The organism is Mycobacterium sp. IS-1264 (assembly GCF_001954195.1).
GTDB lineage: Bacteria > Actinomycetota > Actinomycetes > Mycobacteriales > Mycobacteriaceae > Mycobacterium.
In genome coordinates, this window is the sequence record NZ_MBES01000048.1 from 1 (window position 1) to 57,671 (window position 57,671).

The window sequence follows — 57,671 nt, forward strand, 5'->3', positions numbered from 1 at the left end:
CCACCTCCAGCGCCGCGGCACGCGCTTCTTCCGACAACAGGATCACGTGGTCCGCGCGGTTCAGCGTGGCGCCGACGGTGCCAACCTCGGTGGTGGCGAATCCGATTGTGATCGATCGGGATTCGCCCGGCGCCAGCACGACGCCGCCCGTGGTGCTCTTCGCGGGCACCATCGGCCGGCGCAAGGGTGTCGACCGGCTCGTCGAGGCGTGGCGGCTGCTACTCGCCGAGGGCATCGAGGGAACCTGCCGGATTGTCGGGCGCGTCGACGACTACGTTCCCCCGCCCACCGAGCGCATGTCCGTCGAGGGCCCAATACATCCGGATGGGGTGCGTGACTTGCTCCGGTCGGTGCGAGTGGTCACCCTGCCGTCGTTCGCCGAGGGAATGCCGATGATCCTGACCGAGGCCCTCGCCGGTGCGCGTCCTTTCGTGGCGACTCCGGTCGGCGGGACGGCCGAAATCGCCTCGGACCCAAGCATGCTCGTGCCCGCGGGCGATGTGCCCGCCCTGGCCGCGGCCATCGGTCGGTACCTGCGCGACGCGGACTTGGCCGAGCGCGACGGGTTGCGGGGGCAGGCGCACATCGCGGCGACCCGCAGCCCCGAAGTGATCGACGCGGAGCTCCGCCGGATCTACGAGGGCTGCGGTGTTGGAGCAGATTGAACTTCGGGGACCGCAGCTGACACTGAGTGCGGTCGGCTTCGGATGCGGCGGGCTGATGCAGTCGCCGTCCCGGAAGGAGCGCATGGCCGTGCTCGGCAGCGCGGTCGACTGCGGGATCACCCATTTCGACACCGCGCGGATGTACGGGCTGGGCATGGCGGAGGCGGAGCTGGGGCTGTTCCTGCGTACGGTCAAGCGCGACAGCGTCACCGTCGCAACCAAATTCGGCATCGACGTCGGCGGCGCGGCCCGCCGTCTCGGCCGGTATCAAGCTCCGGCGCGCGCGCTGCTGCGAAAAGCCCCGGGACTCCGGCGCGCCGTCAAGCAACGCGCGAACAGACCCGCGGATGCCCGGATATACGACGCGGACACGGCCGAACGCAGCCTCGATCAGAGCCTCGCGGCGCTGGGCGTCGACTACGTCGACATCCTGTTCGTCCATGGCCCCCGCCCGGGAGACACCATCGCCGGCGATGAACTACGCCGATTCTTCGAGCGCGCCCGCCAGCAGGGCAAGATCCGCGCGTGGGGCGTCTCCCAAGACGAGGGGCTCGAGGTGGACTTCGCCGGCGCATTCGCGCCCGACGGGGTGAACCAGCTTCGCGCCGACCTGCTCAATCCGCCGCCGCGTCCCGCGGATCTCGCGTTCGGCGTGCTGAACCGGCCGTACGCGGCGCTCTCGGCGGCGCTGCGAGCGGACGCGCTGTTGGCGCAGCGGTGGCGCGAGGCCCTGCAGATCGATCCGCTGGCCCCCGGCGTGCTCCCGAAGCTGATCCTCGGGTCCTCCGCTGCGGCAACGGGTTGCCCCGCAATCCTTTACAGCACCACCAAGCCACACCGGGTCACCGAAGCCGCGGCCGCCGTCTCGTCGCCGCCGGACGAAGTGACCTCGACACGCTTTCGCACCCTGGTCGAGGAATTTCGAGCGGGGTTCGCGGCATGATCCGTGGCCCAAAGGAATTCGTCGCCGACACGACGATCGAGACCGACGTCGTCGTCGTGGGGGCGGGTCCGATCGGCATCGTCACGGCGCTGGAGCTTGCCAGATCGGGCGTGCAAGTCGCGCTCATCGAAAGCGGTCTCACGCGTACGGAACACGCAGCACAGGAGTTGGCGACCCTGGACTCGCGCCAAGACGACTACTTCCACTCGCGCAGCGAGCTGACGGTCCGCCGACAGGTCGGCGGCACCAGTGCGCTCTGGGGTGGGCGCTGCGTCAAGTTCGATCCCATCGATTTCGAGGACCGGCCGATCACCGCGCAGGCGCCCTGGCCGATCGGGGACAAAGACATCGAGCCCTACCGGCAGCGGGCCTGCGATTGGGTGGGATGCGGTCAGGCGATATTCAATGCGCGCGAAATCCCCGAGATCGCGAACGCCGACCTAGTCGCCGGGCTTCCTGACGGTGCAGTGCGCACAACGGATCTCGAACGCTGGGCCCCAACGCGTTTCGGCCGCGAGTACCGGGCCGCGCTGCGCGACGCCTCCCGCCTTACGTTGTGGACCGGCCTGACGTGTACCGAAATCGTGACGACCGAAGCCGGTGACTCCGTCGACCACCTCGTCGTCAAGACACTCGATGGCCGGGCGGGCCGGGTCGTCGCGACCGACTACATCATCGCGACCGGTGGACTCGAAGCGACTCGCCTGCTGCTCGCATCGGATCGCCATCATCCGGCCGGGCTGGGAAACGCCGGCGGCCACCTCGGACGCTGGTACATGTCCCACGTCGAGGCCCGCGTGGCGCGCGTGCATTTCGCCACCGACAGGGTGATCCATACCTACGAGCGGGACAACGAGGGGGTGTACGTCCGGCGGCGTTTTACCTTCGACCCACAGCTACTCCGCGACACCGGGATGCCGAACGCCGCCGTCTGGCTGGTGAACCCGCCGATCAGCGACCCGGCCCACGGGAGTGGGATCCTGTCCGGGGTGTACCTCACGTTGATTTCCCCGCTCGGCCGGTTCCTGCTCGCCCAGGCCATTCGTGAGGCGCACACCAAGACGGACGGGTCACCGCGGATCCGCGCGCATCTGCGCAACATCGTGCGAGACCTGTTCGGTTCGATCCGATTCGCGATCGCGTTTCCTTACGCCCGGTTCCTCCGCAAGGGCCGCAAGGCGCCCGGCTTCTTCGTCAAAAGCGCAGACAATCGGTATCTGCTGCACTACCACGGCGAGCATCTTCCGCACTGGGAGAGCTGCGTCGAGCTCACCGACGAGCGGGATTCGCTTGGCATGCGCAGGATCCGGACCCATATGCACTTCTCGGACGCCGACTACGAGAGTGTGCGCAAGGCCATCGCCCTGATCGACGAGCACCTGCGCCGCCACGGTGTCGGCCGCGTGGAGTGGCTCACCGACGACGTCGAGCGGTCGGTGCATGCGTTCATGAAGGGGTACGCCGGCTTCCACCAGGTCGGAACCACTCGGATGTCGGAGACTCCGCAGGGCGGGGTGGTGGATCCGAATCTCGCGGTGCACGGGGTGCGCGGGCTCTACGTTGCGAGCACGTCCGTGCTGCCGACTTCGAGTCAGGCCAACCCGACGCTGCTTGGGGTCGCCCTCGGTGTCCGGCTTGCCGAGCACGTCGCGAACGCCCGAATCGCCTGCGGGCCAGCGGATTCCAGGCCCGCCTGAGGGTCAACGCCGGGCGGACAGCACCTCGGCGATGACTTCCAGGAAACGATCCGCGACGTGCTCGACGGCGCATCGGCGCGCGTAGTGGTTCGCCGCCCCCGCCCCCAGTTCTGCCGCGACGGCCGGGTCGGCCAGCAGATCGAACGCGGCGGCGAGCCCGGCGACGTCGTCGACCCCGACAGGGGCGCAGCCCGGCGGCTGGTATTCGGGCAGACCGCCGACGTCGGACACGATCGGCATGACGCCCAGCTGCATGGAGAGCACCTGCACGCCGCTTTGTGAAGCGCGCCGGTAGTGGGAGATCGAACCTTTCGCGGCGGCCAGCGTCGGGATCACATCGGCGTAGCGATAGCTGCCGTTGCGCCAGTGCGTGTGTTTGGGCAGCGCCGCCGCGTCCAGCGACCCGTCGCCGATGAGCACCAGGTTGTCGCCGCGCCAGCCGCCGCCGACAACATGTCGCCGCCACGCCTCGAGCACCACGTCGACATTCTTGTAGGGGTTGAGCCGGCCGAACATGACGACGTCGTGGCGGCCCTCGGCTCCCACGAACGGCGGCACCCGGGGCGGGTCGATGTCGCTGGCGAGCGGCACGACATGCACCGGGGTGCCGGCGACGTCGCGGCGCTGCGCGACGGCGGCCGCGACGTAGTCGCAGTAGGTGATGGTGGCCGCCGACCGGGCGCCCCAGCGGTCGAACACCGCCCGCTCGTAGGACGGCCGCTCTTCGTCGGGGTCGTGCGGATTGTCGTCGTGCACCACCTGGATCCGCGGCGTGCGCCCGGCCAGCGCGATCCAGCGTGGATCGCGGACGATCTCGGCGATCACGACGTCGGGCCGGAACCGGCGGACGCGGCGCCACGCCTTGACGGTTGGTGGCCAGGTCGCGGCGGTCTTGAATCGCGGATCGAGCACCAACTCGTAGTCGCGCGCGGCGTCCGACTCCGGGTGCCGATCGGAGGTCACCAGGAGCACGTCGGCCCCGCGCCGGATCAGCGCCTCGGACTGCACGCGTACCGCGGGTCGCGTCCACGGCGAAAGCCACAGCACCCGAGGCGAATTCACGCTTCTCCGTCGGCGTGCAGGAACAAGTCGGCGTCGGTCCACATCCGGGTCTCCAGCGCGCGCCGCGGCACGCCCTGGAGGAGATTCGTGACCCGCGGGGAGGCCAGCAGGCGCCAGGCCAGCGGATTGATCTTGGCCCGGGTCCAGATGTGCAGACCCATCCCCCCGAGCCACCACCACCGGGTCTTGGAGGTGTGGAAGTGCATGCCGAAGCGCTCTCCGATGAGCTCCAGCGTGCGCTTTTGATAGAAGGTGATGTGCTGGCCGGTGGCGAAGGCGTAGTACATCCATTCCTCGGCGGGCGGCGGGCCGCCGTCGAACAGCTCCGTGGTGAAAACGATGGTGTCGGTGCCCGTCGTTTCCAGCAGCTCGGCGACGAATGCGACCGGGTCGGTGAGATGCTCCATCACTTCGAAGGCGGTGACCGCCGTGTACGGCGCGCCCGGACCGGCGTGCGCCTCGAAGCCCTGCGCGGTCAGGTTGGGGGAGTACTTGTCCGTCCAGTAGTAGTCGAAGCCGATGTCGCGCATCAGGCGGGTGAAAACGCCGTAGCCGCCGGCCGCGTCGAGATACCGCCCGTTGCGATCGAAGAGAAAGAACAGCAGCACCGACATCGCGCGCGCCAGATATTGGTTGCGCCACAGCATGGTGGTATCGGCTGCCGCCACCGGGCTCGCATACGCTTCGTCCAGCCAATGAGGCTCTTCGGTCTGCAGCCCGCCGCAGCTGTCGCAGAAGTAATACTTACAGTCGTATTTGCCCAGGATCTTATGGGTGAACGCCGGATTGGTGCTGGAATTGCAGATGCGGCACAGCACGGTTATCCAGCCTCCTGAACATCTTCCGCGACATCAGAGCGGAAGAAGAACACTGGTGAACCTACGGCACGCTCGGCGCGATGAGCAAGCCAAAACCGTCCGGAATTGATTGTGCGCAAGTGATTTACCCTCGGCGTGGTAGCTTTAACCTCCAAATGTCCAGAAGCGCGACACCCCCGCCGGGAAAGACGCTCAGGCAAAGGATCCGGCGCATTCTCGGCAGTGAAACGCGGGACCAGCTCAAGGATCTGATCCTTTTCGACCATTCCCAGTCGGTGAAGGCAAGCCATCCCAATCCGCTGAACCGGGCGGGGAAGAAGTGCTTTTCCGCGACCGACGAGGACGGGATAACGCTGGAGATCCTGCGCCGGATCGGCCGGCTCGACGACGGGGTCTTCGCCGAATTCGGTGTCGGCGACGGGACGGAGAACAACACACTGATTCTCGCGGCGCTGGGCTGGAAGGGCTTCTGGGTCGGCGGCCAGGATCTGGCGGTCGCATTCCAGTCCGGCCCGAGCTTCACTTACGAAAAGGCGTGGATCACCGCGGAGAACATCCTCGACCTCAGCCGGTCGTGCCTGCAGAGAATCGACGCCACGCAGGTCGACGTGATCTCGCTGGACCTCGACGGCAACGACATCTATCTCGTCGAAAAGCTGTTGGCGGGCGGTACCCGTCCCAAGCTGTTCATCGTCGAATACAACGGGAAGTTTCCGCCGCCGGTGAAGTTCCAGATCACCTACGACCCCGATCATGTCTGGGAGTCCGACGACTACTTCGGGGCCTCGCTGAGCAGTTTCGCCGCGTTGTTCGCGCGCTTCGACTACCGACTGGTGTGCTGCAATTCCCACTCGGGTTCCGACGCGTTCTTCATCGACACCGCCCTGTCCGAGCATTTTGCGGACGTGCCGACCGACATCGACCAGCTCTACGTGGAGCCCCGGTACTTTCTCTACGGCGGATTCGGCCAGCACAAGACCTCCCCGCGCACGGTTGCGAAGATCCTGGGGGCAAAACCCAAGCAGCCGAACTGAATTCACAGCACGCCGTTGATGGCGTCGACGTAGGCGTCGGTCATCGCCTCGACCGTGTAGTGCCGGTGCATGCGCTCGAAGCCGCGTCGTCCCACCGACGGCAGCGCGCCGGGGTCGGCCAGGATCCGCGCCAGGTTTTCCCGCCATCCCGGCACCGACACGGGTTCGACGAGGAAACCCGCGCGTCCGAAATCCAGCATTTCCGGGACGGCGCAAATCGCCGACGCCGCGACGGGCACCGCCCGGGCCATCGCCTCGAGAATCACCAGCGGGAAGGCCTCGGAGCGGCTGGGGACGCACAGCAGGTCCGCGTCGGCCAGCGCGGGCCCGGGACCGGCCGACCATCCGCGCCAATGCACCCGATCGCGCAATCCGGCGGGGGTGCGCGCCTGCAGCCTCTCCCGATCGGGGCCGTCGCCGAAAATCGATAGCCGCCAAGGCATGTCGGCGAGCTCGCCGAGCGCCTCGATCAGCACGTGGGGGTTCTTGTGCTCGAGGATGCGCGAGAGCATCACCAGGTGCAACGGTTCGTCCGCGCGGCGGATCCGGGGCGCCGGGTCGGCGGGCGGTGCGACGCCGTTCGGCGCGACGAAGCGCCGCCCCCAAAGCCGATGCTGCGCGGCCAGCATGTCCCAATGCCGTTGCGCCAGCACTATGAAACCGTCCGCGCGGCGCATCGCGGCGGTCAGGGGCCGCGAGTAGATGGGCCGGTCTTCCTCGGGAGGAACGTGCGGCGCGACCAGCCAGCGCCGGCCCCGATCGGCGGCGCGCCACAACGTGGCGAACCCCGCCTCGGTGTTGGTGTCGGCGGTGATGAGCACCGCCGGCCCCGCGGGGATGTCGAGCGCCGGCGCCCACCAGGGCTGGCGCACCACCCGCACGGTAGGCGGAATCTCGGAGATCAACGGGCCGAACCGCTGCATGCAGACGATGGTGACCGGGTAGCCGCGGCGGTCCAATTCCGTTGCCAGCAGCGCCTTTTGCCGCTCGGCGCCCCCGTACACCAGGCGGTTGGTGCTGATCACTATCGTCGGCAGGCCCCCGATGCTGGCCGCGGCGCGTTTCGGCCGTCGCATCCGGTCCAACAGCGTCGCCCCGGCCAAATACGCGTCGGCGTGGTGAACGCTGTGGCGGTGTTCGAGCAGCAGCGCGGCGCTGGCGCGAGCGAGGTCGCGGTCGCGGTCGCGGTCGCCGGCCACCGAATCGCCCTCATCGACACCGAGCTCGTCGGCCAGCAGCATTCGCCAGCCCGCCGCGCGGGCCCGGATCTGCCAGTCGGCCTGCGCGCCGTGCCGGAAGAACTCTTCGTCGAAACCGCCGACGGTGTTCCAGGCCGCGCGATTGACCGCCAGGCAGGCGCCGCCCAAATACCCTTTGATGCCTTGCGATTCGGGAGGTTGGCGGCGATAGAGTGCGGAGATCGGCGTGCCGCGCAGCGAGCCCGAGCCGCCCGTGCTGGCGGTGAGCGATCGGATCAGCGTTGGGCTGCGGGTCGCGATGTCCCACGGCCGTCGGCCCGGTGCGGTACCCATCGGCGAAACCGCCGCCACGCCGGGCCGGCGAAGCAACTCCCGGGTGCGAGTCAACGGTCCCACCAGGCGGGCGTGGGATTTGAGCAACAACAGGTCGGCGTCGCTCGGTGCGTGCTCCGCCAGCGTATTGAAAGCGGCTGCGCAGCCACGGTTCGCCGGCCCCGACACCCAGTGCACGCCCGGGTACCGCGCGGCCAGGTCCGCCCGACCGGGTGATCCGTCGTCGTCCTCCCGGTAGACGTAGACCGGTAGTCGCGGAAGATGTTCGGCGATGCTGCGCAGGCATGTGTCGAGGGGCGCGTGGCTCTGGTCGCTCACGACCAGCACCGCAAGTGAGCGCTCGGATGGTAGGGCGGCCGGGGCGTCGACCGGGCGCTTGAGATATGCCCGGTCCATTTCGCGGGTCATGCCACCAGCTGGTCCCGCTGCGACGAGGCCCGCAGGGCGGACAGGTCCGACCAGCTGAGCGGGCCGACCGCCGCGCTGGTGGCCAGGTAGGCGGCGGCCGCCGCCGCCAGGACGAGCACCACGTGCTGGCCCGAGAGCAGCAGCGTCACCGCAACGCTCACGCCCGTCGGTATCAGCAACCGCAGCAAGAACATCACCGGCGTACGGTAACCGCAGCGCCGGCGCAGCCACCAGGTGCTGACCACCATGTTGAAGAACTCGGTGCACACCAGCGCGATGCCGGGGCCGACGGCGCCCAACCGCCCGGCCAGGGCGAGATTGAGCCCGACGTTGAGCACCAGCGTCGCCATCGTCAACCAGAACAAGACCCTCTGGTGATGGCTGGCGACCAATCCCTGGCCGAGGGTGCCGCTGACGAATCGCAGAGCCGCCGCGACGAACAACAGCGCCAGCGTCGGCGTGCCGCGTGCGACGAACGCCTTATCGCCGAAGAGTCCGATCAACGGTCCGGACAGCAGCGCGCCGACGACCGCGACCGGGACGGCCACGAAGTACATCAGCTCGACGCTGCGGCGCAGGAAGCCGGCGAAGGCGGTGATGTCGCGCGCGAACAACTCGGTGGCCGTCGACAGCGTCGATTTGAGGAAAATCAGCGACACCACAATCGTGTTGAAGGCGATCGTGAAGGCCAATCCGTACACCCCCACCTCGGCGTGGGTGCTCAGCAGGGACAGGATCACGCCGTCGGCCCTGCAGTACAGCAGCCCGACCACCAGAAACCCGATGAGCGGCAGGCTTTCCCGCAACAGGTCGGCGGACTCTCGCACCGCGAAGATCGGGCGCACCGAGATATGCCGCATCGCGGCGGCGCCCTGGATCAGCAGCTGCAGTGCGGGCGGGATGAGTTGCGCGACGGCGAACCAGATGACGTCGGATCGCGTCGCCACCAGGCAGGCGACCATGGCCAGCGCGGCCAGCCGGCCGACGACGTCGGAGATGGCCACCGCCGAGAACCGCACGGTGGCAAGGAATACCGGCTCGAATCGGGTCACCATGGTCTGCATGAGCAGCGCCCCCGACAGCACGACGAGCATCACTCGTACTTCGGGGTCGCGATAAACCAGCAACCCGGACACCGCCGCCAGCGCCGCGAGCGGAACGCAATAGACCAGGGCCAGACCGCTGTTGATGCGCACCAGGCGCTCGAGGTCGCCGCGGCCGGAGGTCACGCGGCGCACGATCACGGTGGCGATACCGAGGTCGGCCAGGCTCGTCCACATCGCGATGAAGAGAAGCGCGATGGAGAGTTGGCCGTAGCGGCCGGGACCCAGATAGCGCGCGGTCATCGCCACCGACACCACCGACGCCAGCATCCCCAGCACGCGGCAGATCAACTGGATCGAGAACGCGTGGGCCATCCGCGTGAGCGGCACCGATCCTACGACCGCACCCGGTGCCGTCGGCTCGCTCATGGCTGGCGAGCCTAGTAGGCGCCGTGGCTCGTTAATACGGCTTTCACCGTCTTGGCGATGATCATGAGGTCACCGGCCATCGACCAGTTGTCGACATAGGACAGATCCAACCGAACCGACTCTTCCCACGAGAGGTTCGAGCGGCCGCTCACCTGCCACAGCCCGCTGACGCCCGGCTTCACCAGCAGCCGCCGCTTGACGTCGCCGTTGTAGCTCTCGACTTCTCGACGCAGCGGCGGACGCGGCCCGACGACGCTCATATCCCCCTTGACGACGTTGAGGAACTGCGGCAGCTCGTCGATGCTGAACCTGCGCAGGATTCTGCCGACCGGCGTGACCCGGGGATCTTCGCGCATTTTGAACAGCATGCCGCCGTCGCTGTCGTTCAGCGCCAGCAGATCCGCGATCTGCCTGTCGGCGCCGTCCGTCATCGTCCGAAACTTGAACATCGTGAAGGGCTTTCCCTCGATGCCGATACGTTCCGACGGGTAGAAGACGGGTCCCTTGCTGGTGAGCTTGATGGCGATGGCGGCCGCGATGAGAAGCGGCGCCGTCGCGATGAGGGCCATCAGCGAGAAGCAGACGTCGAAGACCTGTTTCTCGAAGCGTTGGCTCCCTTCGTATTGCGGCTTTTCGACGTGCAGCAGCGGCAATCCCGCGGTGAGGCGCAGGGTCAATCGCGCTTCCGCGACGTCCACCACCCCGGGCGACACGACGAGGTCGACGTCCATCGTCTCCAGCTGCCACAGCAGCTCCCTGATGCCGTGCACGCCGAAATGCTCCGTTCGCGTCACCGCCACGGTGTCGGCGCCACAGCGTTGCACCGCGGCCACCGCGTGGGTTTCGTCGCCGAGGATCTCGACTTCACGGCTCCCGACGATCAGGGTTTCGCCGCGCGGCGGCCCATATCCGGAAATGCACACACCCGCCACGACGCAGCCGTCGCTCGGATTGCGGGAAAGTTCGGTAACGAGGTGGGCGACGGCCTGGCGATCCCCGATCGCCAAAACCGTTGTCTGGCAATGGCCGTGGGCTCGCTCGCGGCGGATATGCTGGCGCCACAGGCTGCGGCTGGTCAGCAATCCCAAGGTGCCGACCGGAAGCGCGATCGCGAGATAGCCGCGCGCCAGGTCGACTTTGGCGAGCAATGTCACCATCGCGATGATCCCGAACGTCCAGAATGACGCGCTGGCGATGCGCCGGTACTCGTCGATCCCGGCGCCGATGACTCGCGTCGATCTCGTCTGGAATATCGCCAGGGACGACAGCCACAGCCCCGCGAACAGAACGGAGAACAGCGTCATCACCGGGTCCGAGTAACCCGACGTGTTCGCGATCTCCCCGAACCGGACGTACTGCGCAAGGAATACCGAGGCGACGACGATCACGGAGTCGCTGATGCGCAGACTTTGCGCATAGTGATCCTGCCAGCGGCGCAAGGCATTTCCGACGGCCGACGACACGGCGGGAAGGGGTGGCGGCGAAGTCTCGGCTATTTCGGGAGGCAACGGGGTTATGCCGGTCGGCGTGCGCTGCTGCGGTCGCTGCTCGGGCTGCATGAGATTCACCGCTTCGGGGGCCATGACACACCTACGCTCTCGCCGAGAGGCCTGATCGAATGCCGGCCGGCAGGTGGCGCGGGGTTTCGTGCGGCTGATCGGCCGCACGTCCGGCCGCGTGCAGTCCTCCCGCTCGCGCGGCGTTCTCGAGTTGCGCCGGCCCGGATACGCGGAATGGCCAGCTCGCGTCCTGCTCGGAGATGACCGTGACCGGCAGCGGCCACGCGATTCCGAACTCGGGATCGTCCCAACGGAATCCCTCCTCGCCGTTCGCAGCGTGCTGGCCGCTGACCTGGTAGCTGACCTCGGTGTCGTCGATCAGGGTCTGGAAGCCGTGTGCGACATACGGCGGCAAGAACAGCGCGCGGTGGTCGTCGGCGCTCAACTCCACCATCACGTGGTCGCCGTAGGTCCGCGAGTCGGGGCGGACGTCCACCGTCGCGGTGGCAATGGCGCCGCGCGTGCACCGGACCAGCTTGGCCTCGGCGTGCGGGGGCACCCGACGGTGCAGACCGCGTACGGTGCCGCGGGTGTAGCTGAACACGACATCCGTCCGCATGGCATCGAAAGCCAGGCCGTGATTAGCGAATTCGCGTGAGCAGAACGACCGTGTGGAGTAGCCGCGGTGGTCGCGTTGCGGTTCGAAGTCGATGATCGTCACGCCGGCGACCTTCGTGGGCGTGTATTTCACTGACGACTCCTTCCGAAGAGCCCTCGGCCCTGTGTGCTGCTGCTCTGCGTTCATCTGGGTGCCTATACGTATCCGGCGGCCGGCGGGCGGGTCATGACGGTGGGGATCACCCCGTACCGAGGCCCGAGCGATTTGCCCGACGCGGCCGCGCGCGGTAGCGAGCCCAAGATGCTGGGCGGGACGGGCGGCGCACCGAGGCCGTTGGGCAATGCGGCCGCGGCGGTCATGTGCGCCGTCGGGATCACGCTGGTCCAACTCGCCGGCACCGACAGCGGGCCCAGCGAGGCCGCGGTGCCGAGGCTGCCCAACGCACCGGGCCCGAGTGAGCCGAGTGCGCCCGCCCCGGCCGCGGCGGCGCTGGCTCCCGCCGCTGCCCCTTGGGCGGCCGCGGCACCCGCGGCACCCGCCGCGGACGCGGCGCCACTCGCCAAGCCCTGACCGCTCGCGGCCATTCCAATGATTGAAGACATGGCGTACACCGGGGTGGCCGCGGCCATCAGCCACGCGGGCATGTTGGACGCCACGAGGTTCGAAATATCCGACGAGGCGGCCGAGGCGGCGGTGGTTGTCGCGGCGGTCGCCGCGGTCGAGGCGAACGTGCTGGTCGAGCTGGTCGCGGGCGATGCGAGCGACTGCAGCGCGGTGGGCACCGAAGTCACCACGCTCGCCAGGTTGGCCTGCGATGCTCCGGAGATGCCGCTTGCCTGGGTGACCGCGGCCGACTGCTCGGCGAATCCGGCGGGGTTCGTGGTCTGCGGCGCCGGGGTGAACGGTGTCACCTCGCACGCGACGGCTGAATTCGCGGCGTACTGATACATTGCCGCGGCGTCCTGCGCCCACATCTCGCCGTATTCGGCTTCGGTGGCCGCGATCGCCGCCGAATTCTGGCCGAAGAAGTTGGTGGCGATCAGTATCGCGAGTTGGACGCGGTTGGCGGTGACCGCCGGCGGCGGGACGGTCATCGCGAAGGCGGCTTCGTACACCTCGACCGCAAGCAACGCCTGACTGGCGGTCTCGGCGGCCCGGGCGGCGGCGCCGGTCGTCCATGCCACGTACGGAGCGAACGCGGACGCCATGGTCAGCGACGAGGGACCCATCCAGCGTGTGGTGGTCAGTCCCGCGATGACCGACCGGTAAGCGCTTGCAGCGGAATGCAATTCGGCCGCCAAGTTGTCCCAGGCCACCGCCGCGGCCGCTAGCGATATCGGCCCGGGCCCGGCATACATCCGCGCGGAGTTGATCTCCGGCGGAAGCGCACCAAATTCGATCACGGCAGACCCCGGGTTCCGGCGGGCCGCGGCCAAGCCGGCGCGTCATCGTCGCGGACGAGCGTCGGCCGGCCACGCATACTCAGAGCATGAGTAGACCGCCATGTTGCTGACGATGGGTATTTGACGTGTTGATGGAGGATCTTGGTCCCTGCGTAGCGCAGGCCGTGCGGTGTAATGATCTCGTGGCGGGCCGAGGTGACCGCGTTTCCGCTGCTCATCACGGCTACTAAGGCCCTTGGCGCATCCGCTGAGCCCGCCGGCGCAATGGGCTGCGTGATGACGAACGACATGCGGTCCCCTCGTAGCTCGGTCCCCTGCTGCAAACTGACAACCATATAATAGCACATAAAAAATACTTAAAGAACGGAAAATAGGGTGGGATCCTTGTCACAGGTATCTAGACGGGCTCGGGGCCCGTTTGCACGGCCCAGCGACCTCGTCCTGATAATCTCTTAGGTGGCCAAACGCCGCCCGAGAGACGCCGGCGAGTAGTTCGCCTCGGACCGCTGGAAGAACCAGGTGTGTGCGCCGCTCGAGGAGGGCATCAACAACGTGAAGGCGATCGACCCAGCTCAGGGCACCGATGGCGATCGCGATTTCGCGGCGGCGGACAGCTGAGTCGTCGGTTTCGATGACCACCCACCCACCCGACGGACGCGCGGATGCGACGCGGCGGCAGATTCTGCGGGCCGCCTCGCATCAGTTCGCGCAACGCGCCTACCACGAGGTCGGCCTCGATGACATTCTCGCCGAGGCCGAACTGACCAAGGGCGCGATGTACTTCCATTTCAAGTCCAAGCACGCGCTGGCCGTCGCGATCATCGATCAACAGACCGAAGCCGGTACGGCCGCCGTGCAAGACCTGATCACGCGGGGACTTTCCGGCCTGGAGACCCTGATCGATTTCTCCTATCTCATCGCGGTCCAGGACATCAAGACCGATCGAGTCAGGGCGGGGCTGAACCTGATCGAGTCCGTCGGTCGTTCGGAAGGCCTGCAGGAGAGGTTGTTGGACGACTGGGTCAAAGCATTGGCCGCGGTCGTCGAGCAGGCCGTCGGTGAGGGTGACATCGACGACCGGTGCGACCCGGAGGATGTCGGACGCTTGATCGTGTCGCTGCAGATGGGGCTGCGGAAAACCAGCAACCTGGATCAACCCGAACGGTTTTTGCTCGACTTGGAAAAATGTTGGGCGTTGCTGATGGCCGGAATCCTGCGACCGGACCGCGTCGAATACTTCCGGCAATTCCTCAGGCGGCGTGCGGCACTCGCGATCAACGCCAATTCGACCGATCCCGACTCCGGGTAACGAGACCGAGACGGACCCGACGGCCGGGATCGCCGGGGCTGTTAACCTTGATCGTCTTGCGGGGCGATACGAAACGTGACTGACGAATCCGCGCACCCGACGAGATGCCGGAGGTATTAGGGGCGATGGCGCGGCAGGTTCGGTCGGAAGCCACTCGGCGAAAGATTCTCAAAGCCGCGACCGACGTGTTCGGGGAGGTCGGCTATGCGGCCGCCGGGTGGGGCACGATCATCGAACGCACGGGGATGACCAAGGGCGCCCTCTACCATCACTTCGATTCGAAGGAATCGTTGGCGTCGGCGCTCATCGAGGAGGGCTCAGGCACGCTCGCCAACGCCTATCGGAACGCGTGCGGGTCGTCATCGCCGGGGCTGGAGAACCTGCTGCACGGCACGTTCACGATCGCCGAAGTGATGACTTCGGACGAAACCGCCCGCGCGGCCGTGCAACTGACCGCCACTTTGAGCGGCTTCAACGAAGCGGCCGGGAACTTCTGTGCGGCTTCGGTTCAGCTGATGGCAGCCGAGGCCCGGCGCGCCATCGCCGAGGGAGACCTCCGCAAGGACCTCGACCCGCAAGTGGTCGGCGAATCGATTGTCGGCGCCATGTTCGGAGCGCGATTGCTGTCCAACGCGATATCTGCCGTCGACACAAAAGATGGCGTCGTCTGCGACCTCAGCGAGCGCTTGATCCGGATTTGGGAACTCCTGCTTCCCGGCATCGTCTCAGAAGCTTCGCTCGCCTATTCCCGGGAATTCCTTGCTCGCGAAGCAATGCGCCATGCCCGGCTCGCCGCCGCCCGCACCGAGACGGTGCCGGAAAGCAATTAGGCATCCGCCGATACCGCGATTCAATTACCGCGCGCATTCGACAATGCATACTGTTCCGGTGATGAACCGGAAATATGCGAGCCGAGTTATTGCGCTGGCTGGTGTGGTCGGATCCTTGGTCATGAGCGCCCCGGTATCGCAGGCTGCGCCCGGCGACGCGGGCGCGACCGAGTCAACGACGTTGGCGCTGGCCGACGTTGGGTCCTCGTCCACCTTGTCGTTCTGGGGATTCACCAGCTCCCAACAGCTGAGCGTGCCGGTGCTGCACGGGCTGACACCGACCGCGCTGAACGCGACGGTCGAACTGCCGATCAATATGCGGTCCGGCCAGCTCACCGTCACCCAGGGCGAGCGCACCATCACGCGGCTGAACCTGCCCACCACCGATCAAGCGCCAATAGTCCTCCCGCTCACCGGCGCGGAAGTCGCCGACAACTGGGTATCGGTGACGGTGCGCTCCTACCTGGTGCCCCTGGACGGATACTGCTTGTACCCGGAGAGCCCGCTGCGTCTGGTCAACGGAACGATCAACTACACCGGGGTCGAACAGCCGCCCACGACGGTGGCCCATTTCTTGCCGCCGGTGCTGCGCAAGCTGACCATATTTCTCCCGCAGGCACCGTCAACTGCTGAGTCCGACACGGCAATTCAACTCGCCACCTCCGCGGCCGCGCACTACGGCAGGCAGGCTCCCGAGATCGCGGTGGTCCCGTTGCCCGACGGACAGCAGGCGCCGCCGACGCCGCCGCAACCGCTGGAACGCCAGGTTGTCGTCAAAGAGGGATCGGATGCCGGGCTTTCCCTGCAAGGCAACACCGGTGTGCCATGGCTGTTGATCTCGGGGCCCCTCGGGCGAACCGACGAATCGGATACCGCGCTGCTGTTCAACGACCTGTCGCGGCTGGCCCTTGTCTCCAGGGCGTCGGCGGAATCGTTGAAGACCACTCCGCAACTACCCGGCAACAACGCAACGCTGCGCGAATTGGGGCAGCCCTTCGCCAACGCCACTTCGCTGCAGCCCCGGGTGTCAATCGGATTGGACCAGACCAAGTTTGGCCGATCCGTGCACGGGGTGCGCGTGCATCTGCAGGGGTCCTATACCCCGACGCCGGCCAACGTCGGCGGCCAGATCACCGCCAACATCGGCGCGGAGACCATCGACCATTGGCCCACCGACGGCCATGGCGCCATCGACCACTGGATCGACGTGCCGGATCGGCTGCTGCAGCGATACACCAGCCTTGACGTAGTGCTGGACGTGGCGAGCAACATCGGACACTGCGGCGATTTCTACACGCCTGGCGCCGGCAACTCGCTACTCACGCTGAACATCACCGGCGACACCACCGTGCAGAGCAGCCCCGCCGCGCCACCGGTGCCCGGCGGCCTGCAGTCGGTGCCGCAGGCGTTGATGCCCAAGGTTCAGGTGGCGATCGAGCCCCACTCGTTGATCGACACCAAGCGCGCCATCGACATCATGGTCGGCCTGCAGCGCATCAGTGCGGCGCCGATCGACACCACCGTCACAAGCGTTCAGCAGGCGCTCGATTCGTCGAATCCCGCGCTCGTGATCGCCGCCGACGGATGGAACCACTCCGATATCGCGCTCCCGGTGTCCGCCGGCCCCAGCGGGCCGATCACGATCAACGCCGTCGAGTCGGGCGGCAAGCCCACCAAGCTGACACTGGACCCGTCACTGCGGTTCGCTTCTCTCCAAACGGTTTTCAACCGCGGCCGGTCGCTGCTGATCGCGACCTCCAACGGCGCGCCCTTCCAGCTCGACGAGCTGCTGCGCTGGCTCACGAGCGACACCAAGCACTGGCCCAGCCTCAAGGGCGTCGCGGCGGTGTCGGTACCGGGACAAGAGCCGGTCACCGTCGATCGGTCCCCCACCGCCGGTCCGGTCGCGGCGGCGCCCGGGGGCGGTAGTCACTCGGACCTGGCCTGGCTGTGGTGGTTCGGCGCGGGCTGGCTGATCCTGGCCATCGTCGGTGCGGGAGTAATCGTGCTGCGCACCAGGCGCCGGAGCTAGCGCTCCTCGATCCACAGCTGCGCGGTCAGATCCTGGAATGTCGCGAGGGCGAATTGATCGTCGGCCCGCCGCACCGCCGACTTACTCATCAGCGCGCGCACGACCGAACCGTCCCGGTGTGCCAATTCGACGACCATGTTGCCCAGGGCGTGGACGACCGACAGCAGGGAGTCCGAGGCCGGGGCCTCATGGAAGACCTCGTGGAACCCGAGCGCCAGCACCTCGTCCGGTTCGTAACCCACCATCTCGGCAAACGCGGTGTTGGTGAACAGGATGCTGCCGTCATGCCCGATAGCCAGCACGGGAACCGGGATCCGCTCCAGCACGACCAGCGCGGGAAGCTGCTTCAAGGTCGTCATCGGCGACTGGCTGGGTTGCCGATTACGTCGTCGCTCCACCGGCCGATTATGGCCCATGGCAGCGGCCATACCGGACACTTTTTTCTATTACCTCGCCCGACGGTGTTTCCGTCACACGGGCGGCTGGTAGCGGGGGAACACGCCCGCGGGCGCCGGCAGCGCCGTGCCGGGGGCTAGCCGCGCGCCGATGGCGCTGAACGCCCGCCGGTCTTCGTCCTGGCCGAGCAGGTCCAGCAGCTTGGCGGCCGACTCCGGCATGACGGGCTGCACCAGCAGCGCCGCGATGCGCACGGCCTCGCACGTGGTGTAGAGGACGGTACGGAACCGCGCCTGATCGGCCCCGGACTCGCTCTTGCCCAGCACCCACGGCTGCTGGGCCGAAAAATATCTATTCGCCTCGCCGAGCATCAGCCAGATCGCCTCGAGGGCCAGGTGCATCGCCTGAGCGTCGAAACTCGCGCGCACCCGTTCCAGCAAACCCTCGGCCGTGTTCAGCAGTTCGGTGTCGGCTGCGGTGAATTCGCCGGGCTCGGGCACCACCCCGCCGAGGTTCTTGGCCACCATCGACAACGACCGCTGCGCCAGGTTGCCGAGTTCGTTGGCCAGGTCGGCGTTGATCCGGGTGACGATCGCCTCTTCGCTGTAGCTGCCGTCCTGGCCGAAAGGAACTTCCCGCAACAGGAAATAGCGCACCTGATCCACACCGAACGTGTCGATCAGCGCGACCGGGTCGACGATGTTGCCGACCGACTTGCTCATCTTCTCGCCGCGGTTGAGCAGAAACCCGTGCGCGAAAACCCTTCGGGGGAGCTCGATTCCGGCCGACATCAGAAACGCCGGCCAATACACGGTGTGAAACCGGATGATGTCCTTGCCGATCATGTGCAGGTCGGCCGGCCAGTAGCGCCGGAACAAGTCGGAATCGGTATCGGGGTAGCCGGCGCCGGTCAGGTAGTTGGTCAGCGCGTCGACCCAGACGTACATGACGTGATCGGGGTGTTCGGGCACCGGCACGCCCCAGTCGAACGAGGTGCGCGAGATGGACAGGTCGCGCAGGCCACCCGAGACGAAGCTGACGACCTCGTTGCGCCGCACCTCGGGCGCGATGAAATCAGGGTTCGCCTCGTAGTGGGCCAGCAGCTTGTCGGCGTACGCGGAGAGCCGGAAGAAGTAGGTCTGCTCGTCGGTCCACGTCAGCGGGGCGCGGGTCTCGACGGCGATGCGGGTGCCGTCGTCGAGCAGTTCGGTTTCCGCTTCGACGAAGAACCGCTCGTCGCGCACGGAATACCAGCCCGAGTAGGTGTCGAGGTAGATGTCGCCGGCCGCCGCCATCCGGCGCCAGATTTCCTTCGATGCCTCATGGTGGTCGGCGTCGGTGGTGCGGATGAACCTGTCGAAGGAGATGTTCAGCTTCTCCTGCAACCGCTGGAACACGTCGGAGTTGCGCCGCGCCAGTTCGGCGGTGGGCAGTCCTTCGGCCGCCGCGGCCTGGGCGACCTTGAGGCCGTGCTCGTCGGTCCCGGTGAGAAAGCGGACATCGAAGCCGTCGAGCCGCTTGAACCGCGCGATGGCGTCGGTGGCGACGTACTCGTAGGCGTGCCCCAGGTGCGGTGCGGCATTGGGGTACGTGATCGCGGTGGTGACGTAGTACGGCCTCATCGAGACTCACCCTATTGTGTGGCGGTGAGCTTCAACCGCTCCGGTAAACGAGAAGCGCCGCCGGCGCCCGAGCCGCTGGCGCCATTGGTCGACGCCCACACCCACCTCGACGCGTGCGGGGCGAGCGACGCCGACGGGGTGCGGGCCATCGTCGAGCGCGCCGCGGCCGTCGGGGTCGGCGCGGTGGTCACCATCGCCGACGACCTCGAGTCGGCGCGCTGGGTGACGCGGGCCGCCGAGTGGGATCCACGCGTCTACGCCGCGGTCGCGCTGCATCCGACCCGCGCGGACGCGCTCGACGAAACGGCGCGCGCCGAGCTCGAGCGACTAACAGCCCACCCCCGGGTGGTGGCCGTCGGCGAGACCGGGATGGACCTGTATTGGCCCGGGCGCCTGGACGGCTGCGCGCGGCCCGACGCGCAGCGCGAGGCGTTCGCGTGGCATATCGACCTGGCGAAGCGGTGCGGGAAGCCGCTGATGATCCACAACCGGGAGGCCGACACCGAGGTGCTCGACGTGTTGCGCGCCGAGGGTGCCCCGGACGCCGTGATCTTCCACTGCTTTTCGTCGGACGCCGCGATGGCCCGCCGCTGCGTCGACGCGGGCTGGACGCTCAGCCTGTCGGGGACGGTGAGCTTTCGTAACGCGCGCGCCCTGCGGGAGGCTGTGCCGTTGATACCCGTGGAGCAGCTTTTGGTGGAGACCGATGCACCGTATTTGACGCCGCACCCGTATCGGGGCGCGGCGAACGAGCCGTACTGCCTTCCTTATACTGTGCGGGCGCTGGCTGAACTGGTCGGTCGCCCGCCCGAGGAGTTGGCGGCGATCACCACCGGCAATGCTCGCCGGGTCTACGGACTGTCCTAGCGCGACGGGTGATTTGGGTAACACTGGCGCTACAGCCTCGCGCCGGAGTTGCCGAACATTGGCCGGTTCGTTACCGTCTTGTGATCGAACGGGTGGGCCCGCAGGCCCCTTTGTCGTTTTCTGCTGAATAGGTCCTGAGTAGGTCGAGAAGTGGTTGCTGAGGTCGGGGTTAGCGCGCGTTGAGTGTATTAGCGAAACTTCATCAATCCCCATCACCCATGTTGCGGCTCGTCGTCGCGGGCCTTCTCTTAGTACTGGCGTTGGCCGGCGGCGTTGCCGTCTCCGCATCCAAGACCGTGACGCTGACCGTCGACGGCATCGCGATGCGGGTGACCACCATGAAGTCGCGGGTGATCGACATCGTCGCGGAGAACGGCTACACCGTCGACGAGCGCGACGACCTTTACCCCGCCGGTGACGTCCAGGTACACGACAGCGCCAACATCGTGCTGCGTCGCAGCCGGCCGTTGCAGATCTCGCTGGACGGCCATGACGCCAAGCAGGTTTGGACCACGGCGTCCACCGTGGACGAGGCGCTGGCTCAGCTCGCGATGACCGACACCGCCCCCGCCGCTGCCTCCCGCGGCAGCCGGGTTCCGCTGGCGGGCATGGCCCTGCCGGTCGTCAGCGCCAAGACGGTCAAGATCAACGACGGCGGCACGACCCGCACGGTGCACCTGCCGGCGCCCAACGTCGCGGGACTGCTGAGCGCCGCGGGCATACCACTGGCCGAAAGCGATCAGGTGGCGCCGAGCGCGACGTCGCCGATCGTCGACGGCATGGAAATCCAGGTGACGCGCAACCGGATCCAACGGGTCACCGAGCGGGTTCCGCTGCCGCCGAACGCTCGCCGGGTCGAGGACCCCGAAATGAACGTCAGCCGGCAGGTCGTCGAGGACCCGGGCGCCCCGGGCACGCAGGACGTGACGTACGCGGTGGCCACCGTCAACGGTGTCGAGACCGGCCGGATCCCCGTCGCGAACGTCGTGATCACCCCGTCCCGGGAATCAGTGGTGCGCGTCGGCACCAAGCCCGGCACCGATGTGCCCCCGGTGATCGACGGATCCATCTGGGACGCCATCGCGGGCTGCGAGGCCGGCGGAAACTGGGCGATCAACACCGGTAACGGGTATTACGGTGGTGTGCAATTCGACCAGGGCACCTGGGAGCGCAATGGCGGCCTGCGGTTCGCCTCCCGCGCCGACCTGGCGACCCGGGAAGAGCAGATCGCCGTCGCCGAGGTGACCCGCGAGCGCCAGGGGTGGGGCGCCTGGCCGGTGTGCAGCGGAAGAGCTGGTGCACGCTGACCATCCGGCTACTCGGGCGCACCGAGATCAGGCGGCTGGCCAAGGAACTTGAATTTCGGCCACGGAAGGCACTCGGCCAGAACTTCGTTCACGACGCCAACACGGTGCGCCGGGTGGTTTCGAGCTCGGGGGTCAGCCGCTCCGACCATGTCTTGGAGGTCGGTCCCGGTCTCGGGTCGCTCACGTTGGCGTTGCTCGACCGCGGCGCCGCCGTCACCGCCGTCGAAATCGACCCGGTCTTGGCCACGCGGCTGCCCCAGACCGTGGCCGAGCACTCGCACAGCGAAATCCAACGGCTGACCGTGCTCAACCGCGACGTCTTGACCCTTGCCCGTGACGAGGTGACCACCGAACCGACGGCGGTCGTCGCCAACCTGCCCTACAACGTCGCGGTCCCGGCGCTGTTGCACCTGCTTGCCGAGTTTCCGTCGATCCGCACCGTGACTGTGATGGTGCAGGCCGAGGTCGCCGAACGCCTCGCCGCCGAGCCGGGCGGCAAAGACTACGGCGTGCCCAGCGTCAAGGTGCGTTTCTTCGGCCAGGTCCGCCGCTGCGGCACGGTGTCGCCGACGGTCTTCTGGCCCATTCCCCGGGTCTATTCCGGGCTGGTTCGCATCGACCGGCACACAACGTCGCCGTGGCCAACCGACGAAGCTTTCCGGCGGCGGGTATTCGAACTGGTCGACATCGCGTTTGCTCAGCGGCGCAAGACATCTCGCAACGCGTTCGCCGAGTGGGCGGGCTCGGGCAGCGAGTCGGCGAATCGCCTGCTGGCCGCCAGCATCGATCCCGCCCGGCGCGGCGAGACTCTGTCCATCGACGACTTCGTGCGGCTGCTGCGGCGTTCCGGTGCACCGGGCGACGGCGCCGCCCCGGCGAACCCCGATGCCGCGCTGCGGCACGTTTCGGGGCACGCGTCCGCGAGCTGAGTAGGACGCCGCCCGTTCCAGCGATAGTCTGCTGCGGTGTCCGCGTCTGACGGCAGCACCGCAACACAGTGGGTGCCCACCGGGTCGGTCACCGTTCGGGTGCCCGGAAAGGTCAATCTCTACCTGGCCGTCGGCGATCGTCGCGAGGACGGCTATCACGAGCTGACGACGGTGTTCCAAGCCGTGTCCTTGCTCGACGAGGTGACCGTGCGCAATGCCGACGTGCTGTCGCTCGAGCTCGTCGGCGAGGGCGCCGACACGCTGCCCATCGATGAACGCAACCTCGCGTGGCAGGCCGCCGAGCTGATGGCCGATCATGTCGGCCGCGCACCCGACGTCTCGATCATGATCGACAAATCCATTCCGGTGGCCGGCGGCATGGCGGGTGGCAGCGCGGATGCGGCCGCCGTGCTGGTCGGCATCAACGCGCTGTGGGAGCTCAACGTGCCCCGCCGCGATCTGCGCATGCTCGCCGCGCAACTCGGCAGCGACGTGCCGTTCGCTCTGCATGGCGGCACCGCGCTGGGGACCGGTCGCGGCGAGGAGCTGGCGACCGTGTTGTCGCGGAACACCTTTCACTGGGTGCTGACGTTCGCGGACAGCGGGCTGCTCACCCCGGCGGTGTTCGGCGAGCTCGACCGGCTCCGGGAGAGCGGCGAGCCGTCACGGCTGGCCGAGCCTGGGCCGGTGCTGGCGGCCCTGGCCGCGGGCGACCCTGAGCAGCTGGCGCCGCTACTGGGCAACGAAATGCAAGCGGCGGCGGTGAGCCTGGACCCGGGACTACGGCGGACGCTGCGCGCCGGTGTGGAGGCCGGTGCGCTTGCCGGCATCGTGTCCGGATCCGGTCCGACGTGCGCTTTCTTGTGCACCTCGGCGTCGCAGGCCGTCGACATCGGCACCCAGCTGTCGGGGGCGGGGGTCTGCCGCACGGTCCGGGTCGCGAGCGGACCGGTGCCCGGCGCCCGCGTCGTGCCCGCGCCAACCGAAGTCTGAACGGGGTGTGAAATCCGACTCAGCGGCCGCTAGAAGTTGGCGCTTCCTTAAGAGTTGCTTAAGATGACTCGCGGTGACGAGTAGCGGTAAGCAGGACCACTCGATTTCGTCGTCTGCCGGGCGCTGCGGTGGACGGCCTACCGGGTTTGCAGACTCATCGCCGTTTCGAGACCTAACCGCTGCCCAACTGTGCTCGCGCGCCTGCTGCAAAGTAGCCCCCAGCAGGCGGAATATGAGATTCCGGGCGTTGGGGAATCTGCCGGAACCGAGGAGGCCTTTGTGAGCCGGTTTACCGAGAAGATGTACCGCAACGCCCGCACCGCGAAGACGGGCATGGTCACCGGTGAACCCCACGAACCCGTCCGCCACACCTGGGGCGAGGTCCACGAGCGCGCCCGGTGCATCGCGGGCGGCCTGGCCGCCGCGGGGATCGGCCTCGGCGACGCCATCGGTGTGCTCGCCGGCTTCCCGGTGGAGATCGCCCCGACCGCGCAGGGCCTGTGGATGCGCGGGGCCAGCCTCACCATGCTGCACCAGCCCACGCCGCGCACCGACCTTGCCGTCTGGGCCGAGGACACCATGACCGTGATCGGCATGATCGAGGCCAAGGCCGTCATCGTCTCCGAGCCCTTCCTGGTGGCCATCCCCGTGCTGGAGGAGAAGGGGATCAAGGTCCTCACCGTCGCCGACCTGCTGGCGTCGGATCCGATCGACCCCGTCGAGGTCGGCGAGGACGATCTGGCGCTGATGCAGTTAACGTCCGGGTCCACCGGTTCACCCAAAGCTGTCCAGATCACCCACCGCAACATCTACTCCAACGCCGAGGCGATGTTCATCGGCGCGCAGTACGACGTCGACAAGGACGTCATGGTCAGCTGGCTGCCCTGCTTCCACGACATGGGCATGGTCGGCTTCCTGACCATTCCGATGTTCTTCGGTGCCGAGCTGGTCAAGGTCACGCCGATGGACTTTCTGCGCGACACCCTGTTGTGGGCGAAGCTGATCGACAAGTACCAGGGCACCATGACGGCGGCGCCCAACTTCGCCTACGCGCTGCTGGCCAAGCGGTTGCGGCGCAACGCGAAACCCGGCGACTTCGACCTGTCGACCCTGCGCTTCGCGCTGTCCGGCGCCGAGCCCGTCGAACCCGCCGACGTCGAGGACCTGCTGGACGCCGGCAAGCCGTTCGGGCTTCGGCCCTCGGCGATCCTGCCGGCCTACGGTATGGCCGAGACGACCCTGGCGGTCTCGTTCTCGGAGTGCAACGCCGGTCTGGTTGTCGACGAGGTCGACGCCGATCTGCTGGCCGCGCTGCGCCGCGCGGTGCCCGCCAGCAAGGGCAACGTTCGCAGGCTGGCCACGCTGGGCCCGCTGCTGCAGGATCTCGAAGCCCGCATCATCGACGACAACGGCGAGGTGATGCCGCCGCGCGGCGTCGGCGTCATCGAGCTCCGCGGCGAATCGCTGACGCCCGGCTACCTCACCATGGGCGGCTTCATCCCGGCGCAGGACGAGCACGGCTGGTACGACACCGGTGACCTCGGCTACCTCACCGAGGAGGGCCACATCGTCGTGTGCGGCCGCGTCAAGGACGTCATCATCATGGCCGGCCGCAACATCTACCCGACCGACATCGAGCGGGCCGCCTGCCGCGTCGAGGGGGTGCGGCCCGGCTGCGCCGTCGCGGTGCGGCTCGACGCGGGTCACTCGCGCGAGACGTTCGCCGTCGCCGTCGAATCCAACGCCTGGCAAGACCCGGCCGAGGTGCGCCGCATCGAGCACCAGGTCGCGCACGAGGTCGTCAGCGAGGTCGACGTGCGGCCACGCAATGTGGTGGTGCTGGGCCCGGGGACGATTCCGAAGACGCCGTCGGGCAAGCTGCGCCGGTCCACCTCGGTCACGCTCGTCAGCTAGCGCCGACGGCTCCCGCGTCACGACAGCGGGGTGAGACCCGACCGCACCAGCTCCAGGCACGTGGCGGAGATGACTCCCAAATCCTCGACACAGCCGTTCCGCCCCCACGTCTCCACCCCGATCACCAGGGCCGCGGCGAGCGTGGCGCCCGCTACGTTGGCGACCAGATCGATGTTCGCGACATCGGGGTAGCGCTGCTTGACGAAGTCGGTGATAACCGCGGCGAACGACGCCTGGACGACGCGCAGGTGGCTGGCGATCTGCTCCCCGGTGATCAATTCGGCGCGGGCGAGCGCCGCCTGCCGAACCAGCTCGATGTCGTGCGGGTAGCTGGCCACGCTGGCCAGCACCGCCTCGAACACTGACTCGGAGCGGGGGCGGTGCGCGAGCGCCTCGGCCAGCCACTCCACCTGGGTGTCGTAGTCCTGGAACAGCACGGCTTCCTTCGTGGGAAAGTGCCGAAAGAAGGTGCGCTCGGTGACGCCGGCCTCCTGCGCGAGCTGCTGCACCGTGACGTTTCCGAATCCCTCGCTGGCGAACCGCTTGAGGGCCACCTGGCGCAGCGCATCATGGGTCCTGCTGTGGCGCAGCTTGTGGAGGTTCTCCTTCTCGCCCATACCTCGCATCCCACCACACCGTTCCGTCACAGTTGGCGTCTTCCAATTAAGTCAGTACTGACATATATTGAGGGCGCCCGCGGCTCCTGTCGCGCGGAACGGACTCGGAGACCGAGTGGGAGAAGGAGCAGGAGCGATGACGGACTATGACGCGATCGTCATCGGCGCCGGGCACAACGGATTGACCGCGGCGGCGATCCTGCAGCGCGCCGGGTTGCGCACCCTGTGCCTGGAGGCCAACACCTATACCGGCGGCATGGCCGCCACCGTCGAGCTGATCGACGGATTCCGTTACGAGATCGCGGGTTCCGTGCAGTTTCCGACCGCGCCGCAGATCGTCAAGGAGCTCGGGCTGGACACCCTGCCGACCATCGATGCCGAGGTGCAGTCGGTCAACCTCGGCGACGACGGCGAAGAACCGATGATCTTCTATCGCGACCCGATGCAGCTGATGACGCACCTCGCCGAGAAGCTCGGCGCCGACGCCGTCACGGGCATGGCCGAGATGATCGGGTGGAGCCAGGGGCCCGCAAAGGCGCTCGACCGTTTCGAGGTGTGCACCCCGCCCAAGACCCTCGACGAGATGTATGCCTGCGCGGCAAACGAATCCGAGCGCAGAGCCATCCACGAGTTGTTGTTCGGGACGGCGATGGACCCCATCAACCGCTTCCTGCCCGACAGGGACAAGCACGCGGTGCTGCGCGGGATGCTCGCGTTCCTCGCCATCAACTCCACCTACCGCGGGCCGTATACCCCGGGCAGCGCAACGTGTTTGGCATTCGCGCTCGCCGTGCCGAACGAGACCACGGCGATGATGACCAAGCTCGAGGGCGGCATCGGCGCGCTCTGCACGCACCTGCACGAGATGTTCGTCTCCCACGGCGGCGAGGTCAGGTATCGCGCCAAGGTCGAAAAGATTCTCCTCGAAAACGGCCGGGTGACCGGCGTGCGTCTGCGTGACGGCTCACAGATCACCGCGCCCGTCGTGGTATCCAACCTGTCGCCCGATCTGACCCTCATCGACCTGCTCGGCGCCGAGCATCTGCCCGCCGACCTGGTCGCGCGGCTCACCGGCCGCGACCACCGGGCGTCGTTCGTCCAGATCCACTTCGCGCTCGACGGCTTGCCGGAATTCGCCCCGCCGTACGACTTCCTGAACGAACCGGGCATGCAGTCGTCCATCGGCATCTTCGGCTCACCCGAAGAACAGCAACGCCAATGGGAGGAGTGCAAGAGGGGGATCATTCCCGACAACCCGTCGATGGGCATGCAGATCCCGTCGGTGCACGACCCCGGCATGGCACCCCCGGGCAAGCACGCGGCGAGCGCGTTCGCCTACGCCTTCCCGGTCGAAGCCAACCGCGACCTGCATGGCCAGCTCAAGAACGTGATGGCGGAGAAGGTCATCGACAAGATCACCCGCTACGCGCCCAACTTCCGCGACATCCAGATACGGCACATCACGTTTGCGCCGTACCACATGCAGACGATGTTCGCCGCGCCCTCCGGGGACTTCTGCCACGGCTTGCTGCATCCGGACCTGATGGGACCCAACCGGCCCGGGCCCAAGGGCTTCCTGGACCTTCCCATTCCGATCGAGGGGTTGTACCTCGGCGGCGCGGGATGCCATGGGGGACCGGGTATTACGTTCACGCCCGGCTACAACGCGGCGCACCAGGCGCTCGAGGACATCTCTCGATGACCTACGTGGTCGCAGAACAGGCCTACCAGGCGTGGATGCGGTTTTGCGCGGGCTCCAGCCCCAGATCGATGAGCAACTCGGTGGCGTCGGCCGCCTGCTCGCAAATCGTCGGGACTTCGGGACGCTCGGTCGCCGTGAAGTTCTCCAGCACGAAAGCCGCCGGGTCCTTGCGTCCGGGCGGACGGCCGATCCCGATGCGTACCCGCTGAAAGTCCTTGGTGCCCAAGGCCGCCGCCACCGAGCGCAGACCGTTGTGGCCGCCCTCGCCGCCGCCGATCTTGAGCCGGATGCGACCGAACTCGAGGTCGAGGTCGTCGTGGATGACGATGATGTCCGCCGGCGCCACCGAGTAGAACTTCGCCAACGGCCCGATCTGGCGGCCGGATTCGTTCATATAGCAGCGCGGCTTGGCCAGCAGGATCGAGCGGCCGGCCAATCGGCCGCTGAGGACCTCCGCGCCGGAACGCTTGTGCGCCTTGAATTTCGCGCCCAGCCGGGCGGCGAGCAGGTCGGCGACCATGAACCCCAGGTTGTGCCGCGTCCGGGCGTAGTTGTCTCCGGGGTTGCCCAGGCCGACCACCAACAACGGCTCGGCCATGTCGCGAGCCGCCTACTCGGACTCGGCGGCGGGCGCCTCGGCTTCGCCGCCCTCTTCTTCTTCGGCCGGCGCTTCCGGCGCTTCCTCGCCCTCGGCGACCTCGCCCGCGCCCTCTTCCTCGAGGTCCTCGGCGGTCGGCGCGACCACCACGTTGACCACCAGCATCTCCGGGTCGGAAATCAGGTTGACGCCCGAGGGCAGGGAGATCTGTCCGGCCGTGAACTGGGTGCCGGGTTCGGCGCCCTCGACGGACACGGTCAACTGCTCGGGAATCGACAGGGCGTCGGCCTCGATCTCGATGGTGCTGGTGTCCTGGGTGACCAGGGTGCCGGGGACGGCGTCGCCCTCGACGACGACTCGGACCTCGACGACGACCTTCTCGCCGCGACGCACGACGAGCAGGTCGGCGTGCTGGATGGTGCGCCGGATCGGGTGGATGTGCAGCGCCTTGGTCAGCGCCAGCTGTTCCTTACCGGCGATGTCGAGAGTCAGCACCGCGTTGGTGCCGGAATGCCGCAGGACGGCCGCGAAGTCGTGTCCGGGCAATTCGAGGTGCTGCGGGTCGGTGCCGTGACCGTATAGGACGGCCGGGATCTTGCCGTCGCGCCGGGCTCGGCGGGACGCGCCCTTGCCGGTTTCGGTTCGCACCGTCGCCGTGAGTTGATTGACTGCCGACTTGGCCATCGTGTCGCTCCTGTGTGCTCTGGTTCTGGGCACGGCCAGGATCGCGACAATCTGTCGGTCCCCGTCGATAACGGTGCTGGTTAGACGGCCAGCCACCCTCGCCGTGACGCCCGGTCAGGTTATCGCATGGACGCCTCAGGGCGGAAATCGATGAGTGTGCTGGTAGGGCGCCGTCAGCGCACACTCGACGCCCTCAGCGCACACTCGAACAGGCCTCAGAGCGGAAATTTGGTGCCGGTGAGCTGCTCGGACAGCTCCCAGAGCGCGGCGGCGGCGGCCGCGTCTCGCGCCCGACGGCTGCGGCCGACCGGTTGGCTGCGGCCGACGTAGCCGAACCGCGGACCGATGAACGCGTTCCCCGGCACGTCCTGCGACGCCGCGTAGAGCGTCTGCCGGGCGCCGAAGTCGGCGTTCGTGGCAAACACCCGGGTGGCGGCCGACATCAGCGCGTCGCCCAGCTTGCGGCCCGACGCGCCCTGCAGGTTGGTGTGCGAATATCCGGGATGCGCGGCGACCGCGCGCAGCGGCGAACCGGCGGCCTCGAGTCGTCGCTGCAGCTCGCTGGTGAACAAGAGGTTGGCGAGCTTCGACTGGCTGTAGGCCAGCCACGGCGAGTACCGCCGGGTCTTGAAGTGCAGGTCGTCGAAGTTGATCCGCCCCGCCCAGTGCGCCATCGAGGACACCGTGACGACCCGGTCGCTCAGTTTGGGCAACAACAGGTTGGTCAGCGCGAAATGGCCGAGATGATTGGTGCCGATCTGGCCCTCGAAGCCGTCGACGGTCAACGCATAGCCCGCGGCCATGATGCCGGCGTTGTTGATCAGCACATCGGCCTTGTCGATCCCGTCGGCGAACCGCCGCACCGAGGACAGGTCCTGCAGATCGAGTTGGCGCACCTCGACTTCGCCGCGCATCCGCTGCGCGGCGGCGTCACCTTTCTCGGTGTTCCGCACGGCCATCACGATCGTGGCGCCTTTCGCGGCCAGCTCGCGCGCCGTCACCTCGCCCAGCCCGCTATTGGCCCCGGTGATGATGACGGTGCGCCCGGCAAACGAGGGGAGGTCTGCGGCGGTCCAGTCGGTCATGGCTGACAACAGTAGTGAACCGCGCGCACCGAGATTGCCGTGAGGGCTGTGATTCGGCCACAGGCCACGACCCTGGTGGCAATCTCGGTGACGTCACCGCGGCCACAGCCGCCAATCACTTTGCCGCGACGACGAATCCGTGGATGATCGCCTCGATGTCGGTCGACTGCGCCACCGCCTCGCCGGCCAGGTCGGTGATGGTCAGCTGAACCAGGTATCGCTGGCCGGCGGGTGGCGATCCGGTGGGGATGACGATCCGGTTCCAGCTATGCAGCCGCGTGCCCTCGAGGTCGTAGCTGCCCTGGATCATCGACGAGGGAAATCCGTTGAAGGGCGCGGTCGATGCGTCGAGTTGCCGGAAGTTCTGGAACAGCTGGGCATCGTCGTTACCGTGCTTGATAACCTCGGCCGGGTCGAAATCCCCGCGCAGCTTGAAAACCACCAGCCGAGCCGTCGGATACTTGCCGCCCTTCGAGATCATCACCGTCTCGGGCGTGATCTTCTTCGGGTCGTTGAACGGCGACCAGCCCGGTGGCGTCGGTATCGATACGGTCAGATCGGTCAGGCTGCTTGGCGCCACCTGCTGCCCGGTGACACCGATGCTTTGCAGATACTTCGACAACGGGACTGGCTTACTGGTCGTCGTGGTGGTGGTGGCCGTCGTCGACGTCGTTCCCAACACCGACGAGTAGTCGGGCGGTTTCGGGGCGCAGGCGGCCAGCGTCAGCGCGACTAGCGCGGCCCCGACGGTCCAGCGAGAGGTCACAGAACCTCGCGGACCGCGTCGATCGGCCGGGCCAACCGGGTCCCCTTCGGTGTGACGACAAACGGCCGTTCGATCAGGATGGGATGCTCGGCCATGGCGTCGAGCAACTCGTCGTCGCTCGCGTCGGCGAGGTTCAGTTCGGTGTAGAGCGGTTCCCGCTTGCGCACCGCGGTGCGCACATCGATGCCGGCGTCGCGGATCATGCGAACCAGTTCGTCCCGGGACGGCGGCGTTTTCAGGTATTGGACGATGGTGGGCTCAAAGCCGTTGTCCCGCAGCAGATCCAGCGTCTTGCGCGAGGTGCTGCATTTGGGATTGTGGTAGATGACCGCGTCTTGTGAACCGGAAGCCATCTAGGCGTCTCCGTCGAATAGCCCTGTGACTGAGCCATTTTCGAAGACGGCGCGGATGGTGCTGGCCAGCAGCGGCGCGATCGACAAAACCGTGAGCTGGGGAAAACGCTTCTCCTCGCCGATCGGCAAGGTGTTCGTCACGATCACCTCGCGCGCGCCGCACGCGGCCAGCCGCTCGGCGGCCGGGTCCGACAGCACACCGTGGGTCGCGGCGATGATCACGTCACTGGCACCGTCGTCGCGCAACAGCTGCACCGCGCCGGCGATGGTGCCACCGGTGTCGATCATGTCGTCGATCAGGACGCAGGTGCGGCCTTCGACCTCGCCGACGACGCGGTTGGACACCACCTGGTTGGGCACGCGCGGGTCACGGGTCTTGTGAATGAAGGCCAGCGGAACGCCGCCCAGGGCGTCGGCCCATTTCTCGGCGATGCGCACCCGCCCCGAGTCGGGGGAGACCACGACCATGTTGCTGTCCGGGTAGTTGTCCCGGATGTAGCCGGTCAGCAGGTTCTGCCCGCGCATGTGGTCGACGGGCCCGTCGAAGAAACCCTGGATCTGGTCGGTGTGCAGGTCGACGGTCACGATCCGGTCGGCGCCCGCCGTCTTGAGCAGGTCGGCGACCAGCCGCGCCGAAATGGGTTCGCGGCCCCGATGCTTCTTGTCCTGGCGAGCGTAGGGATAGAACGGCATGACGGCGGTGATCCGCTTGGCGCTGCCGCGCTTGAGCGCGTCGATCATGATCAGCTGTTCCATCAGCCAGTCGTTGACCGGTGCCGGATGGGATTGCAGGACGAACGCGTCGCAGCCACGCACCGATTCGTGGAAGCGCACGAAGATCTCACCGTTGGCGAACTCCCGCGCGGTCTGCGCGGTGACATGGACGTCGAGCTCTTTGGCTACCTGCTCGGCCAACTCCGGATGCGCGCGGCCGGAGAAGAGCATCAGGTTTTTGCGGTTATCGGTCCAGTCGTGGCTCACCGTGCTGCCCTCGGGGTATCGGGATCGAGATAGCGAATTGAAGGCCCCATCGTATGCGAAGGGTCTGGATGGGCTGCCGCATTGCCACGCAGTGGGCTCACGGCGCCCGATCCGGGTCGGGTGGGGGCGGGGGCTGCTGGGCGGCCTTTTCCGCGGCTTCGGCGGCTTGGGCCGCCGCGCTGCCCGGCCGCTTACGCCGCACCCAGTCCTCGATGTTGCGTTGCGGTCCCGCCGAAACGGCCAGCGCACCCGGGGGGACGTCGTCGCGCACGACGGTGCCGGCGCCGGTGTAGGCCCCGTCGCCGACGGTCACCGGCGCGACGAACATGGTGTCCGACCCGGTGCGCACGTGCGAGCCGATGGTGGTGCGGGACTTTGATTCGCCGTCGTAGTTGACGAAGACGCTGGACGCGCCGATGTTGCTGTGCTCGCCGATGTCTGCGTCGCCGACGTAGGTCAGATGCGGAACCTTGGTGCCCGCGCCGATGGTGGAGTTCTTGGTTTCGACGAACGCGCCCAGTTTGCCGTCGGCGCCCAAAACGGTGCCGGGCCGCAGATAGGTATACGGGCCGACGGTCGCGCCGCCGCCGATCGACGACGACGTGCCGTGGGTGCGCACCACGGACGCACGGTCACCGACCGTGACGTCGGTCAGCGTGGTGTCCGGGCCGACGACGCAGCCGGCGCCGATCTGGGTGTGCCCTAGCAATTGCGTCCCGGGCTGGACGACGGTGTCGCGGCCGATCGTCACGTCGACGTCGATCCAGGTGGTCGTCGGATCGACCACCGTCACGCCGGCCATCTGGTGGGCGGCGACGATCCGACGGTTCAGCTCGGCACCCAGCTCGGCCAGCTGGACGCGGTTGTTGACGCCGGCCACCAGCGCGCTGTCGTCGACGTGCTGGGCGAGTATCGACCGGCCGTCCCCGCGCAGGATGGCGATGACGTCGGTGAGATAGAGCTCGCGTTGCGCGTTGTCGGAGCTCAGCCGCCCCAGGGCCGACCGCAGCGCGGCGACGTCGAAGGCGTACACACCGGCGTTGACCTCGTGGATCTCGCGCTGCGAGTCCGTCGCGTCGGCATGTTCGACGATCGCCATCACTTCATTGTCCTGCGTGCGCAGGATGCGGCCGTAGCCGAAGGGTTCGTTCAGCGTGGTGGTCAGCACGGTCACCGCGGCCGACGCCGCGTTGTGCGTTGCGATCAGGCCGGCCAGGGTGTCGGCGTCCAGCAGGGGAGTATCGCCGGAGGTGACGACGACGATGCCGGCGTAGTCCTCGGGCAGCGCGGACAGCCCGCAGAGCACCGCGTGGCCGGTGCCCAGCGGCCGGTCCTGCAGCGCCACGTCGATCGGGCGCCCGAGCCGCTCGGCCAGTTCGGCGACCAGCGGCTCGATGCGTTGGTGCTCGTGGCCGAGGACGACGACCAGGCGCTGGGGTGCCACCTTGGCGACCGCGTGCAGCGAGTGGGCCAACATGCTGCGGCCGGCGATCGTATGCAGCACCTTCGGGGTGTCTGACCGCATCCTGGTGCCGGGCCCGGCCGCCAAGACCAGGACCGCGGTGTCACCACGAAACGACATGAATCCCCTTTCGACGCGAGCGAGCGTGTTTGTACGCCGACACGCCGTCAAGCGTGTCATTTCATGCACGCTCGTGGCAAAGACCCGTGCTCCGTCGCCAGGACTCGAACCTGAACTTTCTGAACCAAAATCAGAGGTGCTGCCGATTACACCACGACGGATTGCCCACTGCGGCGGCCGCCGGAACGATCGCCGACCGCGCCACCAAGACTCTAAACGTTACCGGGGCCGACGGCGGCCCCAGGCAAAGTCATACAACTTCACCTGCGCAAACCGATACCCTGAAGGACGTGGCAGCCCCGGATAAAGAAGTGCGGGCCCCGCGCGCCAGGATGACCGGCAGCGCGCGCCGGCACCAACTCATCGGTATCGCGCGCCAGCTGTTCGCCGAACGCGGCTACGAGGGCGCGTCGATCGAGGAGATCGCGCAGCGCGCCAACGTGTCCAAACCCGTCGTCTACGAGCATTTCGGCGGCAAAGAGGGCCTCTACGCCGTGGTGGTCGACCGCGAGATGTCGGCGCTGCTCGACGGCATCACCTCGTCGCTGACGAACAACCGGTCCCGGGTTCGGGTCGAGCGGGTCGCGCTGGCGTTGCTCACCTACGTCGAGGAGCGCACCGACGGCTTCCGGATCATGATCCGCGACTCGCCCGCCGCGATCAGCTCCGGCACCTATTCCAGCCTGCTCAACGACGCCGTCAGCCAGGTCAGCTCGATCCTGGCCGGCGACTTCGCCCGCCGCGGCCTTGACCCGGATCTGGCGCCGCTATACGCCCAGGCGTTGGTGGGCTCGGTGTCGATGACGGCCCAATGGTGGCTCGACACCCGCGAACCCAAGAAGGAGGTGGTCGCCGCGCACCTGGTCAACCTGATGTGGAACGGCCTGACCCATCTGGAGGCCGATCCCAAGCTGCAGGACGAGTAGCGCGAGCCCGGTCCTAGCCGCAGTCGCGCGAGAGCAGGTCGGCGATCGTCTCGCGACGGACGATCTCGCGGGCCCGGCCATCCTTGACCGCCACCACGGGCGGGCGGCAGACCAGGTTGTAGTTCGACGCCATGCTGTGGTGATAGGAACCGGTACACGCCACGGCCAGCAGATCGCCGGGCCCCACGTCCGCGGGTAGCTGGATGTCGCGGGCGATTTCGTCGCCCGCCTCGCAGTGCCGGCCCGCCACAGTCACGGTGCGCTTGGCTCCGAGCGAATGCCGGTTCGCGAGCGCGACCGTGTATTGCGCGCCGTACAGCGACACCCGCGGGTTGTCGCTCATGCCGCCGTCCACGGCGACGAAGGTGCGGCCACCCGGTTGCGTCTTCGCCGAGCACACCCGATACAACGTGAGACCGGCCCGCCCGCTGATGGCGCGGCCCGGTTCCACCACGACGGTCGGCCGGGGAAAACGTTCGGCCGCGCACGCCTCGTCCAGCGCGTTCTCGATTACCCCGGCGAGCTCGTCCAGGTTGAGTTCCCGATCGCCGGAGACGTACGGGATCCCATGGCCGCCACCGATATTCAGCTCGGTGAGGATGACGCCGTGCCGGATGCGGATGTCGGCCATGGCGGCGATCATCCGGTGGATGGCCTCGCCGTAGCGGGTGGCGTCGGTGACTTGCGACCCGATGTGACAGTGCAGCCCGACCAGGTCGAGGATCGGGTGCGCCAGCACCCGCTGCACGGCCACATCGGCCCGGTCGCCATGGAGCGTGAAGCCGAACTTCTGGTCACTGATGCCGGTGGTCAGCGCCCGGTGCCCATGGATGTCGACGTCGGGCGTCACCCGGATCAGCACGCGCTGGCGTCGTCGCGCCAGGCCGGCCAGGTAGGCGATCTCCATGGCCGAATCCAGCACGATGCGTCCGACCCCGACGCGCACCGCCTCGCGCAACTCGTCGGGCGATTTCGCATTGCCGTGCATGACGATGCGGGCGGGATCGACGCCCCCGGCCAATGCGACGGCCAGCTCGCCGCCCGAACAGACGTCGACCCCGAGGCCCTCTTCGCGAGCCCAGCGCGCCACCGCCGTTGTCAGCAGTGACTTTCCGGCGTAGACAACACCGACGCCGCGCAGCGCCTTGCGGTAGCGGCGGGCGCGGTGCCGAAAATCGGCCTCGTCGATGACGTACGCCGGGGTGTGGAACTCGTCGGCGATATCGGTCAGTGCCACCCCGCCGACGCACAGCCGGCCCTCCTCGTCGGAACGCGTGGTGACCGGCCAGATCGCGGGATCGAACCGCACCGGTGCCGCCTGACCCAGGGACGGCAGGATGTCGATCAATGTCATGGCTTCAAGGTGCGCCCACGCGGAGCCGGGTGCCGCTTTCTTGACGATCCTTTGACGGCATCGGGCGCAATCTTCACGAAATTCGGCGGCTCTAATTCGCCCCTAGAATGGGCCTCATCATGACCGCACCGGGGCCTGCTCGCCCAGAAACCCCGATCGCGGGGCTCGTCGAATTGGCGCTGACGGCGCCCACTTTCCAGCAACTCATCGAGCGCGCGACCGCTCGACCCGCGGAATTGAGCCTGGTCGGCCCGGCCAGCGCCCGGTTGTTCGTCACCAGCGCGCTGGCGCGGCTCGGTCCGTTACTGGTGGTCACCGCCACCGGGCGCGAAGCCGACGACCTGGCCGCCGAACTGACGGGCGTGTTCGGCGACGCGGTCGCGGTCTTCCCGTCGTGGGAGACGCTGCCGCACGAACGGCTTTCACCGGGCGTCGACACCGTCGGCACCCGCCTGATGGTGCTGCGCCGGCTGGCCCATCCCGACGACGCGACACTAGGGCCGCCGCTGCAGGTAGTGGTGACGACGATCCGATCGCTGCTGCAACCGATGACGCCGCAGCTGGGCCTGGTGGAACCGGTCACATTGAGCGTCGGCCAGGAAGCCGAATTCGAAGGCGTGGTGGCCCGGCTGGTCGAGCTGGCCTACACGCGAGTGGACATGGTCGGCCGGCGCGGCGAATTCGCCGTCCGCGGAGGGATTCTCGACGTTTTCCCACCGACCGCCGAACACCCGGTGCGCGTGGAGTTCTGGGGCGACGAGGTCAGCGAGATGCGCATGTTCGCGGTCGCCGACCAGCGCTCGATTCCCGAGATCGACGTCGACACGGTCGTCGCCGTTGCCTGCCGTGAGCTGCTGCTCGGTGACGACGTACGGGCGCGGGCCGCCGAGTTGGCCGCACGACACCCCGCGGGCGAGGGCGCGATCACCGGCAGCCTCACCGACATGCTGGCGAAGCTGGCCGAGGGCATCCCCGTCGACGGGATGGAGGCGCTGCTCTCGGTGCTGCATCCCCCGGAAAAAGGGGACCATGTTCTGCTGACCGATCAGCTGGCCGAGGGCACCCCGGTGCTGGTGTGCGACCCGGAGAAGGTGCGCAGCCGGGCCGCCGACCTGATCAAGACCGGTCGTGAATTCCTCGAGGCGTCGTGGTCGGTCGCCGCACTGGGTACCTCAGCAGCGCCGGTCGACGTCGGGCAATTGGGTGGGTCGGGCTTCGCCGAACTCGGTGACGTGGAGGCCGCGGCGCTCCGGTCCGGTCATCCCTGGTGGACGTTGAGTCAGCTGTCCGACGAGTCGGCGCTCGAGCTGGACGTCCGGGCGGCGCCGTCTGCTCGTGGACATCAGCACGACATCGACAGCATCTTCGCGATGCTGCGGGCGCACGTCACGACCGGTGGGTATGCGGCGGTGGTTGCACCCGGGACCGGGACCGCCCACCGCGTGGTGGAGCGGCTGGCGGAGTTCGATACCCCGGCCGCGATGCTGGAGTGCGGTGCCGCGCCCAAGTCCGGGGTCGTCGGTGTGCTCAAGGGCCCGCTGCACGACGGCGTCGTGATACCCGGCGCCAACCTGGTCGTCATCACCGAGACCGACCTGACCGGCAACCGGGCCACGGCCGTCGAGGGCAAAAGGCTGGCGGCCAAACGGCGCAACACCGTCGACCCCCTGGCGCTCGCGGCGGGCGACCTGGTGGTGCACGACCAGCACGGCATCGGCCGGTTCGTGGAGATGGTCGAGCGCACCGTCGGCGGCGCCCGGCGTGAGTACCTGGTGCTGGAGTACGCCTCCAGCAAGCGTGGCCAGCAGGCCGACAAGTTGTATGTCCCAATGGATTCCCTGGACCAGCTGTCGCGGTATGTCGGCGGCCAGGCCCCGGCGCTGAGCCGGCTGGGCGGCAGCGACTGGGCCAACACCAAGACCAAGGCGCGCCGCGCGGTCCGGGAGATCGCCGGCGAGCTGGTGTCGCTGTACGCCAAACGGCAGGCCAGCCCCGGGCACGCCTTCGGGCCGGACACCCCGTGGCAGGCCGAGATGGAGGATGCGTTCGGCTTCACCGAGACCGTCGACCAGCTCACGGCGATCACCGAGGTCAAGGCGGACATGGAAAAGCCGATTCCGATGGACAGGGTGATCTGCGGCGACGTTGGCTACGGCAAGACCGAAATCGCGGTAAGGGCGGCGTTCAAGGCGGTGCAGGACGGCAAGCAGGTCGCCGTGATGGTCCCCACCACACTGCTGGCCGACCAGCATCTGCAGACATTCGGCGAGCGGATGGCCGGGTTCCCCGTCGTCGTGAAGGGGTTGTCCCGGTTCACCGACGCCGCGGAGTCCCGCGCCGTGATCGACGGCCTGGCCGACGGGTCGGTGGACATCGTGATCGGCACGCATCGCCTGCTGCAGACCGGAGTGCGCTGGAAGGACCTCGGCCTGGTCGTCGTCGACGAGGAGCAGCGGTTCGGGGTCGAGCACAAGGAGCACATCAAGTCGCTACGCACCCACGTCGACGTGCTCACCATGAGCGCGACCCCGATCCCGCGGACGCTGGAGATGAGCCTGGCCGGGATCCGCGAGATGTCGACGATCCTGACGCCGCCCGAAGAGCGCTACCCGGTGCTGACTTACGTCGGCCCGCACGACGACAAGCAGGTCGCCGCGGCGTTGAGGCGCGAGCTGCTCCGCGACGGGCAGGCCTTCTATGTCCATAACCGGGTCAGCTCCATCGATCGGGCCGCCGCCCGGGTACGCGAGCTGGTGCCCGAGGCGCGCGTCGTCGTCGCGCACGGTCAGATGCCCGAGGACCTGCTGGAACGGACCGTTCAGGGCTTCTGGAACCGCGAATACGACATCCTCGTGTGCACCACGATCGTGGAGACCGGGCTGGACATCTCCAACGCCAACACGCTCATCGTCGAGCGCGCCGACACCTTCGGGCTGTCCCAGCTGCACCAGCTGCGCGGCCGGGTCGGCCGCAGCCGGGAACGCGGCTACGCCTACTTCCTCTATCCGCCGCACGTGCCGCTGACCGAGACGGCCTACGACCGGCTCGCGACCATCGCGCAGAACAACGAGCTGGGTGCGGGCATGGCGGTCGCACTGAAGGACCTCGAGATCCGCGGCGCCGGGAACGTGCTGGGCGTCGAGCAGTCCGGCCACGTCGCCGGGGTCGGATTCGACCTATACGTGCGCCTGGTCGGCGAGGCCGTCGAGGCCTACCGCGCGGCCGCCGACGGCGAGACGGTCGTCGCCCGCGAGGAGCCCAAGGATGTGCGGATCGACCTGCCGGTCGACGCGCACCTGCCGCCGGACTACATCGCCAGCGACCGGCTGCGGCTGGAGGGCTACCGGCGGTTGGCGGCCGCGGCCGACGACGCGGCCATCGTCGGGGTCGTCGAGGAACTCACCGACCGCTACGGGCCGCTGCCCGAGCCCGCCCAGCGGCTGGTCGCGGTCGCGCGGCTGCGGCTGCTGTGCCGCGCCGCCGGCATCACCGAAGTGTCGGCCGCCTCCGCGGCGACGGTGCGGCTGTCGCCGATCACGCTGCTAGATTCGGCTCAGGTGCGGCTCAAGCGGATGTATCCGGGCGCGCACTACCGGGCCACCACCGCCACCGTCCAGGTTCCGATCCCGCGAGCCGGGGGTATCGGTGCGCCACGCATCCGCGATGTCGAGTTGGTCCAGATGGTGGCCAACGTGGTGACGGCGCTGCAAGGCAAACCACAGCTAGAGATTGGTATAACGGGTGCGTCACCAGCGCCGATGTCCGGGGAGGAGCGACAGGCGAGATGATTGTCGTCTTGTTCGACCCCCGCCGCCCGTCGCTGGTTCCCGTTGAAGCGATCGAGCACCTCGGCGGGGAGGTGCAGTACACCGAGGAGATGCCCGTCGCGGTGCCGTGGTCGCTGCCGGGTGCCCGCCCCGTCGACACCGGGGAGGACGCCCCGGTGTTGCTGTCGTCCGACCCTGACCACCCCGCCGTCACCGCGCGGTTGGCCGCGGGGGCGCGGTTGATTTCGGCGCCCGACACACCACGCGGCGAACGGCTCGTGGACGCCGTCGCGATGATGGATAAGCTGCGCACCGCCGGGCCGTGGGAAAGCGAGCAAACGCACGACTCGTTGCGCAGGTTCCTGCTGGAGGAGACCTACGAGCTGCTCGACGCCGTCCGCAGCGGCAATGCCGACCAGCTGCGCGAAGAGCTCGGCGACGTGTTGCTGCAGGTCCTCTTCCACGCCCGCATCGCCGAGGACGCGCCGCAGCATTCCTTCACCATCGACGACGTCGCCGTCACGTTGATGCGAAAGCTCGGCAACCGGGTGCCGGGTGTGCTTGCGGGCCAATCCATTTCGCTGGAAGACCAGCTGGCTCAGTGGGAAGAGCGCAAGGCGGCCGAGAAACCGCGGAACTCGGTGATGGACGACGTTCATACCGGGCAGCCGTCATTGGCGTTGGCGCAGAAGGTCATTCAGCGCGCGGAGAAGGCCGGGTTCCCGGCCGACCTGATCCCCGCCGAGATCACCGCGATCGAGGTGTCGGCGGGTATCGACGCGGAAAGCTCGTTGCGCACCGCCGTTTTGGAGTTCGTCGACACCGTCTGCGCTGTCGAGAAGTCGATAGCCACCACCCGCCGCGGGGACAGTGTTCCCGAGGAGTTCGATGTGGCGCCGCTCGGCGAGATCAGCGACGAGGAGTGGCGCGCACACTGGCCCGTCGCCGGGCCGGAAGTCGACACGGTGGAGCCGGCCGGCAGCGATGGGGCCGTCGACAAGGCCGACGAGCCCGTCGCCGCGGCCAAGGGGTCCGGCAAGGGCTCGAAGAAGCGCGGTGGCCGCCGCTGAGCCCGTTCGGACTTTTTAGTCCCAAAACTCATGGGACGATGATTATGGGCGAAGTTGGTGCAGGCGAGCTTAAGGGGAGCGTGGTGTCGCCGAGGCGTTGGTTGCGCGCGGCCGCTGTGATCGGCGCGACCGCGATGCTGATGGCCTCCAGCTGCACCTGGCAGCTCAGCCTTTTCATTCCCGACGGCGTGCCCCCGCCGGCCGGCGATGCGGTGCCGCCGGTGAACACCCACGCCAGCGGCCGGCCCGCGGACCAGTTGCGGGAATGGGCGCAGCAACGGTCGGCCGCGATGGAGATTCCGGTCATCGCGCTGGAGGCCTACGCCTATGCCGCCCGCGTCGCCGAGGTCGAGAACCCGAAGTGCCATATCGCGTGGACCACGCTGGCGGGCATCGGGCAGGTGGAGAGCCATCACGGCACGTACCGGGGTGCGACGCTGGCGCCCAACGGCGATGTGAGCCCCCCCATTCGGGGTGTTCGACTGGACGGCAGCGGCGGGACCCTGCGCATCGTCGACAGCGAGGAAGACACGCGTGGCTCGGATCAAGGCGCCGGGGTGGTGCGTGCGATGGGGCCGATGCAGTTCATTCCGGAGACGTGGCGGTTGTACGGGGTCGACGCCCACAACGACGGCCGCGTCAGCCCGGACAACATCGATGACGCAGCCCTTGCGGCGGCGGGCTATTTGTGTTGGCGCGGAAAGGATCTCGCCACACCACGGGGGTGGATAACCGCGCTGCGCGCGTACAACAACTCGGGCATCTATGCGCGGGCCGTTCGGGACTGGGCGACCGCCTACGCGTCGGGGCACCCGCTGTAGCAGGATGTATCGCTGACCCAGGCTTTACGCTTAAGGCGGCCGTCATCAGCTAACACGCAAGGAGAAACCCAGTGCCGATTATCGAGCAGGTCGGGGCCCGCGAGATCCTCGATTCTCGCGGTAACCCGACGGTCGAGGTCGAGATAGCTCTGATCGACGGGACGTTTGCCCGCGCCGCGGTGCCGTCCGGCGCGTCGACCGGCGAACACGAGGCCGTCGAGCTGCGCGATGGCGGCGAGCGCTACGGCGGCAAGGGCGTGCAGAAGGCGGTGCAGGCCGTGCTGGACGAGATCGCCCCGGCCGTCATCGGACTCAATGCCGACGATCAGCGGTTGGTCGACCAGGCATTGGTGGACCTCGACGGCACCCCGGACAAGTCGCGGCTCGGCGGCAACGCGATCCTGGGCGTCTCGCTTGCTGTGGCCAAGGCGGCCGCCGATTCCGCCGAGCTGCCGTTGTTCCGCTATCTCGGCGGCCCCAACGCGCACATCCTGCCGGTGCCGATGATGAACATCCTCAACGGCGGCGCGCACGCCGACACCGCCGTCGACATTCAGGAATTCATGGTGGCGCCGATCGGCGCGTCTCACTTCGGTGAGGCGCTGCGCTGGGGTGCCGAGGTGTACCACGCGCTGAAGTCGGTGCTGAAAAAGCAGGGGCTCTCGACCGGCCTGGGCGACGAAGGCGGTTTCGCTCCCGACGTGGCCGGGACCACCGCCGCACTCGACCTGATCAGCACGGCCATCGAAGCGGCGGGCCTGAAACCCGGCGTCGACGTGGCACTGGCCCTCGACGCCGCCGCCACCGAGTTCTACACCGACGGGACCGGCTACGCCTTCGAGGGCAGCACCCGCAGCGCCGAGCAGATGAGCGAGTTCTACGCCGGCCTGCTCGGCTCCTATCCGCTGGTATCCATCGAAGACCCACTGTCCGAAGATGATTGGGACGGCTGGGCGGCCCTGACGGCGTCGATCGGCGACCGGGTGCAGATCGTCGGCGACGACATCTTCGTCACCAATCCCGAGCGCCTCGAGGAGGGCATCGACAAGGGCGTGGCAAATGCGTTGCTGGTCAAGGTGAACCAAATCGGGACGCTGACCGAGACGCTGGACGCCGTCGTGTTGGCCCACCACAGCGGCTACCGCACGATGATGAGCCACCGCAGTGGCGAGACCGAAGACACCACCATCGCCGATCTGGCGGTGGCGGTCGGCAGCGGTCAGATCAAGACGGGCGCACCCGCCCGCAGCGAGCGGGTCGCCAAATACAATCAGCTGCTGCGCATCGAGGAGGCGCTCGGCGATGCCGCCCGCTACGCCGGCGATTTAGCTTTCCCGCGATTCGCTCTGGATCCGAAACAGGTCGAAATAGCTTGACGCCCAAGCCCGATCCGAAGCGCCGCTCCCCGGCATCACGCCCGGGCAAAGCCGGCGATCCGGCTCGGCGCCGTCGCTCCACCAAGACCGTGCGTGAGCACGTCGTCGAACCCATCAAGCGGCAGCTCGCCGAATCCGTCGAGCAGCGGTCGGACCAGCGGCTGGGATTCACCGCGCGGCGGGCCGCGGTGCTCGCCGCGGTCATTTGCGTGTTGACCCTGACCATCGCGGGCCCGGTACGCACCTACTTCGCGCAGCGCACCGAGATGAATCAGTTGGCCGCGAGCGAAGCCGCGCTGCGGCGCCAGATCGCCGACCTCGAGCAGAAGAAGGTCAAGCTCGGTGACCCGGCCTACATCGCGGCGCAGGCCCGCGAGCGCCTCGGCTTCGTGAAGCCCGGAGACATCCCGTTCCAGGTGCAGCTGCCGCCGTCGGCGGCGACGCCGCAGCCCGGATCCGATACGGCCAAACCCACCAGCGGCGCCCCGTGGTACACGGCGCTGTGGCACACGATCGCCGATGCGCCGCACCTGCCACCGTCCAACACCCCACCCACCCCCACGGCGCCCGGTGGTTGATCGTGCGGACCTGGAAGCGGTGGCGCGCCAGCTAGGCCGCGAGCCGCGCGGGGTCCTGGAGATCGCTTATCGCTGCCCCAACGGCGAACCCGGCGTGGTCAAGACGAAGCCGAAACTTCCTGACGGCACACCGTTTCCGACGTTGTACTACCTGACACATCCGGTGCTCACCGCCGCCGCGAGCAGGCTGGAGACGACGGGACTGATGCACGAGATGACCGAGCGGTTGAAGCGCGAGCCGGAGTTGGCGGCGGCGTATCGGCGCGCGCACGAGTCGTATCTGGCCGAGCGTGACGCGATCGAGCCGCTGGGGACGGACTTTTCCGCCGGCGGCATGCCGGACCGGGTCAAGTGCCTGCACGTGCTGATCGCGCATTCGCTGGCCAAGGGCCCGGGGGTGAATCCGCTCGGTGATGAGGCGCTGGCACTGCTGGCCGGCGAGCCGGCGATGGCCCCCGTGTTGGTGGCGGGAAAGTGGTGAGCCGGCTCGCCGCTATCGACTGCGGTACCAACTCGATTCGGTTGCTGATCGCCGATGTCGCTGGCGGCCGCCTGCGCGATGTGCATCGCGAGACTCGGATCGTGCGGCTGGGTCAGGGCGTGGACGCGACGGGCGAGTTCGCACCGGAAGCTATAGCCCGGACCCGGTCCGCGTTAACCGATTATGCTGCGTTGCTGAAAGCGCACGGCGTCGAGCGGGTGCGGATGGTGGCGACGTCGGCGGCGCGCGATGTGGCCAATCGCGATGTGTTTTTTGCGATGACGGCCGACGTGCTGGGCCCGGTGCTCCCGGGCGCCGTTGCGGAGGTGATTACCGGAGCCGACGAGGCCGAGCTGTCCTTCCGCGGTGCCGTCGGTGAATTGGACCGCGCGCGAGGGCCTTTCGTCGTCGTGGACCTGGGTGGGGGTTCCACCGAAATCGTGGTCGGCGGGGACGAAGTGGTCGCCAGCTATTCGGCCGACATCGGTTGTGTCCGGCTGACGGAACGCTGCCTGCACTCCGACCCGCCCACACCGGAGGAGGTGGCGGCGGCCCGCCTGGTGGTGCGCGAGCGGCTCGACGTCGCGCTGCGCGCGGTTCCCGTCGAAGGCGCCCGGACGTGGGTGGGGTTGGCCGGCACGATGACCACGCTGTCCGCGCTGGCCCACAACATGACGACGTATGACTCTGCGGCCATTCATCTTTCGCGTGTCGACGGCCATGATCTGCAAGGGGTTTGCGATCGGCTGATCGGCATGACGCGAGCGCAGCGCGCGGCGCTGCCGCCGATGCACGAGGGCCGCGCCGACGTGATCGGTGGCGGCGCGATCGTGGTCGAGGAACTGGCGCGCGAGCTGCGCACCCGGGCGGGTATCGATGAGCTGACCGTCAGCGAACACGACATCCTGGACGGCATCGTGCTGTCGATCGCCGGCTGAGTCACATCCGCCACACTGCTAACCGCGCGGACGCGACACGCGTTCTGCCCCCTTATAGCGACAACTCCGTCGATGTCGTATCCGGCGTAGTTGCGGGCGGGCAGCCAAATTGTCGCTGTGAGGTGGGCAAAAAGCCAGCCAGCTTCCGGAGACGCATGTTGCGGATGCGACTCACGCCTCGAAGCGATAGCCCATGCCCGACTCGGTCAACAGGTGTTTGGGATGCGACGGGTCATCCTCAAGCTTGCGTCGCAGCTGCGCCAAATAAACACGCAGGTAATGGGTTTCGGTGGCGTATGCCGGCCCCCAAACCTCCTTGAGCAGTTCCTCGCGCCCGATCAACTTGCCGCGGTTGCGGACCAACACCTCGAGCATGCCCCATTCGGTCGGGGTCAGATGCACTTCGACGCCGTCTTTGGTGACCTTCTTGGCGGCCAGGTCGACGGTGAACGCGTCGGTTTCCACGACGGGCTCGTCCGTGTCGGACGCCGCGGCGTTGCGGCGGACCGCGGCACGCAGCCGGGCCAGGAACTCGTCCATCCCAAAGGGTTTCGTGACGTAGTCGTCGGCGCCGGCGTCCAGCGCCTCGACCTTGTCCGACGAATCCGTGCGCGCCGACAAGACGATCACCGGCGCCGTGAGCCAGCCGCGCAGGCCGCCCAGCACCTCGATGCCGGAGATGTCGGGCAGGCCCAGGTCGAGGATCACCACGTCGGGCTTGTGCTCGGCTGCCGCGCGCAGCGCACCGGCACCGGTCGACGCGGTGATGACCTCGTAGCCTCGCACGGACAAGTTGATCCGCAGCGCCCGCAGGATGTGCGGTTCGTCGTCGATCACCAACACCCGGGTCATCGTGGGCCGATCTGCTGCGGGGCGGCGAGTTCCACCACGACGGTCAGGCCGCCGCCGGGGGTATCGCTTGCCGCGATGGTGCCGCCCATGGCCTCGACGAAGCCGCGCGCCACCGACATCCCCAAACCGACGCCGGTGGTGTTGTCGTGGTCGCCGAGGCGTTGGAACGCTTCGAAGATCTGATCCTCGGTCCCGTGCGGGATTCCGGGACCCTCGTCGATGACGTTGATCAGGACGCGATCGCCCACCTGTCCGGCGTTGACCCTGACGATGCTGTTGGGCGCGTAGCGCAGCGCGTTGTCGATCAGGTTGGCAAGCACCCGTTCCAACAGCCCGGCGTCGGCCATCAGCACGGCGTCGCCGACATCGACCTTGACCCGATCGATGGCGGGTCGGTAAAAGCCGGTGGCGCCCTTGCCGATGCTGACCAGCGCGCGTTGCACCGTCTCCTCGAGATACACCCGGTGCAGGTCCGGTCGAACCACGCCGGCGGCCAGCCGCGAGGAGTCGAGCAGGTTACCGACCAATGCGGTCAGCTGGTCGACGGACTCCTCGATGGTGGCCAGCAATTCGGCGGTGTCCTCGGCCGAGAAGGCGACATCCTCGGCGCGCAGGCTGGATACGGCAACCTTGGCGGCGGCCAGCGGCGTGCGCAGATCGTGGCTGACCGCCGAGAGCAGGGAGCGGCGCAGCTCGTCGGCCCGCACGATCGCCTCGGTCCGGCTGGCTTCCTCGGCCAGTTCGCGCTGCCTGATCAGGCCCGCGGCTTGTTTGGCCACCGCGGTGAGCACCCGGCGGTCGCGCGTCGAGAGCTTCCTACCGGCCAGCAGCATCCAGAATTCGTCGTCGCCGACCTCGATCGCGGTGTCAGCGGAATCCACGCTCGCGCAAGGATCTTTGCCCACGCAGGCGACCACGTAGCTCTTCTTTCCGCTGGCGCGGGCCTCCTCGCTGGGCTCCCGCAGCATGCTGACCGCGCGCTGCGAGTACGTCTCGCGCACGCGTTCGAGCAGCGACTCGAGGTCCGCACCGCGCAGCACCGATCCCGCGAACAGCGTCAGCAGCTCGGCCTCCTGGGACGCGCGCCGCGCCTCTCGTGCGCGATTGGCCGCGAAGTTCACCAGGACCGCTACGGCGACCGCAATCAACAGCAGCACCAACTCGGTGATGGCACTGTTGGGTTCGGCGATGGTGAAGCTGTGCCGCGGAGCTATCAGGTAGTAGTTCAGCAGCAACCCGGAGAGCACCGCCGAAAGCGCCGCCGGGGCAACGCCTCCCAGTAAGCCCACCAACAGCACCCCGACGAAGAACAACGCGCTCTCGCCGCCGGTGTCCAGATAAGGGTCCAGCGTGGTCACCGTGACCGCGCAGACGACCGACGGGATGATGAACGCCGCGAGCCAGGACGCGACGCGTCGCTCGTGGGGCGCGAGCGACCCAATGTGCAAGCCACGCTTGGATTCCTCGTGCGTGACCATGTGCACGTCGATCTTTCCGGAACGCTCGACGATCGTCTGGCCGATGCCCTCCTCGAAGATGCGCGCCCACCGGGGCCGGCGGGAGGTGCCGATCACCAGCTGGGTGGCGTTGTTCTCGCGGGCGAAATCCAGTAGGGCAGTGGGCACGTCGTCACCGACCACGGTGTGCAGGGAAGCGTCCAGGCTGTTCGCCAGCTCGCGAATCTTGCCCATCTTGCGGTCGGACACGCCGGCCAGCCCGTCGCCACGTATGACGTGCACCACCATCAGCTCTGCGCTCGATTTCGAGGCGATCCGGGATGCCCGCCGCACCAACGTCTCCGATTCCGGACCACCGGTGACCGCCACGACAACCCGTTCGCGCGCCTCCCACAGGTCGGTGATCTTGTTCTCGGCGCGGTACTTCGCCAGCGCGGTGTCCACCTGGTCGGCCAGCCACAGAAGCGCCAATTCGCGTAGGGCCGTGAGGTTTCCGCGCCGGAAGTAGTTCGACAGGGCCGCATCGATCCGGGCCGGAGCGTAGACGTTGCCATGAGATAGCCTGCGCCGCAGCGCCTCCGGTGTGATGTCGATGAGTTCGACCTGCGAGGCCTCCCGCACGATGGAGTCCGGGATGGTTTCCTGCTGTTGGATGCCCGTGATCTGGGCGACGACGTCGTTGAGGCTCTCCAGGTGCTGGATGTTGACCGTGGAGATCACGGTGATACCGGCATCGAGCAGTTCCTCGACATCCTGCCAGCGCTTGTGATTCTTGCTGCCCGGCGTGTTGGTGTGGGCAAGTTCGTCGACGAGGACTACCTGCGGATGCCGCGCGAGCACGGCGGGCACGTCGAGTTCGGTGAACCTGCCGCCCCGATATTCGACATAGTGCGGCGGGATGACCTCGATGCCCTCAATCAGCTCAGCGGTTTTCGCCCGACCATGGGTCTCCACGACGGCCGCCACCAGGTCGGTGCCGCGCTCCAAGCGTCGATGCGCCTCTCCCAGCATCGCGTACGTTTTGCCGACACCCGGGGCCGCACCGAGGTAGATGCGTAGCTCCCCGCGCTTGGCAGGTTGGCCCGGGAGGCCGACGTCGCTCACGTCAACCATCATCCCCCCATGGCGCTAACCGGTGACCGGATACTTGTGATCGAGCTGCAGATTGAGTTCCAGCACGTTCACGCACGGCTCACCGAAGAAGCCAAGGGTGCGGCCGTTGCGGTACTGCGCGAGGACCTCACGTATCTGGTCCGGGGACACATGCCGGGCCTTGGCCACGCGGGCGACCTGGATGTCCGCATACGCCGGTGAGATGTTCGGGTCCAGGCCGCTGCCGCTGGCGGTGACGGCGTCCGCCGGAACCCGCGGATCCGCCGGTGCGGCCCCGCGAATGGGCACGATCTGGCCGATCGAGTAGTCCTCGCCGGACTTCGCGCACTCGACCCGGACGCCTTCGTAGAAGTCCAGGAAAGGCCGGGGCGTCGTGCCGCACGGCTCGTTGACGCTGACGACTCTGGTGGGATGAGTGACATACCCGCGCGAATCGCGGGGGCCGATCACCGACAGGACGGCCCCGACGCCGCCGCCGGTGCAGAACGGACGTGATCCGTCGACGCCTTCGAGTTGGCCGATCGATGCGCTGCGGGAACACACCTGCGTCAGCAGGCTGGGCTTGGGCGGATCGCCCGGGACGTCGATCACGCTTTCGGGACCTAGGTTGCTGCCGCCGCTCGACGTCGGGTCATACCCGGTGCTGCCCGCGGCCGATGGCCGGCTCTGAAAGTACTGCGGCAACGGGTTGCCGGACGAGTCGGTGAACGACTGGCCAATCAGCTTGCTGCCGACCGGTTTGCCGCCCGCGGTGATGATCGAGCCCTGCGCCTTGTCGTGCAGCCCGGGAATCGAAGCGACCAACCAAATCAGCAGCGGATAGCCGAAACCGAGCAGCACGGTAAACACGAGCAGCGCGCGCAGCGCGGCCCAATGTTGCCGAATCACGTTCCCAAACTTCATCTCAGGCCATCCCGGGAAGCAGTTGAACCAGCAAGTCGATGAGCTTGATTCCGACGAACGGGGCGACGATGCCACCCAGGCCGTAGATGTAGAGATTGCGGCTCAGCAGTTTGGCCGCACGGCTGGGCGTGTAGCGAACGCCGCGCAGCGCCAGCGGAATCAGGGCGACGATGACGATCGCGTTGAAGATCACGGCGGACAGGATCGCCGATTGCGGACTGTGCAAGCGCATCACGTTGAGCAGGTCCAGGCCCGGAAAGATCGCCACGAACAGCGCCGGGATGATCGCGAAATACTTGGCGATGTCGTTGGCGATGGAGAACGTGGTCAACGCCCCGCGGGTGATCAACAGCTGCTTACCGATTTCCACGATTTCGATGAGCTTGGTGGGGTCGGAGTCCAGGTCCACCATGTTGCCGGCCTCTTTGGCCGCCGACGTGCCGGTGTTCATCGCCACCCCGACGTCGGCCTGGGCAAGGGCGGGGGCGTCGTTGGTACCGTCACCGGTCATCGCGACCAGGCGCCCGCCCTGCTGCTCACGCTTGATGAGCATCATCTTGTCTTCCGGTGTGGCCTCGGCGAGGAAGTCGTCGACCCCGGCCTCATCGGCGATCGCCTTGGCGGTCAACGGATTATCGCCGGTGATCATCACCGTGCGGATGCCCATCAGCCGCATCGCGTCGAACCGGTCGCGCATGCCCTGCTTCACCACATCTTTGAGGTGGATGACCCCCAGCACGTCCGCCTGTCCGTCGGCCAGCCGTCCGACAACGAGCGGGGTTCCGCCGGCGGCGGAGATACCGTCGACGATCTCACCCAGTTCGGCGGGTACCGTGCCCCCGTGACCGCGGACCCACTCGGCCACCGAGCTGGCCGCGCCCTTGCGCAGCTGGCGCCCGTCGAGGTCCACGCCCGACATCCGGGTAGTCGCACTGAATTCCACCCACGTGGCGTTGGACAGCTCGCCGGGGGTCCGCGCGCGCAGCCCGTACGCCTCTTTTGCGTAGACGACGATGGAACGACCCTCGGGAGTTTCGTCGGCGAGGCTGGATAGCTGCGCGGCGTCGGCCAGATCCTGGTTCGTCACCCCGGACACCGGAATGAATTCCGACGCTTGACGATTCCCGAGCGTGATGGTTCCGGTCTTGTCCAGGAGCAGGGTGTTGACGTCGCCGGCCGCCTCGACCGCGCGACCGGACATGGCCAGCACGTTGCGCTGTACCAACCGATCCATGCCCGCGATGCCGATCGCCGACAACAGCGCGCCGATGGTGGTGGGAATCAGGCACACCAGAAGTGCGACCAGGACGATGCCGCTGATCCCGTCGGCGCTCAGCGCCGAGGTCGCCGGAACTCCGGGATTGTTGACCTTGGAGTAGATCGCGAGCGGCTGAAGCGTGGCCACCGCGAACACGAAGATGATGGTCAGCGCCGCCAGCAGAATGTTGAGCGCGATCTCGTTGGGCGTCTTCTGCCGATTCGCACCCTCGACGAGTGCGATCATCCTGTCCACAAAGCTCTCTCCGGGCTTCTGGGTGATCTTGACCACGATCCGGTCGGAGAGCACGGTGGTCCCGCCGGTTACCGCCGAGCGATCTCCGCCGGATTCCCGGATGACGGGTGCCGATTCGCCGGTGATGGCCGATTCGTCAACCGAGGCAATGCCTTCCACGACATCCCCGTCGCCGGGAATGACCTCTCCCGCGGTGACCACCACGATGTCGCCCTGCTGCAGTAGTGGCGCCGCCACTTCTTCGGGAGTGCCGCCGGTGCTGCCCGGCGTCCAGTCGTTGAGCCGGTGCGCGATGGTGTCGGCTTTCGACTTGCGGAGCGTGTCGGCCTGCGCCTTGCCACGCCCTTCGGCGACCGCTTCGGCCAAGTTGGCGAAAATCACTGTCAGCCACAGCCAGAACACGGTGAGCCAGCTGAACCAGCTGCCGTCGCCGATCGCGAGCACCGTCGACCATGCGGCGCCGATTTCCACGATGAACATCACCGGGTTGCGCCACAGGGTGCGCGGATCGAGCTTGGCGAGCGCGTCCGGCAGCGACTTCACCAGCAACGCGGGGTCGAGCAACCCGCCCTGCAACTTATCGCCGGGTGCCTTGGCGCTGCGCCGGAGTTTGGGGGACGGGATTGTGGCGGTCACTCAGTGAATCCCTTCGGCGAGCGGCCCGAGCGCCAGCGCGGGCAGGAAGGTGAGGGCAACCAGAATGACGGTCACACCCACCACCAAGCCCACGAACTGAGGCTTGTGGGTGGGCAGCGTGCCGCTCGACTCGGGGGTCACGCCCTGACGGGCGAGTGAACCGGCCAGCGCGAGAACCAACATCATCGGCAGGAAGCGGCCAAACACCATCGCCAGGCCCAACGCGGTGTTCCACCAGACCGTGTTGGCCGAGAGCCCGGCGAAAGCCGAACCGTTGTTGTTGGCCGCGGAAGTGAATGCGTAGAGGACCTCGGAGAGGCCGTGCGGGCCGGTGTTGGTCATGGCGGCGCGCTCACCCGGTAGCGCCATCGCGATGGCGGTGCCGAGCAGCACGATCAGCGGGGTGATCAGGAAATAGCCTGCGGCCAGCTTCATTTCGCGCGGGTTGATCTTCTTGCCGAGGTATTCCGGTGTGCGGCCGACCATCAAGCCGGCGACGAACACGGTGATGACGGCGAGGATCAGGATGCCGTACAGGCCGGAGCCGACGCCGCCCGGCGCGACCTCGCCGAGCTGCATGTTGAACATCGTCATCATGCCGCCCAGGGAACTGTAGGAGTCGTGCACCGAATCGACGGCACCGGTCGACGTCAGGGTGGTGGCGTCGGCGAAGATCGCGGAATCGGCGACCCCGAAGCGTTGTTCGACGCCTTCGGTGGACGCACCCACCGCGGTGGGAACGGTGCCGTGGTGCTGCAATTGGAACAGCATCATGAACGTGACGCTGAGAACGGCAAGGACGCCGACGATCGCAGCAATCGCGTAGCCCTGTTTCTTGCTGTTCACCATGCGGCCGAAGGTTCGCGGCAGCGAGAAGCTGATGACCAGTAGCAGGAAGATCTCCACCCAGTTCGTCCAGGCGGTCGGGTTTTCGAACGGGTGCGCGGAGTTGGCGTTGTAGAAGCCACCGCCGTTGGTGCCCAACAGCTTGATCGCCTCCTGGCTGGCGACCGGCCCGCCTGGGATGGTCTGGTGGACACCGGACAGCGTGGTGACGACCTGGTCGTTGAGGTGGAAGTTCTGCACGACGCCGCCGGCGATCAGCACGATGGCTCCGAGGATGGAGATCGGCAGCAGGATGCGCAGCGTGCCGCGGGTCAAGTCCACCCAGAAGTTGCCGAGTTCATGGGTGCGGTGGCGGGCGAAGCCACGGACCAACGCGACCGCGACGGCCATGCCGACCGCGGCGGAGACAAAGTTCTGCACCGCCAGACCGGCCATCTGCACCAGGTGCCCCATCGTCGATTCGCCGGAGTAGGCCTGCCAGTTGGTGTTTGTGACGAAGCTGACGGCGGTGTTCCAGGCCAGCGCCGGCGTCATCTTCGTCGCGGGGTCGTGCAGATGCAGTGGCAGCTTGCCCTGGACGAGTTGCAAGACGAACAGGAACACGACGCTGACCGCCGAAAATGCAAGCACGCTACGGGCATACGCGACCCAGCCCTGTTCGGCGTCCGGATTGGCCCCGATCAGGCGATAGACGAACTTCTCTGTGCGCGAATGCTTTCGGGAGCTGTAGACCCGAAACATGTAGTCGCCCAGCGGGATATGGACCACCGCCAGCGCGAGGACGAGTAACCCGAGGAAGATCAGCCCCGCCGCGGTCCCGCTCACTAGAACCGCTCCGGAAAGACCAGGGCCGCGCCCAGCAGCAGGGCGATGAGCACGGCCAGTATCAGGCCTATGGCGTTAGCGCTGCTCACGAGCCCAATTTCAGCGTCCAGCCGAGCGCGGCGAACACCGCTACGGTCAGCGCGAGGTACACCAAGACGCCCATCTTGTCTCCGTTCTGCGCCGGTCGTGCGCACACTTAACGACCTCATCGAGTCCGCGACAGCGTAGTCCTCGGAGGCAAAGGTCAGGTTGAAATTAATCGGACCGGATGGCGTCGGGCCGTTGGTTGACACTTTCCTAACGGCGCCACGGTGCGCCTTTACGGTTTCTTTACGCCCGGGCGCAGCAGACTAGGCGCTATCCGAGAGCGGGCCCTCGATCATCGGCAGCCGCACCCGAAACACCGTTCGGCCGCTGCCGGATTCGGCGGTGACCGAGCCGCGGTGCGCCTTGACGATCGAACTCACGATGGCCAGCCCCAGCCCAATGCCCGAACCGTCGGACCTCGTCGTGTCCGCCCGGACGAATCGCTCGAATAAGCGCGGCAGCAGCTCAGCGTCGATGCCGGGCCCGTCGTCGGCGACCGTGAGCTCCGCATAGGCCCCCTCGGCGCCGCTGCGCCGGCACGTGATCCCGGTGGTCACCGTGACGCCCGGCGGCGTGTGCACCCGGGCGTTGCTGAGCAGATTGCTGACCAGCTGGTGCAGCCGGTCCTGGTCTCCCCGGACCCATACCGGCTCGTCGGGCAGGTCCTTGACCCACTGGTGCGTCGGCGCCGCGACCGCCGCGTCGTTCACCGCGTTGATGACGAGGTCGGCCAGGTCGACGTCGTCGCTCTGGAGGTCTTGACCCTCGCCCAAGCGGGAGAGCAGCAGCAGCTCGTCGACAAGCAACGTCATGCGTCTTGCCTCCGATTCGATGCGGGCCAGCGCGTATTCGGTGGTCGGTGGCAGTGCCGAACTGTCCTGGCGGGTCAATTCGGCATAACCCTGAATGGCGGCCAGCGGGGTCCGTAGCTCGTGGCTGGCGTCGGTGATGAATTGTCGGGTGCGCAGATCGGAGTCGACGCGATGCGCGAGCGCGCTATCCACGTTGTCCAGCAACCGATTCAGCGTGTGCCCGACGATCCCGACCTCGTTGTCCGGGTCGGTGTCCTCCGGCCGAACCCGGACGCTGATCCGGTGGTCGTCGTCGGTGAGCGGCATCGCGGCGACTTCCGCGGCGGTCGCCGCGACCCGGCGCAGCGGGCGAAGGGTGTAGCCGACAACCCACACCGTGAGTCCCGCGGTGATGAGCAGGGCGGCCGCGACAAGGGCCGTGGTGGTGATGTTCTTGCGTGCGATGATCCGGTCGGCGAGGTTCAGCGACACCCCGACGACCAGGACGTCGGATCCGTCGATGAGACAGTCGACCCGGTAGGACCCCAGGCTGCCGAGCTTTTCGGTATGTGGCGGACCGTCGTGCCACTGCTGTCCTTCGATTGCGCGGACGACGTCGGCCGGCGCGGGTCGGGGTTCGTCTTCGGAGAAGACCGCCGAGCCGATCACCACGCCGTCGCGCACCACGGCGATGAGGTTTCCCGGGGTTTGGCCGGTGAACTCCAGCAACGCCTCCGATACCGGGGCGTTGGCTCGGTGTCCCGACGCATGGTCGCCGCTGCGGTATCTGCTGTAGGAGTGGTTGAACGCGTGCAGCGATTTGGCTACTTCGGCGTCGTTCATGGTGGTGACATAGCCGCGCAGGCTCAGCACGGAGACAACCCCGACCGCCACCAAAACCACTGTGACGACTGCCAATACGCCGACCAGCAATTGGCGTCGCAAGGAGCGGGGAAACCACCGCGGGGTGTCGCGCTCGGCGGTCATTCCGGTGGCCGCAGCATGTATCCGACACCTCGGACGGTGTGGATCATCGGCTCCCTGCCGGAGTCGATCTTCTTTCTCAGATAAGAGATGTACAGATCGACGATGCTGGTGCGCCCGGCGAAGTCGTAGTTCCAGACGCGGTCCAGGATCTCGGTGCGGCTCAGCGCGCGGCGTGGGTTACGCATGAGGAAGCGAAGCAATTCGAACTCGGTCGACGAAAGTGAGATCGGCGTCCCGTCGCGGCTGACTTCGCGGCTGGCGCTGTCGATTCGAAGATCGCCGACTTTGAGCGCTTCGGGCGTCGGTGGGGTCAGCTGGCTGGAGCGGCGCAGCAAGCCGCGGAGCCGCGCGACGAGCTCCTCGAGGCTGAACGGTTTGGTCATGTAGTCGTCCGCGCCCGCGGTGAGCCCGGTGACCCGATCCATGACCGAATCGCGGGCGGTGAGGAACAGCGTGGGCGTGTAGGCGTCGGATTCGCGGATCCGCTGCAGAATTCGCAAGCCGTCGACGTCCGGAAGCATGATGTCGAGGACCAGCACGTCGGGTTTGACACGTTCGAACTTCGCGATGGCTTCGCGCCCGTTGTGGGCGATTTCGACGACCCAGCCCTCGTAGTGCAGCGCCATCTTGACCAGGTTGGTCAACGCGGGCTCATCGTCCACCAGCAAAACTCGGATGGGGGATCCGTCGGCGCGATAAATCCGGGGCAGCTGTCCCAGCATGGCCTGGCGCGGCCGCTGGCTGCCCGCGTATCCCGACGTTGTGGTCATGTCCCCATATTCTCCCAATACTCATATCCGATTGTCACGGAGTTCATAGAGTTCTCAAATCCAAGCGACCGGGACGACGGACTGCCGGAGCCCGGGCATGTGTGAGTTTTGTATGAGTCGTATCAGCCAAGTTGAGAGGAATGTTTTCCTCAAAAATACTGGAAGGCAGTGCTGTTCGTGTGATGGAACTCGTCAACCACGAGGGGTAGTTCTTCAAATCGGCAGCGCTGGAACGGATTTCATTGAGTACCAAATGCCGCAGTTCAGCGGTCGCCGTCACTCCCCAACGGGAGCGCACGACGGCAGAGGACGACGGTGTCCTGTCTTTCGTAAATTCAAAGTTACTTCAAGTTACGAATTGTGTGAGTTTCCAGTGATTTTCGCACTGCGGTCGGTTTATGCACGATTACGGCCGTCAGTGGCGGCGGCCGGTGGGTTACAGCCTCCGCCTCTGCCAGCGATGCGACGGTCGCTGGGCTTCGAGACAACTCCCTTCCCCCGGTCAGCCGGATGGCGACGATGCCTGCCGATGTAGCCGGGACAGCAAACTCGTCGAGAGATAGGACAGCGCGATGGATTTTGGAGCATTGCCACCGGAGGTCAACTCCGGGCGGATGTACATCGGGCCGGGGCCGACGACCCTGCTGACCGCGTCCGCCGGATGGCAAGCGCTGGCGGCCGGACTCCATGCCGCCGCCAGCCGCTACCAATCGGTGATCACCGGTCTGACCGACGAATCGTGGACGGGCCCGTCGTCCATGTCGATGGTGGCTGCCGTCGCGCCGTTCCTGGCGTGGATGACGGCCATCGCCGCCCAGTGTGAGGAGGCGGCCGGCCAGGCCACCGCCGCGGCGGCCGCCTACGAAACGGCCTTCGCCATGACGGTCCCGCCGCCGACGATCGTGGCCAACCGTGCTCAGCTGATGACGTTGGTCGCGACCAACCTCCTCGGGCAGAACACGCCGGCGATCATGGCCACCGAGGCGGCCTACGGCGAGATGTGGGCCCAGGACGCTACCGCGATGTACAACTACGCCGCCAATTCCGCTTCCGCTTCTGCCTTCACGACCTTCACACCGCCGCCACAGACGACCAATCCGGGTGGGCGTGCCGACCAAGCGGGCGCGGTCGCCCAGGCGGCGGGCGTCGCGGCGGGTACCAAGGCCCCGGCGACGTCGACACAGTTGATTTCCTCAGTGCCGCAAGCACTCCAGAGTCTGTCGACCCCCGGATCGTGGTCCGCCTTGGGGCTCTCGCCGACGGCAATGGGCGGCACCGCGGCTTCAGTGGGGTTATCGGGGCTGTCCGGCCCGCTCAGTGCCCTGTCGAGCATTACCAATACGTCGGGCAAGACCGGCGCCGGGCTTGGTCTCGACGGGTATGGCCTGAGCCTGGATTTCGAGGGCTTGGGTTCGATTACCGGATCCGACGGGGGTGCCATGAGTGGTCTGGGAGACCCAGGACATCTCGGCGGTGTGGGACCAGGAGCGTCGGCGAGCTTCGGTGATGCGACATCGCTGGGCACGTTGTCGGTGCCGCCGAGTTGGGCCGATGCGCTGGCGGTTCCGGCACCGCAGCCCGTGCTCGATGCGAACGTCATGCCGGGTGGATGGGGCGCGATGCCGTCGCCGACGAGCGGCGCAGGCGTCTCCAAGTTGCCCTTGGGCGGGATGGTCGGGCGCGAGTCCGACGGCGCGGTTCATCGAATCGGGTTCCGCTCCTCGCTGATTCCGCGTTCGCCGGTGGCCGGTTAGTCACGCACAAAACCGGGGCCGCACACGGATCGGTGTGCGGCCCCGGTCTAAGGGTGCGTTTGTTAGGCCCAGCTGGACCCAACTGCGCTGTCGGTGCTGGCCATGTT

General features: G+C 67.4%; 47 protein-coding genes, 1 tRNA gene and 2 pseudogenes (1 of these 50 running past the window's edge). 22 read left to right on the forward strand and 28 right to left on the reverse strand.

What is annotated here, in order from left to right; translation table 11 throughout:
- The 3 genes from A5744_RS08585 to A5744_RS08595 form a co-directional block, all read left to right on the forward strand.
- Nucleotides 1–665: glycosyltransferase family 4 protein (locus A5744_RS08585; protein ID WP_139331288.1), on the forward strand; the 665-nt coding region annotated here is incomplete at its 5' end.
- Nucleotides 666–681: 16 nt separating this feature from the next.
- Complete coding sequence (locus A5744_RS08590) at nucleotides 682–1,608, forward strand: aldo/keto reductase (RefSeq protein ID WP_076060174.1); 927 nt, start codon at nucleotides 682–684, stop codon at nucleotides 1,606–1,608.
- Nucleotides 1,605–3,305 (forward strand): FAD-dependent oxidoreductase, encoded by a 1,701-nt coding sequence (locus tag A5744_RS08595; protein ID WP_076060105.1) that lies wholly within the window; start codon nucleotides 1,605–1,607, stop codon nucleotides 3,303–3,305. The genes A5744_RS08590 and A5744_RS08595 overlap by 4 nt, the downstream gene beginning before the upstream one ends.
- 3 nt (nucleotides 3,306–3,308) lie before the next feature.
- On the opposite strand, the gene A5744_RS08600 is transcribed toward A5744_RS08595, so the two are convergent.
- Nucleotides 3,309–4,352, reverse strand: a complete 1,044-nt coding sequence (locus A5744_RS08600; protein WP_076060175.1) for a glycosyltransferase family 4 protein — start codon at nucleotides 4,350–4,352, stop codon at nucleotides 3,309–3,311.
- A gap of 11 nt (nucleotides 4,353–4,363) precedes the next feature.
- On the reverse strand, nucleotides 4,364–5,185 hold the full coding sequence (locus tag A5744_RS08605; protein ID WP_083679244.1) for a class I SAM-dependent methyltransferase: 822 nt from the start codon (nucleotides 5,183–5,185) through the stop codon (nucleotides 4,364–4,366).
- A 155-nt stretch (nucleotides 5,186–5,340) separates the two neighbouring features.
- Between A5744_RS08605 and A5744_RS08610 the strand changes: the two genes are divergently transcribed.
- Nucleotides 5,341–6,219, forward strand: coding sequence for a hypothetical protein (locus A5744_RS08610; RefSeq protein WP_076060109.1), 879 nt, complete (start codon nucleotides 5,341–5,343; stop codon nucleotides 6,217–6,219).
- 2 nt (nucleotides 6,220–6,221) lie between these two features.
- Here the strand turns inward: A5744_RS08610 and A5744_RS08615 are convergent, their stop codons facing one another.
- The 5 genes and pseudogenes from A5744_RS08615 to A5744_RS08635 all read right to left on the reverse strand — a co-directional run bounded on the left by A5744_RS08615 (nucleotide 6,222) and on the right by A5744_RS08635 (nucleotide 13,152).
- Nucleotides 6,222–8,159, reverse strand: a complete 1,938-nt coding sequence (locus A5744_RS08615) for a glycosyltransferase (protein WP_076060110.1) — start codon at nucleotides 8,157–8,159, stop codon at nucleotides 6,222–6,224.
- Complete coding sequence (locus A5744_RS08620; protein WP_076060112.1) at nucleotides 8,156–9,631, reverse strand: oligosaccharide flippase family protein; 1,476 nt, start codon at nucleotides 9,629–9,631, stop codon at nucleotides 8,156–8,158. The genes A5744_RS08615 and A5744_RS08620 overlap by 4 nt, the downstream gene beginning before the upstream one ends.
- A gap of 11 nt (nucleotides 9,632–9,642) precedes the next feature.
- Nucleotides 9,643–11,214: a sugar transferase gene (locus tag A5744_RS08625; protein WP_076060114.1), complete on the reverse strand. Its 1,572-nt coding sequence runs from the start codon at nucleotides 11,212–11,214 to the stop codon at nucleotides 9,643–9,645.
- A 151-nt stretch (nucleotides 11,215–11,365) separates the two neighbouring features.
- A pseudogene (locus tag A5744_RS08630) lies at nucleotides 11,366–11,881 on the reverse strand (dTDP-4-dehydrorhamnose 3,5-epimerase family protein); the annotation flags it as partial.
- A 62-nt stretch (nucleotides 11,882–11,943) separates the two neighbouring features.
- Nucleotides 11,944–13,152 carry a PPE family protein gene (locus A5744_RS08635; RefSeq protein WP_076060115.1) on the reverse strand — a complete coding sequence of 403 codons (1,209 nt, stop codon included), beginning with the start codon at nucleotides 13,150–13,152 and terminating at the stop codon, nucleotides 11,944–11,946.
- Between the two features lie 631 nt (nucleotides 13,153–13,783).
- Between A5744_RS08635 and A5744_RS08640 the strand changes: the two genes are divergently transcribed.
- The 3 genes from A5744_RS08640 (at nucleotide 13,784) to A5744_RS08650 (ending at nucleotide 17,323) form a co-directional block, all read left to right on the forward strand.
- A complete protein-coding gene (locus A5744_RS08640; protein WP_076060117.1) occupies nucleotides 13,784–14,461 on the forward strand; it encodes a TetR/AcrR family transcriptional regulator in 678 nt (225 codons plus the stop codon).
- 125 nt (nucleotides 14,462–14,586) lie between these two features.
- Complete coding sequence (locus tag A5744_RS08645; RefSeq protein ID WP_076060119.1) at nucleotides 14,587–15,291, forward strand: TetR/AcrR family transcriptional regulator; 705 nt, start codon at nucleotides 14,587–14,589, stop codon at nucleotides 15,289–15,291.
- Nucleotides 15,292–15,334: 43 nt separating this feature from the next.
- Nucleotides 15,335–17,323 carry a hypothetical protein gene (locus tag A5744_RS08650; RefSeq protein WP_076060121.1) on the forward strand — a complete coding sequence of 663 codons (1,989 nt, stop codon included), beginning with the start codon at nucleotides 15,335–15,337 and terminating at the stop codon, nucleotides 17,321–17,323.
- On the opposite strand, the gene A5744_RS08655 is transcribed toward A5744_RS08650, so the two are convergent.
- Together A5744_RS08655 and metG are read right to left on the reverse strand one after the other, a co-directional pair.
- On the reverse strand, nucleotides 17,320–17,682 hold the full coding sequence (locus tag A5744_RS08655; RefSeq protein ID WP_083663037.1) for a PAS domain-containing protein: 363 nt from the start codon (nucleotides 17,680–17,682) through the stop codon (nucleotides 17,320–17,322). The genes A5744_RS08650 and A5744_RS08655 overlap by 4 nt on opposite strands.
- A 111-nt stretch (nucleotides 17,683–17,793) precedes the next feature.
- Nucleotides 17,794–19,341 carry a methionine--tRNA ligase gene (gene metG / locus A5744_RS08660; protein WP_076060124.1) on the reverse strand — a complete coding sequence of 516 codons (1,548 nt, stop codon included), beginning with the start codon at nucleotides 19,339–19,341 and terminating at the stop codon, nucleotides 17,794–17,796.
- Between the two features lie 18 nt (nucleotides 19,342–19,359).
- On the opposite strand from metG, the gene A5744_RS08665 reads away from it, so the two are divergent.
- The 5 genes from A5744_RS08665 (at nucleotide 19,360) to A5744_RS08685 (ending at nucleotide 25,351) form a co-directional block, all read left to right on the forward strand.
- A complete protein-coding gene (locus A5744_RS08665) occupies nucleotides 19,360–20,208 on the forward strand; it encodes a TatD family hydrolase (protein ID WP_076060125.1) in 849 nt (282 codons plus the stop codon).
- Between the two features lie 179 nt (nucleotides 20,209–20,387).
- Nucleotides 20,388–21,515, forward strand: coding sequence for a resuscitation-promoting factor (locus A5744_RS08670; protein WP_205866297.1), 1,128 nt, complete (start codon nucleotides 20,388–20,390; stop codon nucleotides 21,513–21,515).
- Nucleotides 21,479–22,444 (forward strand): 16S rRNA (adenine(1518)-N(6)/adenine(1519)-N(6))-dimethyltransferase RsmA, encoded by a 966-nt coding sequence (gene rsmA / locus A5744_RS08675; protein ID WP_076060177.1) that lies wholly within the window; start codon nucleotides 21,479–21,481, stop codon nucleotides 22,442–22,444. Before A5744_RS08670 ends, rsmA begins: the two co-directional genes overlap by 37 nt.
- A 36-nt stretch (nucleotides 22,445–22,480) precedes the next feature.
- A complete protein-coding gene (locus A5744_RS08680; protein ID WP_076060128.1) occupies nucleotides 22,481–23,437 on the forward strand; it encodes a 4-(cytidine 5'-diphospho)-2-C-methyl-D-erythritol kinase in 957 nt (318 codons plus the stop codon).
- Between the two features lie 279 nt (nucleotides 23,438–23,716).
- Nucleotides 23,717–25,351, forward strand: coding sequence for a fatty acyl-AMP ligase (locus tag A5744_RS08685; protein ID WP_076060179.1), 1,635 nt, complete (start codon nucleotides 23,717–23,719; stop codon nucleotides 25,349–25,351).
- 17 nt (nucleotides 25,352–25,368) lie between these two features.
- On the opposite strand, the gene A5744_RS08690 is transcribed toward A5744_RS08685, so the two are convergent.
- Nucleotides 25,369–25,968, reverse strand: coding sequence for a TetR/AcrR family transcriptional regulator (locus A5744_RS08690; protein ID WP_076060130.1), 600 nt, complete (start codon nucleotides 25,966–25,968; stop codon nucleotides 25,369–25,371).
- A gap of 136 nt (nucleotides 25,969–26,104) precedes the next feature.
- Between A5744_RS08690 and A5744_RS08695 the strand changes: the two genes are divergently transcribed.
- Nucleotides 26,105–27,670 carry an NAD(P)/FAD-dependent oxidoreductase gene (locus A5744_RS08695; protein ID WP_076060132.1) on the forward strand — a complete coding sequence of 522 codons (1,566 nt, stop codon included), beginning with the start codon at nucleotides 26,105–26,107 and terminating at the stop codon, nucleotides 27,668–27,670.
- 22 nt (nucleotides 27,671–27,692) lie between these two features.
- Here A5744_RS08695 and pth read toward each other — a convergent pair whose 3' ends face one another.
- The 8 genes from pth to A5744_RS08735 all read right to left on the reverse strand — a co-directional run bounded on the left by pth (nucleotide 27,693) and on the right by A5744_RS08735 (nucleotide 33,880).
- On the reverse strand, nucleotides 27,693–28,268 hold the full coding sequence (gene pth, locus A5744_RS08700) for an aminoacyl-tRNA hydrolase (RefSeq protein ID WP_076060134.1): 576 nt from the start codon (nucleotides 28,266–28,268) through the stop codon (nucleotides 27,693–27,695).
- Between the two features lie 12 nt (nucleotides 28,269–28,280).
- On the reverse strand, nucleotides 28,281–28,952 hold the full coding sequence (locus A5744_RS08705) for a 50S ribosomal protein L25/general stress protein Ctc (RefSeq protein WP_076060135.1): 672 nt from the start codon (nucleotides 28,950–28,952) through the stop codon (nucleotides 28,281–28,283).
- A gap of 215 nt (nucleotides 28,953–29,167) precedes the next feature.
- Nucleotides 29,168–30,037, reverse strand: coding sequence for an oxidoreductase (locus A5744_RS08710; protein ID WP_076060137.1), 870 nt, complete (start codon nucleotides 30,035–30,037; stop codon nucleotides 29,168–29,170).
- A 115-nt stretch (nucleotides 30,038–30,152) separates the two neighbouring features.
- The gene (locus A5744_RS08715; RefSeq protein ID WP_076060139.1) at nucleotides 30,153–30,803 is read right to left on the reverse strand and encodes an LpqN/LpqT family lipoprotein; all 651 of its coding nucleotides are present in this window, start codon (nucleotides 30,801–30,803) and stop codon (nucleotides 30,153–30,155) included.
- Entirely contained in the window at nucleotides 30,800–31,156 is a 357-nt protein-coding gene (gene arsC / locus A5744_RS08720) for an arsenate reductase (glutaredoxin) (RefSeq protein WP_076060140.1), read from the reverse strand. The genes A5744_RS08715 and arsC overlap by 4 nt, the downstream gene beginning before the upstream one ends.
- Complete coding sequence (locus A5744_RS08725) at nucleotides 31,157–32,137, reverse strand: ribose-phosphate diphosphokinase (protein ID WP_076060142.1); 981 nt, start codon at nucleotides 32,135–32,137, stop codon at nucleotides 31,157–31,159.
- A gap of 97 nt (nucleotides 32,138–32,234) precedes the next feature.
- Nucleotides 32,235–33,719, reverse strand: coding sequence for a bifunctional UDP-N-acetylglucosamine diphosphorylase/glucosamine-1-phosphate N-acetyltransferase GlmU (glmU, locus tag A5744_RS08730; RefSeq protein WP_076060144.1), 1,485 nt, complete (start codon nucleotides 33,717–33,719; stop codon nucleotides 32,235–32,237).
- A gap of 89 nt (nucleotides 33,720–33,808) precedes the next feature.
- Nucleotides 33,809–33,880: transfer RNA gene (locus A5744_RS08735), tRNA-Gln, on the reverse strand.
- Between the two features lie 171 nt (nucleotides 33,881–34,051).
- Between A5744_RS08735 and A5744_RS08740 the strand changes: the two genes are divergently transcribed.
- Nucleotides 34,052–34,645, forward strand: coding sequence for a TetR/AcrR family transcriptional regulator (locus A5744_RS08740; RefSeq protein ID WP_139329783.1), 594 nt, complete (start codon nucleotides 34,052–34,054; stop codon nucleotides 34,643–34,645).
- A 13-nt stretch (nucleotides 34,646–34,658) separates the two neighbouring features.
- On the opposite strand, the gene lysA is transcribed toward A5744_RS08740, so the two are convergent.
- Nucleotides 34,659–35,999 carry a diaminopimelate decarboxylase gene (gene lysA / locus A5744_RS08745; protein WP_076060147.1) on the reverse strand — a complete coding sequence of 447 codons (1,341 nt, stop codon included), beginning with the start codon at nucleotides 35,997–35,999 and terminating at the stop codon, nucleotides 34,659–34,661.
- 119 nt (nucleotides 36,000–36,118) lie between these two features.
- Here lysA and mfd point away from each other — a divergent pair, with 119 nt between their 5' ends.
- The 7 genes from mfd (at nucleotide 36,119) to A5744_RS08780 (ending at nucleotide 45,030) form a co-directional block, all read left to right on the forward strand.
- Nucleotides 36,119–39,787 carry a transcription-repair coupling factor gene (gene mfd / locus A5744_RS08750; protein WP_170874452.1) on the forward strand — a complete coding sequence of 1,223 codons (3,669 nt, stop codon included), beginning with the start codon at nucleotides 36,119–36,121 and terminating at the stop codon, nucleotides 39,785–39,787.
- Nucleotides 39,784–40,836 carry a nucleoside triphosphate pyrophosphohydrolase gene (locus A5744_RS08755; RefSeq protein ID WP_083679245.1) on the forward strand — a complete coding sequence of 351 codons (1,053 nt, stop codon included), beginning with the start codon at nucleotides 39,784–39,786 and terminating at the stop codon, nucleotides 40,834–40,836. The genes mfd and A5744_RS08755 overlap by 4 nt, the downstream gene beginning before the upstream one ends.
- Nucleotides 40,837–40,919: 83 nt before the next feature.
- Nucleotides 40,920–41,657 (forward strand): lytic transglycosylase domain-containing protein, encoded by a 738-nt coding sequence (locus A5744_RS08760; RefSeq protein ID WP_076060180.1) that lies wholly within the window; start codon nucleotides 40,920–40,922, stop codon nucleotides 41,655–41,657.
- Nucleotides 41,658–41,728: 71 nt separating this feature from the next.
- Nucleotides 41,729–43,033: a phosphopyruvate hydratase gene (gene eno, locus A5744_RS08765; protein ID WP_076060151.1), complete on the forward strand. Its 1,305-nt coding sequence runs from the start codon at nucleotides 41,729–41,731 to the stop codon at nucleotides 43,031–43,033.
- On the forward strand, nucleotides 43,030–43,611 hold the full coding sequence (locus tag A5744_RS08770) for a septum formation initiator family protein (protein ID WP_076060153.1): 582 nt from the start codon (nucleotides 43,030–43,032) through the stop codon (nucleotides 43,609–43,611). The genes eno and A5744_RS08770 overlap by 4 nt, the downstream gene beginning before the upstream one ends.
- Nucleotides 43,604–44,092: a DUF501 domain-containing protein gene (locus A5744_RS08775; protein WP_076060155.1), complete on the forward strand. Its 489-nt coding sequence runs from the start codon at nucleotides 43,604–43,606 to the stop codon at nucleotides 44,090–44,092. Before A5744_RS08770 ends, A5744_RS08775 begins: the two co-directional genes overlap by 8 nt.
- Nucleotides 44,086–45,030, forward strand: a complete 945-nt coding sequence (locus A5744_RS08780) for a Ppx/GppA phosphatase family protein (protein WP_170874453.1) — start codon at nucleotides 44,086–44,088, stop codon at nucleotides 45,028–45,030. The genes A5744_RS08775 and A5744_RS08780 overlap by 7 nt, the downstream gene beginning before the upstream one ends.
- A gap of 171 nt (nucleotides 45,031–45,201) precedes the next feature.
- On the opposite strand, the gene A5744_RS08785 is transcribed toward A5744_RS08780, so the two are convergent.
- From A5744_RS08785 to A5744_RS08820, 8 genes are all read right to left on the reverse strand, one after another.
- Nucleotides 45,202–45,882: a response regulator gene (locus tag A5744_RS08785; RefSeq protein ID WP_076060159.1), complete on the reverse strand. Its 681-nt coding sequence runs from the start codon at nucleotides 45,880–45,882 to the stop codon at nucleotides 45,202–45,204.
- Nucleotides 45,879–48,455, reverse strand: coding sequence for a sensor histidine kinase KdpD (locus tag A5744_RS08790; RefSeq protein ID WP_076060160.1), 2,577 nt, complete (start codon nucleotides 48,453–48,455; stop codon nucleotides 45,879–45,881). Before A5744_RS08790 ends, A5744_RS08785 begins: the two co-directional genes overlap by 4 nt.
- Nucleotides 48,456–48,467: 12 nt before the next feature.
- On the reverse strand, nucleotides 48,468–49,355 hold the full coding sequence (locus A5744_RS08795) for a potassium-transporting ATPase subunit C (RefSeq protein WP_076060162.1): 888 nt from the start codon (nucleotides 49,353–49,355) through the stop codon (nucleotides 48,468–48,470).
- A gap of 1 nt (nucleotide 49,356) precedes the next feature.
- A complete protein-coding gene (gene kdpB, locus A5744_RS08800) occupies nucleotides 49,357–51,504 on the reverse strand; it encodes a potassium-transporting ATPase subunit KdpB (RefSeq protein ID WP_076060164.1) in 2,148 nt (715 codons plus the stop codon).
- Nucleotides 51,505–53,175: a potassium-transporting ATPase subunit KdpA gene (gene kdpA, locus A5744_RS08805; protein ID WP_076060166.1), complete on the reverse strand. Its 1,671-nt coding sequence runs from the start codon at nucleotides 53,173–53,175 to the stop codon at nucleotides 51,505–51,507.
- A complete protein-coding gene (locus A5744_RS24985; protein ID WP_139329779.1) occupies nucleotides 53,175–53,264 on the reverse strand; it encodes a potassium-transporting ATPase subunit F in 90 nt (29 codons plus the stop codon). Before A5744_RS24985 ends, kdpA begins: the two co-directional genes overlap by 1 nt.
- A gap of 261 nt (nucleotides 53,265–53,525) precedes the next feature.
- The gene (locus A5744_RS08815; RefSeq protein ID WP_076060169.1) at nucleotides 53,526–55,040 is read right to left on the reverse strand and encodes a HAMP domain-containing sensor histidine kinase; all 1,515 of its coding nucleotides are present in this window, start codon (nucleotides 55,038–55,040) and stop codon (nucleotides 53,526–53,528) included.
- Nucleotides 55,037–55,810, reverse strand: a complete 774-nt coding sequence (locus A5744_RS08820; protein WP_076060171.1) for a response regulator transcription factor — start codon at nucleotides 55,808–55,810, stop codon at nucleotides 55,037–55,039. Before A5744_RS08820 ends, A5744_RS08815 begins: the two co-directional genes overlap by 4 nt.
- A gap of 572 nt (nucleotides 55,811–56,382) precedes the next feature.
- On the opposite strand from A5744_RS08820, the gene A5744_RS08825 reads away from it, so the two are divergent.
- Nucleotides 56,383–57,564, forward strand: a complete 1,182-nt coding sequence (locus tag A5744_RS08825) for a PPE family protein (protein ID WP_076060172.1) — start codon at nucleotides 56,383–56,385, stop codon at nucleotides 57,562–57,564.
- A 62-nt stretch (nucleotides 57,565–57,626) separates the two neighbouring features.
- On the opposite strand, the pseudogene A5744_RS08830 reads toward A5744_RS08825, so the two are convergent.
- Nucleotides 57,627–57,671: pseudogene (locus tag A5744_RS08830) on the reverse strand (type VII secretion protein EsxI); its annotated part runs 54 nt beyond the window's last position; the annotation flags it as partial.

Coding starts and splice junctions, on each gene's coding strand:
- A5744_RS08595 (WP_076060105.1), top strand. CDS start 1,605: ATGATCCGTGGCCCAAAGGAATTCGTCGCCGACACGACGATCGAGACC.
- A5744_RS08610 (WP_076060109.1), top strand. CDS start 5,341: ATGTCCAGAAGCGCGACACCCCCGCCGGGAAAGACGCTCAGGCAAAGG.
- A5744_RS08615 (WP_076060110.1), bottom strand. CDS start 8,159: ATGACCCGCGAAATGGACCGGGCATATCTCAAGCGCCCGGTCGACGCC.
- A5744_RS08620 (WP_076060112.1), bottom strand. CDS start 9,631: ATGAGCGAGCCGACGGCACCGGGTGCGGTCGTAGGATCGGTGCCGCTC.
- A5744_RS08625 (WP_076060114.1), bottom strand. CDS start 11,214: ATGGCCCCCGAAGCGGTGAATCTCATGCAGCCCGAGCAGCGACCGCAG.
- A5744_RS08640 (WP_076060117.1), top strand. CDS start 13,784: ATGACCACCCACCCACCCGACGGACGCGCGGATGCGACGCGGCGGCAG.
- A5744_RS08645 (WP_076060119.1), top strand. CDS start 14,587: ATGGCGCGGCAGGTTCGGTCGGAAGCCACTCGGCGAAAGATTCTCAAA.
- A5744_RS08650 (WP_076060121.1), top strand. CDS start 15,335: ATGCATACTGTTCCGGTGATGAACCGGAAATATGCGAGCCGAGTTATT.
- A5744_RS08655 (WP_083663037.1), bottom strand. CDS start 17,682: ATGACGACCTTGAAGCAGCTTCCCGCGCTGGTCGTGCTGGAGCGGATC.
- metG (WP_076060124.1), bottom strand. CDS start 19,341: ATGAGGCCGTACTACGTCACCACCGCGATCACGTACCCCAATGCCGCA.
- A5744_RS08690 (WP_076060130.1), bottom strand. CDS start 25,968: ATGGGCGAGAAGGAGAACCTCCACAAGCTGCGCCACAGCAGGACCCAT.
- A5744_RS08695 (WP_076060132.1), top strand. CDS start 26,105: ATGACGGACTATGACGCGATCGTCATCGGCGCCGGGCACAACGGATTG.
- pth (WP_076060134.1), bottom strand. CDS start 28,268: ATGGCCGAGCCGTTGTTGGTGGTCGGCCTGGGCAACCCCGGAGACAAC.
- A5744_RS08705 (WP_076060135.1), bottom strand. CDS start 28,952: ATGGCCAAGTCGGCAGTCAATCAACTCACGGCGACGGTGCGAACCGAA.
- A5744_RS08710 (WP_076060137.1), bottom strand. CDS start 30,037: ATGACCGACTGGACCGCCGCAGACCTCCCCTCGTTTGCCGGGCGCACC.
- arsC (WP_076060140.1), bottom strand. CDS start 31,156: ATGGCTTCCGGTTCACAAGACGCGGTCATCTACCACAATCCCAAATGC.
- glmU (WP_076060144.1), bottom strand. CDS start 33,719: ATGTCGTTTCGTGGTGACACCGCGGTCCTGGTCTTGGCGGCCGGGCCC.
- A5744_RS08740 (WP_139329783.1), top strand. CDS start 34,052: ATGACCGGCAGCGCGCGCCGGCACCAACTCATCGGTATCGCGCGCCAG.
- lysA (WP_076060147.1), bottom strand. CDS start 35,999: ATGACATTGATCGACATCCTGCCGTCCCTGGGTCAGGCGGCACCGGTG.
- mfd (WP_170874452.1), top strand. CDS start 36,119: ATGACCGCACCGGGGCCTGCTCGCCCAGAAACCCCGATCGCGGGGCTC.
- A5744_RS08755 (WP_083679245.1), top strand. CDS start 39,784: ATGATTGTCGTCTTGTTCGACCCCCGCCGCCCGTCGCTGGTTCCCGTT.
- A5744_RS08785 (WP_076060159.1), bottom strand. CDS start 45,882: ATGACCCGGGTGTTGGTGATCGACGACGAACCGCACATCCTGCGGGCG.
- A5744_RS08790 (WP_076060160.1), bottom strand. CDS start 48,455: ATGATGGTTGACGTGAGCGACGTCGGCCTCCCGGGCCAACCTGCCAAG.
- A5744_RS08795 (WP_076060162.1), bottom strand. CDS start 49,355: ATGAAGTTTGGGAACGTGATTCGGCAACATTGGGCCGCGCTGCGCGCG.
- A5744_RS08815 (WP_076060169.1), bottom strand. CDS start 55,040: ATGACCGCCGAGCGCGACACCCCGCGGTGGTTTCCCCGCTCCTTGCGA.
- A5744_RS08820 (WP_076060171.1), bottom strand. CDS start 55,810: ATGACCACAACGTCGGGATACGCGGGCAGCCAGCGGCCGCGCCAGGCC.
- A5744_RS08825 (WP_076060172.1), top strand. CDS start 56,383: ATGGATTTTGGAGCATTGCCACCGGAGGTCAACTCCGGGCGGATGTAC.